Below are 56,453 nucleotides of genomic sequence, written 5' to 3'. Positions count from 1 at the left end.
CAATCGAGCGAACAGGACATGCCAAGCCATTGGATCAAATGCCCTAAGTGCGCCGCTTTGATGTATTACAAAGAGGTCTTTGCCAAAAACCATGTGTGCCTCAAGTGCCACTACCACTTTAGAATAGGGGCAAGCGAGAGGCTCGCTTTCTTGTGCGATGAGAACACCTTTACAGAATACGACAACGAGCTGCGCCCCGTGGATCCCTTAAACTTCGTGGATAAAGAGAGCTACAAACAGCGCATTAAAAAATACGAAGCCAAGACCGGCCGCCCAAGCTCGGTGATCAGTGGGGAGGGGCAAATCAATGGCATTGCTTTGCAAATCGTGGTGTTTGACTTCGCCTTCATGGGCGGCTCTTTAGGCTCAGTGGAGGGGGAGAAAATCGTGCGCGCGATCAATCGGGCGGTGGAAAAAGAGCAGGCGTTGTTGATTGTGTCTGCAAGTGGGGGAGCACGGATGCAAGAATCCACCTATTCGCTCATGCAAATGGCAAAGACAAGCGCGGCTTTAAATCGGCTCACAGAGGCGAAGTTGCCCTTTATCTCACTGCTTACAGATCCCACCTTTGGGGGGGTGAGTGCGTCTTTTGCGTTCTTGGGAGATTTGATCATCGCTGAGCCGGGGGCGATGGTGGGCTTTGCGGGCGCTCGGGTGATTAAGCAAACCATCGGTGCAGAGTTGCCAGCAGGGTTTCAAAGCGCAGAGTTTTTGCTAGAACATGGCTTGATCGATATGATCGTGCAGCGCAAGGATTTAAAAAAGACCTTGAGCGACCTAGTGGGGATGCTCACAGAAAACAGATGACTTGCAGCATTTACGCCATTTCTAAAAAAACCCCCGAGTTTGCCCCCTTGTTGGCGCAACAACAACGAGCATGCCAGCAATTTAAAGCCACGCTTGAGATTGTAGACATTGCGCCCAAAGCCTCAAACAACAGCACAGAGGCGCAAAAGTCTTACACCAAAGCCCTAAGCCCTTATTTAAAGCCAGGTGCCCCCGCCTACGCCTTGCACCCGACCGGTAGGCTCATAAGTAGCCAAGAGTTTAGTCAAATGCTAAGCGCCCACGCCCACATACAATTTTTCATTGCAGGGGCTTATGGCTTTGCTAAAGAGTTTTTAAAACGATGCACCCCCTTATCGCTAAGCCCGCTCACCTTTAGCCACGCCTTAGCCAAGCTCATTTTATGTGAACAGATTTTTAGAGGTTTAAGTCTTTTAAACAACCACCCTTACCACAAATAGGTTACTATGGAGGCACTATGAGATTACGCTATTATGGCTCTTTTACATTGCTGTTTATGATTGTCGTGGGTTGGTATGTCTACAACACTGACCCGCAAAAACTCCCCGTGAATGTCGCAAACCACACCCTAAACTTACCCATTGCCCTTTGGATCGTGGGTGTGGTGTTGTTATTTTTTATCTTCACTTTGCTGTTTATATTGAGTGGGAGCATCGCAAACTTGTGGCAACGCTACAAGCAAAAGCGCGACTTTGAGAAACTCACCGAGCAAATCGTGAGCCAAAACACGAAGGAACACTTTATCCTAGAGAAATACCACAACCCACACTTTGCCACCCTCTCTAAAATCCTAGCCCGTTTTAAACTAGAAGCGGATTTAAACAGCCAAGAGAGCGGGTGTGAGAAAGTGGATCAGCTCTTTAGTTTGTATGCACGGGTGTCGCAAGCTGAGGATGTAAAGTGGCGCAAGTATAACTTAGACCCGAGTAACCCCTTTTATATCCAAAACCTGCAAAATAAAATCCACCACGACCTCAAACAAGCCCAACAAATCCTTAAAAAAGAGGGCTACAGCCCTGCCCTAAAACGCCAAGCCTTGATCGACTTGATCCAAAGGGGTTCGTTTAAAGAAATCCCCAAAGCTTTAAAGGGGGCTAGCGAGCTCTTAGATAAGTCCGTGCTAGAGGTGTTATTGCGGGCGTTTTGGGATAAGAGAGTGGGCATGGAATTGGCTGAAATTGGCAATTTATGCGTGCAAATAGGGTGTAACAAACAAGAGTATTTGCAAATGGCTGTGGATGCCAAGACCTTTTTATCCCCCGATGATTGGTATAAATTCTTTGAACTCTTAGCCACAGAGGACGAGCAAGCCGAAAAGGCGTTCTTGTATGTGCTCTTAGATTTGGAGATGATCGAACAAGCCAGAGATCGCCTAAGCACCCACCCCCAAGACGAGTTTTTAATCATTAAAGCCTATCTAGAGCTCAAAAAATCCGACAAAAACTACCCGTTGAATATTTTCTTTGGGCTCAAATCGAAGATTTGAGCTAGAGCTAAAGGCTTAATGTGGTTGGGGTCGCTGTGGGTGTGCTCGATCAACAAGGGCTAGAAATGGCGATTACGCCACATATAAAGCAAAACCCTAAAATCTAACCTCTCTTAGACAACGCTCTTGTTTAGGATAGCCCCCACTTTTGGGTGTATCCCCCCTTTTGTCCCTCATTTCTCATCACCCCCTTTTTAGGGCTAGGACTATAGGGGAGAGATTGCCCCCATTTTTTGGCTTTGGGGGGCGGTTTTAGGGAGGCGATCAACGCTAGGGCAAAGACCAGCCCTATTTGGGGGGGTGTTATGGGTTGTCCCATAGGCTGGGGTGTTATCGGCATCACAAGAGGCTATCATCAAATTCAACTTCCCCATCAGTATTCACTCTTTGATAGCCACTATCATAAGGTTTGGCAAATACTCTAAGATTTGTGTAATCTGCAAAAGCGTCAAAACGCCACTGGTTTCGCCCTAAAATTTTTGCAAAGCGAGCATTTGGGCGGTCTAGGGTATCGGCAATTTCTTTGATTTTAAGCTCTAACAACGCTTCATAACGCTCGACATTGTGTAAGCCGATATGCCCATTGATTGCCTTTGCTAAACTGAGGTTCTCCAATAGTCTTAAAAATACTCTGTGGTGTCGGCAGTGCAAAGCGACAAATTTTTGGATTTTAAGACACTCCATGAGTCTATCCATGAACTCTATGGCTTGTGTGGCAGCCAGCTTAAAATCCTCTAAATCATCCCTACCCTCATATGGTAGGTTATCCATTGAAGGGCGTAAAAATTTAGCACATTCGCCACTGCCTAACCTAGCCCCTTGTTTGCGGTAATCATCCGCTCGTTCATAGTCCAAACCTGCCAAACAGTCGTAAGCATCCACATAGCCCAAATCGATGGCTTTTTGGTAGAGTTGCATGACTTCTCGCTTGCTATGATAACCGCTAACCTCTTTTAAAGCTATACCCCACAGAGCGTAAGCCTCCACATCGCCCTTTTGGGCTTGGGTTTTTAAAAACTGCATGGCTTGAGTATAATATGTTTTTGCCATGTCATCATCGTCTTTATAATAAAGAAACATTTCAGCTAACCCCACATACCCCCTACCCTCCCCTAAGCCCACCGCTTTTTCAAACAGCTCTTTAGCTTTTTCTTGGCAATTTGTTAAGGTTTTGTCTTTAAAGACTTGGCAATGTTTGAAAATTGTTAAATAATCCTCGCTCTCTAGGTCGTCTTTTAGGGGTTTAACGCACTTATCACTTCCTCCCCACTAATCACCTCCCCACTGCCATACTCTGTAATTTGTGTGTCCCCATTCTCCATGTATATTTTGCCTAGCTCCACCATTGCCCCAACTGAGCCTAACTCAATCGCCTTTTCAAAACAACGCATGGCGACATTGTTATCGGGGTATAACACAATCCCCTCATACGCCATTTTACCCAGCTCTAGCCAAGCGCTGGCACTCCCCAAGTCTTTAGCCTTCATATAGTCTTTAAAGGCTTGTAAGGTATTTGCTCCATATTGCCATAGGGGTTTAACTTCAGGGGCATTGCTAGATTGTGTGCTTTGGGTTGTTTGTATGGCTTGTGTGTGGTTGGTGTTTTGGCTAGTATTTGTGTTTGTGCCTTGTAGAAGGGGGGCGTGGCTTTCTTGCAGGGCACTTAACAAATTTGCTAAATCCTCTAAGGATTTGGCTAAGTTCTTGGCGTTTTCTAAAGCTTGGGGGCTCTCTGTGGCGTTTATGAGAGCGTTTAAGTGGGTGGCTGTTTTCACCTTGCATTTTTTAAATTGTGCTAAGGCATTTTCCAACTCTGTGTCGTCCTCTGTGCTTTGGTTGTAGGCAGTTTCTAAAGCTTTGCTGAAAGTGGCGAGTGCGTCTAAAAGATGAGTGAATTTTGTGTTTAAATCCTCTAACTCTTCTTTAAGGGGAGTTAAATCACCCCCCCCCCCCCATATCCTCCAACACCGATAAAAATAATCTGTGGGCGCGTTTTGTGGCTTTTAGCTGTTGGCTTAGGTTGCTATGTGCCTGTTGCATCTGTGATCCTTTTGTTATGAATAGAAAGGGATTGTAGCATGGATAGGTGAATGGGGGTTATCTTTTTTTTTGCTCAGTTGTGGATGCCTTGTAACTCTTTTGATAAATCTCGCAGTTTTAAAACAACTCCTCACTTTTCAAGTCCCATACCCGCCAGTTGTCAAAATATTCCCCCCGAAATTTGTTTTCAATGTCCAGTAAGGTCCATTTTTGGCTGTCATGTTCGCCAGTCAAGCATTCATAGACGAAACAATGGCAGTTGCGTTCGTGCTTTTCTGTGGGGATGCCCATTGTGGGGTAGTCTAGGGTTTTGCCCACAAGGGCACGGGCACGCTCGGCGGCTTTGGCAAAGCCCACCGCCTCGCTCCCCTTACACGCCACATAAATACTCACTGCTTGTGTCCCGCTGATAAACTCTTTAGGGCTAGAGAGTTTCACCTCGCCCGAGCCTAAGAGCTCCACGATCTGCTGATCGCCGACATAAATCCCCGTGTGGGTGGTGGGGCCCACGAGGCGGCAGTATAAAATGCTGCCCAGCTTAGGGGTAACCCTGTCCCTTAAAACATTGTCAATAAAAGACTCGGCTAGATTGAGCGCAGCCGGTAAGCCAAAAATTAAGGGCAACATGGGTAATCCTTGCTAGCTTAATTTGTCCTCTACAATGTCAATGATCGTGTTGGCGACTTTGCGGGCGGTTTTGTCTAAGAACTCTACGGGGGTTGTAAAGCCCACACAAGAGCAGTTGATTTCGCCTAAAATGTATTTGTCTTTGCCGTGCTCATCGGTGTCTAAAATAAAATCTGCTGTCCAAATGAGGGGCAGGTCGTAATTGCCCAACTTGGTTTGGATATGGGGCAGCTGCCTTAAGAAGTAATGCACCAAGTCATCCCATTGCTCGGGTTTGTCGTAGCGGTATTTCGCCCCGCTAAACAAGGTCGCACTAAACGCATCTGCGCCCTCGGCGGGTTTTTTATGCACGACATAAATGGGGTGTTTGTAGAGCATTAAAATGCGAATCTCACCCTCCTTAATGCGGGGCAAGAAAGTCATATCCACCAACATGCCATTGTCCCCGACTAGGTATTTTTCACAAAAATCCATAAATTCGCCCAACTGTCTGTGCTCCACATGGTTATCTACTGCTTCAATGCATTTGATTTTGGCATTGAGGGGCACTTCGCTAGCTCCCTCAGGCAGGGGCTCTTCAACTTGCACATGCCAAATGCCCTCACCCGTAGAGCCACGATTTTGCTTTAAGACCCTTTCGCCTTTGGCTAAAGTCTTGGGGAAAGTCTTTTTCAAATCATGCTGATCGCCCCAAGCCACGCCAATGCGTTTAGCTTCAGCGGGGTCGTAGTAGGCGTAGGTGTCATCGGGCACTAACTCAGTGTCGGCTAACTTAGTGAGTGCGTCCTTAGCCCCGTAGCCAATCATCGCATCGGGGTGGGGCATGCCAATCACGCCATTGTCGCAGAGTTTGCGCAGCAAGTCAAAGTAGAGTTTTTCCTCTTTAAGGTTACCCGGATTGACCCGTGAAACATAGGCATCGGCAACCTTTTGCACATACGCATAAACCTCTTTGGTCTTTTCAGCGTCTTTTAAAAGGGCATCGGTGAGCTGCACCACCTCAGCGTGCCAGCCCAGTTTTCCAAGGTAGTCCATCATGGGCACGGTGTCGCGTCTATGCCCGTCCCTGCCTTTGTCCGTCCCGCCCACAGCCTCAAAAAACACCACATGTTTTTTCATAAAAACCTCCAAAAGATGATTGCGATTAGTCCGCTGGTGTTATTGTAGCATTTCTTATGGGGCTAAATAAAACAAATGGGGCGGATTAGGAAGCATTTTGGAAAATATCCTGCGCTGGACTAACTTACAAATAGCTTACAAATAGCTTAATAAGCGTGGATAAAAGCTAGTCATTTTGCGTGTATTGGCAAGTAAAAGGTTAGGCAACCCCCGATGAACTTGACCTAAGCCTTTGGGAGCTACTAGGGCGAAAATACTACAAGTGGAGCGGGCAAGGTTATGTGCTTGAGAAAAAATCCCTTAATCCACTAGAAAGCCCCACGGCGTTTGAGTAGCATACAACCAAGCGAGCTTGCGAACGAAACTCTTTGGGGGGCCATAGCGCATAGTGCTGTGGCCCCACTAGCGTAGGACATCCCGCAAGCTTTGTTTTGGTTAGTTTGTCCCTACGGAGGTAAGAGAGAAATTAAAAATAAACTTCCACCCCATCTAGCTTAGACATAACCCTCCAGTTTTAATTCTTTGACTACATTAATGCACGGGTCATCTTGGCAATTCTAGCTTGGACTGCCACGCAGATAGCTCATCCATGCGTTTGCTGATATTTTCCATAACCGCATTAGCAATATTTTTATCTGCCGTAGCAATAACCTCTCGATAAAACTCTTTGCGTTGTTTGGGATTCATTTTCTCAGCCCGTTTGTGAAGCTCCATAGCATAATCGGGTTCTTCTTTGGGAGAAATTTTGCCAGCCAACTTAATGAGGTCTGTATCATTTGTATTTTGATACGAAACTTCTTTTGTCGATGCTGATAGAGTGGTGCACAAACCTGCGAAAATCAGAGTAGAAATCCCTAATTTGAAAGACTGCATGTCGATCCATCCTTTGTAAAAAATACAGCCGTTATAACCATATTTTGTAAACCTTGCGTAGATTTGCAACTTAATTTTTAAAAATATCTCACATAAAACCCCAAAAAAGAACAAAAACAATGTTTGAACTTAACACCATTGCCGACATAGGCAAACACTACGATGAGCTCCAAAAGATTAAAGCCACCATGCCGCCATGAAAAAAAGCAAACTTGCTAGAGCAATACGAGAGAGCTTTGGGGATGGGATCGAGAAGGCTTTTGAGACCATGCTGACTGCCACAAAAGCTAAAAAACCTAGCAATGCACCTAAACGACCCGTAGGTCGTCCCAAGAAAGAATAACCCAAGCCCCACAACAAGCTACTAGAGCTCACAGAACCCACAAAGCCCACAAAATCATCCACGAAACCCAAAGCCACGAAAACTAAGACCAAGAAAAAGGGCAAAAAAGACAATGAACCAACAGCCCCAAAGACTGACCCAGAGAACACATAGCGTTTTTGGTCCCCTAGAAGGCTCGTAGAACGCCAAGGCAGTACAAAAACATTACTAAGCCCTCAAAATCGATTGTAGAGCGTTTTTGAGCGTTCTATGGCTATCTTCCCAACTTGTCTAGCTTGCCCCCTTCTCTTTATACCTTTTCTTTAGGTCATATAGCCTCTACAATCAACACTTTACCCCTAAGCCATACAACACCAATTGTCACCCCTATGACCCATGAACCTTAATCAATGCTTGGCTTGCGCTTGCAGGTTAAAGCCCAAATACTTCACTAGCTCCAAGAGGCTATCTCCCTTGGGGAGCTCCACCCCCTTAGATTTGGCAATCACCTCTAACGCATCTTGCAATTCCACTAAGTCCCCATCCTCTAAAACTGCATTGAGATAAGATAAACGCTTTTCATCGCTATTCAAAAATTCCACCACGCTAAAGGGGCTAAAAGTTACTTCCATGGAAACTCCTTTAAAATCTCTTGGGCTTTTTCAACATCTCTTTTTTGCGTGCTTTTGTCGCCTCCACAGAGCAAAATCACTAAAGTGTCGCCTTGCTTGGAACAATAGAGGCGATAGCCTGGTCCCACATGGACACGCAACTCAAAGATAGACTTTGTGATATGCTTGCAATCGCCAAAATGCCCTTGCTCCAAAGCCCGCAAACGGGCATCCCTTCGCATAAAATCCGTTTTTAGTGCGATAAAGGGCTATTCCCATTTGTGCAAAGCGATTCTAATGGCGTGCGTTACTTCTCTCAAAGCGATGTCGCGTGGGTAGAGTGGGTGCAGTGCTTGCGTGCGTGTGGCATGCCCCTAGCCACGATAAAGACTATATCCACTTATCTCAACAAGGCATGAAAAGTGCCCCACAACGCAAGGCGATTTTAGGGCAACAGCTTAAAGATTTACGCCTTCAGCTAGACACCTTGCACCAAGCAGAAGCTAAAATCGCCCATAAAATCGCACTCTATACGCAAATGATCAAAGAGCAAAAGGACTTTAACCCCCTAAGCCCTGCCTACACGGGCAAACCTAAAAAGACCCCTTGACAAAACAAATAGGGGTAAAATCTTTGTTAAGGGCACAACTGCATTGTTTAAGGGCACAACTGCATTGTGCCCCCTTGACAAACACTAGGTGTCAGGTTTTATAATCCTAAACACCTTCAAAATTAAAGAGAATTTATGACACATGGTGTTAGGACACTTTCAAGTCAGCCTTTTGGCTTTGGGCTGTATGGGCATGAGTTTTGGCTATGGTGAAGTGCATGACAAAAAAGAAATGACTAAACTCATACATAAAGCCTTTGAGTTTGGCATTAACTTTTTTGACACAGCTTAAGGTTATGGGGCTTACAACGAGGAGCTCTTAGGCGAAGCCATTAAACTCTTTAGGGACAAGGTTGTCATTGCAAGCAAATTCAGGATTTATAAGGATGAAGAAGGGGGTGGGCTTTAAAAACCGACTCCAGCCCTACCAACATACGCCAAGCCCTAGAGGGGAGTTTAAAACGCCTAGGCATAGAATGTTTGGATTTGTATTATCAGCACCGCATGGATACCAACACACCCATAGAAGAAGTTGCCCACACAATGCAAGAGCTCATTAAAGAGGGCAAAATCAAAGCGTGGGGGATGAGCGAGGCTTTGTGAGGCACATAACATTACCTATGTTGCCTTTTCACCTCTAGGCAAGGGCTTTTTAGGGGGCAAATTTGCCAAAAACACCACTTTTTTAAAGAGGACTTTAGAAATATCGTGCCCAAGTTTAGCCCAGAAAACCTAGCCCAAAACTACACCCTAGTGGAGTTGGTGCAAGACATGGCCAAAGCCAAAAACGCCACCCCCGCCCAAATTGCTTTATCGTGGATTTTATCTCGGGAAGAGATACCCCCAAAAATTAGCCGAAAAACGGGTAAATAAGAGCTTAACCCAAGCGGCGCAGCTAGCTAGTGACTCATTGGGGGTCTTTGCTCCCTTTGGGGGCACTAGAGGCTAGAGGGCAGAGAAAGATAGTGCCTAAAAATCCGCCCAAAAAGCGTTTTTTAGGCAAATTAGAGGTTTCTTGTGTGGGGCTTGGGGTGCAGAACATGGGACGCAAATACGACACCACTACACCCTATCGCCCCGAAATGATCACCGTGATCCGCCGAGCTTTTGAGGAGGGGGTAACTTTTTTTGACACAGCAGAGGCTTACGGACCTTTTGAGTCTGAGAGGATTTTAGGCGAGGCGATCGCGCCCTTTAGAAAGCAGGTGGTGGTGGCGACTAAGTTTGATTGGAATATCGATCAAAAAACGGGCAAACGGCTCCCCGGCTTAAACAGCGACCCCAAGCACATTAAAATAGTCGTGCATAATATGCTTAAACGACTGCGCACCGATTACATTGACTTGCTCTACCAGCATAGAGTCGATCCACAAGTCCCCATTGAGGATGTCGCGGGGGCTGTGGGGGATTTAATGAATCTTGTTTAAACCGATCTGAGGAAGTCTGTCATAGAAAGGTGGTGATGCAATGGCACAGACAAGGGGAGGTAGAAAAATAGTTACAGTGCGTCCTTATACAAGAAATGGCAAGCCTGTTAGAAGACATAGACGTTCAACACCGAATAGGTGAGTTTGTAGAGTGAGTCCCCACTTAAAATTAGTCCATTTGTTACAAGAGTGGGCGTTAAAGAAAAACGCCACACCCGCTTTAAATTGCCCTAGTGTGGTTGTTAGCTCAGCCCTATATCGTGCCCATCCCCGGCACAACAAACAAAGACCACATGCTAGCCAACACCGCTTCTAGTGCGTTAAAGTTAAGCCCTAGCGAAATGCAAGAAATCAATGCTACCTTAAATGCCATCAGCATTCAAGGTACACGCCTGCCTGATTTTGTGCAAGCGTATTCGGGCGTGGAAGCGCTGCTTAAAAAGTAGACTGCAGAACTTAGATCAAGGTTTAGTTTTATGTTGATTCCTTTAAGGTGTGGGGGAGTTTGATTGGTTTGTTAGCTTGGTGAACTTTTGCTGAAGTCCAGTGTTTTTTTCTATTTTTTGTTATTTTGTTGTTGCCTCACAACCACTTTTAACCCATAAACCATAGTTTGAACTCCCGCCCCCTAACCTTTCACTCTACGACCCTTTAAAAGCGCTTTAAACGCTATCTTTGTTTTATGGCTTCTCTCTATTTTGTTATCCAAAGATATAATTGTCCTAATTGACCAGTTTTTCACCCTCTCCCCAAGAAACATGATTACCCCCACAACCATAGACACTTTAAAGACTAAATATTTAATCCTCATTTCAAAACCCTCTCTTGGGGGTTTAGGGCTTGCCCCCAAGACTTATAGATGCCAAGCGCAAGCTTGGCTTACCTTAAACTCACTCAACCAACTTTTCAACAAAACTCAAAAAATTTTTTTCACAGAAGAAAGAGGAAATATGTAACACGGGCAAGTGCGCGCCCGCACGCGGCTTTTAAAAAGATAGCTTTTTTAGACCCTTTTTAAGGCATATTAATGTACGGCGAGGGGGTTTAGCCATAAATTCCGCATATTAAAGCTATAAATTCCGTCTTTAGCATAACTTTTTAAAATTATATATTAAGACCGAATAGATTTGGCATTAAAACTTAAGTAAAAAAATCAATAAGAGTCGCTTTCGGCAACGAAATTGCGGTAAATTAGACAAGATATAAAAATGGATAGCGACACCTTGGTTCAACGGCTTAAAACCCTAAAGAACGACTTAGGTGGGTTTAGCACTTTAGAACTCCAATACACCAACAACCCTGATTTACTTAAAAAGTACTCCCGGTAAAGGTAAAAATCCTCAAAGAATTAGTGCAGATCATTTTTGTCTAACGAGTGGGAAAGCAATGATACAGAGGGGATCAACACTTCACAAGAAGCTATAAAACGCCTAAAGCACTTTAATGCTTTAATGAACGAACTACAAGAGAAGTTAGACAGCACCACAAGTCCCATGTTACAAGAGGGGCTAGAAATAGGTATTAGAGATTGTATAGATAATATGCAAAGTGTTCTAACCACACGAACCGAGATAGATCCAAGGGACAAATCACAAACTGTTGCCACCACTAAAAACAACACTACAAAAATTGTGCCCCACAAGACCCTCCTAAAGAACCCCCACAGTAAGAGTTACAAAAAGACTCAGCCCTTATAGTGCAAGATCCACAAGTTATTCACAGACGAGGGCTTTTGGCTTCCAAAGACATCCCATCTGCACTTGCAAAGAACTTAAGCATTGTTAATAAAAACCAAATTGTCATGCACAACAACATCTGTAAAGTCAATTTAGGGCATTTAAGTGAACTCGAGAATAATTTGCTATTTAGCCTTTTTAACCGTCTAAAGGATAAGCAAGACACTTTTGTGGTTTTCACGCCAAAAGAAGTAAAACAATTAACAGGCGATCCCAAAATCTCTAATACAGATTTGCTAAGGCTAGCAAGAAATTTAATAGACAATCTCATAAAGGCAAATTTCAAGCAAATTATACAAGGGAGTGATGGGGACAGCGGAACGAGCTTGCAAGCGTTCTGTAAAACAGACCGCTTAATTCGAATTAAGCGACCCCTCATATCGGGGTTTTCGTCCGCAAGCTCACCGCCTAGTTTGCCCTTGCAGGGAGCTAAAGACAAAAACAAAAATGATTTTGCGCTCATAATGCGCTAAAATCTTTGGCAAACACATGAGGAGTGCAACAATGGGAAACATTGCCTCAATCAATTTTAAACCTACAAACAACATACAGCTACAACATAACGACCGCACATTACCGCCCATATATTTGCTAGCTAAAGAGCTAGGCTATGGCTGTGAGTGTAATAGAAGTGGGAAGGCCTTACCTTGTTGTCCCTCTCGTTCTAGGGGCGTTTCTGTGCCTTTAATGGGGTTTCTACGGGTTCTTGGGCAGAGCTTGTGTCTTTTGGAGCAATTTCTACGAGTTCTTGGGCGGATTTTGCGCCATTTTGGGCGGTTTCTAGGGGCATGCTAAAAACAGCGGAGTGCTTTGCATTTATAGAGGCCTCGCCCTTGTTATCAATGTTTTTTGAAACTTCCATGTTGTTGTCAGCGGGCGTGGAGGCTTGGATAATCATTGTAGGTGCATCGGCTTTGATTTGCACACTTTCTTGGGATTTGTTAGCAAGCGCGCCGGCAAGCGCGCGATTAAGCCTTTCGATTTCCTCCGCTTGATCGCTAACTTGTTTGTTGCGCTCTTCAAGGGCTGTGTTTTGTGTATCTAGCGTGGTCTTTTGGCTTTCAATGGTTTTTAACACCTCTTGCGCTTTGGTTTCTATGGCTCTTCTTATCTAGGGTTGTAAGCTCATTGTTTAGGCCTTTTACCTCAATCAATGCGCTGTAAGCGGTGTTTATAGCGGTTTCTAGGTTAGTGAAATTTTCCATAACAACTTTAGGTGTATTTGGCTTGCCTCCGCTTGCAAGCGCACAAAGTGTGCTTAGATTTGTCGTAAGTTGCCTAATGCCCGCCTCAAGGCTAGCTTTGGCTTCATCGGCTTTTGTGGGTATGTCCTTGCTATCCATGCCCGCTAAAGAGCAAAGGCTTTTAAAATCCTCTAGGCGTTGTGCTTTCACTTGATCGGGGCTAAGGTGTTTTTCGTATTGCTTTTGGGCTTCCTCTTGAGCTTCCTTTTTGGCTTTTTGTTTTTCCTTTTCTAATTTGGCGCGGTAACGCTTCTTTTGGGCGTTGGCGATGGTGGCATATTGCCGTCCATCTACATGTTTGTGTCCGCTGATCTCTACAAGCTCCCCCCGCTCCATTTTAAAAAATTCCGCTGTCCATGTTTGCAAATCTCTAAGAGCTCCGCGGTTTTTGTAAAACTTGCGCTTTAGGCTCTCGCCATTGTTTTCATCTAAAGTGATCCACTCTAGGTGGGCGTGGTAATTGTAGGTAACGCCTCCCTCTATGGGGTCGGGGTCGCCCTCATCTCTGTGGATCACAGCTTGGTAGCATTGCCAGCCATACCGCCTATGAAATTCAGCAACATAAGCCTTAACTTCCTCTAGGGTGTGGTGCGCCTCCAAATTCACTATTCCCGTATAATTAAAGTCTGTGGCAATAAACGCACGCCCATTGTGGGTGTTGCTGTAATCCTTTTGCGCTTTTAGGACAATGGCTTGCTTGAGCTCTAAAGCTTGATCTGCATAATTCCAAACCTCTATGGGTTTTCTCAAGTGCTCGGGTAAAAGATAGTTAGGGGGGATACTTCTATCGTTATAGCGTTCTTGGTTGGGGTTCTTGCGTTTCTCAATATGGATACTTGCTTTTGCCATTTACACTAACCTAAAAGGGCATGTCATATTCATCTTGAGAGGTGGGCTTTAAATCAGCGTTTGCCACTTCGGCGTTCTCTATGGGTTGTTTAGGTTCTTGTGTGGATTGCCAAGAAGTGTTTGCTAAATTTACATTTGGAGCTTGAGCAGGGCTAACAACAAGCTTTGCTTGCCCGCCATTGCGCATTTTTTTGTTGAAGGCGTTCTTAGCTAATTGCGTTTCATTGGCAAAGAACTGCACTTGTGCGTGCGCTTCCTCTAATTTGATCTGTGCTTGTATGTAATCGTTGTGCGCCTTGTTGTATCTATCCATGAGAGAATTAACGCACACACCCAATTTGCGGGGGCTCAAACCTTCGTAATATGCTGCGCCCTTACTCTGTGGCTTGCGGTTGCGTTTTTTAGGTGGTCGTGGTTGCTGTTCTTGGTCTTGCCCTTGCGTTTCAGTATTCATAAAACCCTCTCCATGTAAAACGGAGGCTTTATATATACCTCTTGCTACCGCGTGTTCTAGCATATTTTTTTGAAAAAGGCCATAAAGTATAAAGGGGTTGTAAAAAACTAATGAAGTTTTTTCCCACAAAAAGCGCGCCCACGAAGGCACAGAGTGGACGCAAGAGAAGGTGTTTTTAGCCCCCTGCAAGGGCAAACTAGGCACTAAGCGTAGCGTCCCTTTAAGGGTCGTGCATAGTTTGTAAAATACTAAGTCAGCCCGCTGTGCTTAAAGAATTACCCATGTGTTCGTAGCGATGCAAACACATGCACGGCAAGTGTTAGAGAGCGTGCAAGCACATGGCAAACAAGGGGCAAAAAATTGCTTAGACTTTTTCTAAAGTTTCTTTAGGGATTTTTTTGTGTCAGTGTTGTGATCTTGCAAAGCAACACAAGGCGACACACCTACATGTGCACTAGGGTGCGCCATTATGCAAAGCTTTGCGCTAAAGCGGGCGATAGAGTGATAATTTATAATAGATTAGATATTATTTAAAATATTAATTATTGTGTTTAATACAATATTTATTGTTTAAAAATATAACTTGATAAAAAGAAATAAGTGTTAAAGTGATAATAATAGTCTCATTTAGAGAGATTACCATACATGACACTAGGACAACTTGGAAGTGATAATCATTTTATTGGTGGCGCTAAACTGTTGCGTCATGCTATTGCTATGGTTGAAGAAAGATACAAGTATTTTGGAATCAAGTTTTATGTTACTGGCTTAACGAAAGCCTCTTAAAATCTCCCTTTGTTTGTATAGTGCGCCAAGAGAAGCCCTGTAGTGCTTAGGTGGTTAAAGCCCCTCTTATGTACCAATAACTGAAATTTTGCCAACTCTCGCACAAGCGCAAGCTGTGGTTGGTGTCCTCTATAGTTGCGCTAAAGATTTTTATCTAGGCTGCCTAAAAATCTTTGTTTTGTGCACAAAACACCGCGTATAATCTAGCCCAGCTCTTTCATTAGAAATTCCCTCAATTCTCCGAGTTTTGGGCTTTTTTTCATTTCACAAAAGCATAAATCAAAAGTGTGTTGAAATTTTTCGTTTTCATCCCAAGAACTTCTCAAAGAACACAACTCCATATCTCCTCCATAAAGTTTTTGCCGCAACATTTGGCTATGGTTGCTGTTCACAACGAAAGATTTAATGCCGACACCATCGCCTATTTTTGTATTCACATTTTGCACTGCTTGTTTTAGAGCCAAAACCTGTAAGCGTGAAACATGCGCTATGCTGTCTTTAAAGACCCCACGATCGGTTTGTATGCCATCTTCAAGCACTATAAAACCATAACCCTTGCCTGCCACAGCGTCCAAATACACCTCTACGCTGTTTATATAGCGCGAAAACGCGGGTAAGGGTTTAGCGATGGTCCTGGGTTTCTGCTCTTTATGGTATTTTTTTCTTAATAGGTCTGAGATATTGACATAGTCTCCGTGGTTTTTGGCTTTTTCACAGGTTCGATGCGCGCACCGCACACTCACTTCGGACATGATAAACTTGGGATCGCTTAAGGGCTTACGCACTAAAAACATATTCTTAAGGTAATCGCACAAGATTCTAAATTGCTCCCAAAAATGATCGATCGTGTATCTCTCTAGGTCTAAATGCAAACGCACATCTACAAAATATTGCTCGAATGGTACGGCTATGATGTCATCCACACAAGAATCGTCCCAGCTATAGCCATCCATAAAGGTTTTTGTCTCCCAATCAAAGACGCACTCATATTGGCTCAAAGTTAAAAGAAAGACCAAGGTTAAATAGACCTTATCCCCACGCGTGTCGATTCTAGCCTTGATTAAGTCGGATTGCAGATCAGCGCAATCCTCAAAATGTTTATGGATGCCTAGGACTCTAAAGCGATCACAGCTGCCCTCATCAAAAAAAGAATCCTCCTCTGTCATGGCTCTAATCGCCCCTAGCAACACATCGTCTCTACTAAAGTTCTTGGCAAGTTTGGCTTCAAAATTCCACTTTGTCTCGTCTGCTTCCATAGCACCCATTAAATCCAACATGCCATCTATCCACTTCATGTTTTGGCTCCTTGACAAAACTCCACCTTTATTTAACATGATTGCCGACAGCGACCAAAATATAATTTACTTGAAACATGGCTAGTGGCGTGTAAATGGTTTGCCTTCTACTAAAGGCAAGGGACCCCCTACACCCCCCTTAACACCTCTAACACTTTCACCATCGCCAAGGTGTCTAGCTTGCAATACTCCAAAAGGGCTTTTTTGTATTTGTCTTGTTCGGCTTTTGGCATGCTAGGCATTTTGGCGTAGATGGCCATCGCTTCTGTGCCCTTATGCACCAATTCCAAATCCTTATAAGCCCTTTCAAAGTCTGGCACTAAAGCAGGTAAGACCTCTTTAATGCTAGAACTGCCATGCATACTTGGAGTGTAGTAGTGTTTCTTGCTAAAAGGGATTTCTAAGTCAATGATGTTTGCACTGATGGCAAGCAAGGCTTTACTTAAGTCTGGATGCGCTGTTTGGAATAATTGCGCCAACTCTTCTAATCTTCCCTTTTCAAATTGTGCATGGTAAGCCAGCACACACGCACCGCTAGGGATGTCTGCCACCAATCTTTGGGCCAATTCTAAACGCCCATCTGTGCCACACTCGGCTAAAAACTCCCTATGTTCTAACTTGCCATCACCATAATCAATGTGGATAGAGTATTGAAAAGGGATTTGCCCATGTGGTTTGGTGCCATCAAATGGAGGGATGGCGGGTTTATAAGTTTCAAAATCCAAATGATAGACGGGGTATCTTATGGTTTTCAAAAACTTGTTAATCTCCTTTTGATCGGTGTGTGCCTTGCCATTTAAAGCGCATTCTACCTGCACTCTTTGATTGTCTGTGAGATCTTGGATGTCCTTCTCTTTTAAATCTTTAAAAAAGATTTTCTTGTCTTTATACCACTTCATGACCTTAGAACTAAATTTGAGGTTTGCAATGGCAAAAATATGCTCATGCCCTACAATCCCCCGCTGTTTCTCCCAACAATAATGTTTAGCCGAGCACTCATGGGGTTTATTGCAATGCGCCCCAATGTCGGTATCTGGCTCTTGTGGGTTTTCTAGGGTTTGACGCATACCTTCTAAATGCTCAGGCATTTGGGCCTGAAAATCCTTGACAAACTCTAAAAAGTCGTTTTTTAAAAACAACTTTTCTAAATCCAACGCCCCTTGTCTCGTGTAGGTGTTGTTTAGGCAGATTAAGTAAACCACCTTAATGTTGTAACCTAAACCTTGCAAGACATAGTATTGCACGGCCAAATCCCATAGATACGCCTCTTTGGGAGGTTTCGCTTTGGTGTCTTTAAAGGCGCTCGTAGAGCTTTTCACCTCATTTAGCACCACACCATCGCTCTCTACTTGCAAAATATCTACCTTGATAAAAATCCCCTGATATTCAAAGGTGGCCTCATAAATGGTTTTAACACCTTGCTTTAATAATTCTTGTGTGCGTGCCACCATTTGTGCTGTATCTGCGTTATAAGCCACTTCCACTCCACTAGGGAATAACTTCTGTGCTAATTGCCCCACCTCTTTGCCCTCTTGCATCTTATCGTCCAGTTCTCCATGCGCGTCATTGGCTTTCTCTAAAATCTCTGGTTTGTGTTCTGCAAGCCACAGCATTTTAGGGCATTGCATGCCTTGGATAAACTTAGATTTAGACAACATCTCTTCTCCTTTGTGATAAAATTTGTATTTTGCCATTTTTAAAACACCCAAGCATTAACCATTTTTCTTAGATGTGTTTAATGGAATCTTCATGGGCTCTTTTTTGTTTGTGATGGTTTCTGCCGTGATGATGCACTTGTAGCCACGCCACCTTTCCATGTCAAATCTCAAAGGATGGATGATTTTGGCTAGAAGGGTTTTAATGGCACGCATGCCCGTCCCCTCTTGCATGGCTTTCTCAATAAGCACCTCTTTAGCTCCCTCATCAATTTCTAATACACTGCCATGCTCTCTAAAGTTGTCTTTGAAGGGTTTGGACTCGTTGTCAATGGCATTAGATAACATCTTATGATCGACAGGCTCTAACACCACAACATTGCCAATGCGCCCGATAAACTCTCTAAACAACCCACAGCGTTGTAAATCCTGACTGCTCACCTCTCTGAAGTTGTACTAGGCGGTGTAGGCTTAGTGTTTGTAAAGCCAATGGAGTTTTTAGGCTGTGTTGTTGTATTTAAGCTCGTATAAAGGTCCTTAAAATGCCCCGCAAAGATGAATAAAATTTCATCGGTTTTAAGCGTGATGTCTTGTTTATCGTGGGTGAAGGTGACTGTGTGCCCTTCCATGGGCTTTAGTAGTTCAGTTTGCACCAAAGATTTAAACTGCTCGTTAGTCACTTCCATGCCCAGTTTATCCACTTCATCTAAGAAGATCACCCCTTTTTGGGCTCTTTCTATGTTTTTGCCTGCACTCACATACAGCCCAACAAAGATACTCATCAATTCCTCACCCTTCCACCCCGTAGGTGTTAAGTTAGAAGCATCAGCGATGTAGTAGGGGATGTCTAACTTTTTAGCAGTGTGGTCGTCATGAAGGTCTTACCACTGCCTGAGGGCCCGATTAAAAGCATGTTGGTTTTAGGCATGCAAGGTTGCCCCATAAAGCGGGCATAATGGTCGCTAATCGTGACACAAAGTGCCTTCTTAGCCTCTTCTTGACCGCTCACACAGTTCAAGTATTTGTAGAGTATCTCTGGAGTGTAAGAAATTTGTGGCTCATCTAAAGGATATATGCCATCTTCTAGCATCCTAGATAACAATTTTTCTTCTTCCTCTACAAGAGCCTCATATTGTTGGTATTCCCACTCATCAAATTCTTCTTGAGTTATTGGTTCTTCTTGGGTCGTTTCAGACATTGAGGATGGCTGCTTTCTTTGTGTAGAGGGGCTGCCCTTATTGATTCCAAGGTTGTCCAACGTAAGCAAAGTGCGTATCTCGTGTATGGGTGTGGACTTTTGGTTTAAAGAGATAGCAAGGGGGAAAAAGTTAGAAGCCTTATCAACACACCATCCATCATCTTTTCCTAAAATCCGCAAGGGGAGTTGTAAATGACTGAGTAAAAGCACACACAACGCCAAATCATCAAGGGAGTGGATTTGTCTTGTAAGCGATACAATATCGTTCGCTGCATTGATGTGAGCTGTTTTAACAAGGCTTCTAACGTGCCTCTAAAGTTATATTTGTTCAAAATTTCTTTTAAGCGTGCAAAAGCCCACAATCTAAAAGCAACAGGGAAGTAATAGTGGTGTGTACTTTGTGTAGGATGAGATACGCTTGCAAAGCAGATATGGGCATCTTTTAACGCTCTGTCTAGTCTTGGCATATGCGCGAACTTTAAAAACCCACAATCTCTTTCTAGCCACAAGCGCATGAGTCTTTTAGATGAATGTGATGGTGTAGAATCTAGGGGTTTTTTGCATAAAATGTCGATCAAGCGTTTAAGAACAGCTCCATCCTTCTTCTCTTGTTTCTCTAAAAACTTTAAGAAGTGATTCATGGATTCTCGTGGCAATGAAAATTTTGGAGTGCTCGCATTGGGTGTAATCGCAAACACCAAATCCCCATCCACACAATAGGGTTGTAATTTACAAAAAGCCTTGTGCAACTCAAAATCATTGCCCTTAAAAGTCTCTAATAAATCTTGCTTAAAAGTTTCAAAGGAGATTTTAAAATCGCCAAACAAGCCTCCATAATTGCTCTTTAGATAATGCTGGGCGACATGATCGCAAATTTGCTTAGAAAAGGAAAAGCACCCGCATATAAATTTTTCAATTTGAGCAGAGTTTGCAAAAAGTTGTTTGGGTTCTATGCTTTGGCGTTCTTGGCAGATTTGGGGGAAAAACCAATACTCCCCACAATCTTGGGCAATTTGGGAAAAATCAAGCTTTTGGACTTCTCTTTCTTCCCCTAATTTAGGAAAGTCCCAAGCCTCATCTCCCAACTTTCTGCCCTGTTTTTTTAACAAAGTCTTGGCATAGGCTTCATGCTCTTTGACAAAATCAAGGGCATAATTTTTAGGCAACTTGCCCCCATTTTTAAAAATGCGCTTGCTGATGCGTTTTGCTAAATCGTAACGCACATCCTTTCTAATGAGAAACTCTCTCAACTCAAAGTAACCTACTTTTGCCACTTCTTGCATCGCTTCCCTTTCAGTTTTTATTAAGGTTATCGAAAAACACAACCATGCTAAAACACTTTAGCTTAAAAGAGTATAAACAAATATTTAATTTCACAGACTTAGCACGAGATTTGATTTTTATTAAGCTTTTATGTATAAACATTTTTTGAATTTCTTAAAAAGGTTGATTTTGTCAGAATCTCCAAACCATAACAATAGCCCACAACAAAAACCTGCTTTGTCTGTCATCGTGTGTAGAGGGCGCAATAAAAACTATTTAGAAGTGCCTGAGGTTCCAGTAGATCACCGCTTCGATCTTTTCACGCCTCCGCCTCCTAGAAGATACCCACTGGGTTTGTTTCATAAAAAAGTTTAAAGCGTTTTGAAAGGCTTTATCAAAAAGCCAAAGAATGCAAAGACCGCAGACAGGGCAGAAGAAGAAGTGGATTTGCCCCTTTAAAGGACAACACACTATTAAAGCTTGTCTTTAATGTCTATGAACACACGACCCATAGCCAAATCACCCGTCTTATAGGTAAAATTGCCCGCTCTACGAGATTTGCCCTCCTGGAATACACCAAAATCACACCTGTTGCTTACGAAGTGTGGTTTTTCACTTTGGATTTAAAGAGCGGCAAGCAATTGGCAAGGTATTCTGCGGCTTTGAGTAAAGAAAACCTAATGCGTTTTCAGAGTTTGATTTATGAAATCTTAGACCCAAAGACAGAAGTGCCCGAGCAAGGGATGTTTATCTCCAGTAAAGAGTATTTAAGACTCACACGGATTGAGCAAGAACACCAAGACTTACAGGCTAAACTCAAAGAAGTTGAAACAGACACGACTAAACTTATTGATGCCCTTGAAGAGTGGTTATTCCTTACAAAGCTCACAAATGCCAACACTGAATTAGAATACCTTTGGCGTTTTTGTGAAAAGGCAAATCCCTTTATGAAAAAGTATTTTGGAACTTTGATCGGTCTTAAGGAGTTTGGGGGACAAAGGGCTTTGAGCTACTCTAATTCGAGCATGCAAGAGCTGGAGCGGATTAAGAGAGAGAAGAGGGGGTTTGGTTTGGCTAAAACACCAACGACTAGCTAAGAATGCCGCACAAAATGGGTTAGATGACAAGCCTGCTAGGGTGTTTATCTGTCCTTTCTCTTTATTCCTCTTTTTGCCATGGCAAAGCTAGAAGCAATGCGCCGTTTAAGTCTTTCGTGTTTATATGGCTTTAATTGCGCATTGTATTTTTTTAATTGTGCTCTACACACCTTCAACTCCTCTCGTTTTTCTCTGCGTTCTTGTAAAGAAGTGGTGATGTTGTCCCAAGCAAATTTAAAACATACATTCTTACACCATTGTGTGTCAAAAACAAGAGTGTGTTCATTTAACAAGTGCCCTAAGCGCATCCATAAATCCTCGTATTTTAAAGTAGGGCGATCTGCTAGAGACCTAAAATGGGGGACATTCTCCAAAAGATAGGAGGGCTTTGTGTGTAAAAAGACATAAGAGGGCTGTCCAATACTCCCTAAGACTTACATAGAGTATACAAATACATCCGATCCAAATCCCAAGACAGCACGCTAGCAGGTGGCACGCCCTGCAAGATGTGTTCTAGGTGTTGCCAAGGTGCAAGCTTTCTTTGCTCTAATGATTTATTCTCAAAATCTTTTAGTCCAAAGGGCGGTGGGGGTGTTATACGGGGTTTTAGGGTCTGTGTTGCTTTCTTTTTTCTGATCATTGTGTTTAGTGTACTCTTATTTATTTTTCAATTTAAATTACAAACTATGAATAATACTTAGCCACACGCAAAATGCCTAAATGACAAAAAATATTTAAAACACGATACCAAGAACTAATCCATTGGCAGCACTTGTGCTAGAATGTTAAATGTTCAAGAACAAGAATCAAGGATTAGTCTTTTCTGCCTTTTCATCAAAGGAGAGAGAGTTATGGATGGCACACAATTTCAACCCATTGTCAATTTTATTTGGAATATCGCAGATTTGCTAAGGGATCATTACACAAAGGGCAAGTACCGCGATGTGATCTTGCCCATGACCGTGATCAGGCGTCTAGATGCCGTGCTAGAACCCACAAAAGTAAAGGTGTTGCAAAAACAGAGGGAAGACGAGGAGCAAGGCTTTCCAAAAAGACATAAATATTTATGCAAGGCAAGTGGTTTTGACTTTTACAACACATCTCATTTTACCCTTAAAGAGCTCACAGCCCACCCCGCAGAGCTTAAAGCGAATTTCAAAAATTACCTAGAAGGCTTTAGCCCCAATGTTAAGGACATTTTAGAGAAATTTAAATTTGAAGTCCAGTTAGATACCTTAGACAAAGCCGGTATTTTGTTTGAGCTTGTGCAAGAATTTTGTAGCACTAAAGTGAATTTCTCCATTTCTCCCGTTTTAAATAATCAAGGCAAGGTAGTTCATCAGGGTTTGAGCAATTTAGGGATGGGCTATGTCTTTGAAGAGTTGATCCGTAAAGCAAATTTAATATGGTGCGGATAAACTTTAAATCAATCTCTGCTAACTTGTCCTTTTTGCAAAATTTCCTTTTTAAATCTCTTGTCCAACTCACTGAACCCCCCGTGTCGATCTGCGTGTCTAAAAATTTATAGGCATCGGCGGGCTTGGTCTTAGGGGGGAGCTTTGCTTTAAAGGATTTGAGATCAAAATTAGCTAAATTTTGATGGTAAATGCGGTGGGCGTTTTTAAGGGTGTTCTCTAAAGTTTGGCTAGAGGGGTTAATCACCCACTCATTACAGCCACTTGCAATTCCCCTAGTTTCTGCAACAAAAACACTTGCCTCACCCTTAGCTGGCTTTAAGCCGATAAAATCTCGGTAGTTCCCCCCCCATTGTCATCGTCTTGGCGTTGTGTCTATTGGCGGAATGATGCTTGGTGATGTGATGGGGAGTATTTATGTGCGGATTGGGTGCTATTTACAATGTTTCCCTAGTAAGACCTTGCTATTTTAACATACCCTTCAGTCTTACCATTGCCATAACAAATCCCCCGAAGCCATTGTAGATATCGAAGCAACCGAAAAACACACTTTTTAAACACCAAAGACATGTTTAACTCCTTGCAAAGATTGTATTTTAGGCTTTTCTACTCTCTCATTTCTTGCAATGCTTCCTTAGCTCCTGGGGTTTGAAACTGCACCGCCTTTTGTAAAAACACTTTAGCGGCTTGTTTGTTGCCCGCCTGCTCTTTTTGTGTTTCAATTAAGAAGTGTGCCCACTAATAGCCCTAAACCCCATTGTTTGGAGCGTGAAAAACTAAAGACCATGTTTGTCCTTTTCTTGTGGTTTTGAGCAATTATTAATCTTGTGGGTTTTGTCTATATTTTTTAAAGCCGCTAAAGCCATTAAATCCCCAAAGTCTGCCCCTTTTTGTAAAAACGCTCGGGCTTTTTGCAAGTCTTGTTGTACCCCAAAACCCTCTTGGTAAGCCTGCCCTAGAAATCTAAGAGCAGTGATGACAATCCCCCGACTTGTCGCTTGATTGATTTTATTTTTGGCATCAATAGGGTGGAGTTTGTCTAAATTGATATGTTCCCCACCGCTTAAATCCGCTAACAAGCCCTCCCATATCTTTATAGCTTTGAGATATAACCTTGAGAGTGCATGGGATTGGTCAGAGCGTAAAACTCGGCAATGGCAGCACGGATTCTAAGAGAAGCCGCCCCTGTTTTAGACCCCCTTTGGGCTTGGTAGAGTTTTAGGGCTTTTTCATAGCACGCTAGGTATTTATCAGGATCGTTTTTAATGACCCCGCCCGTTGTTGTGGCACTTGCTTGGTTATAAAAATTAGCAAGTTGTGTGGTCGCTAATGCACTACCTAAATCGCCCGCTTGTTGGTAAAAGGCTTTTGCCTTTGCTTTATCTGCAATGAAAGAGAGCATGGCTTCATAGAGCAATTTTTGCACTTTTTGGTTGGTGCGATCCACTGCTTGTGCTCCCTCGCCTGCTAATTCTGTGGCAAATAGTTTTTGTGGTGGGATGGGGGGTGTGGCTATTAGAGTGCTTGTGCCTAAGAGCAAGATAAAGAGGGGTTTAAACATGGGTAGCCTATTTAATTTGTTCTTTAGCCTTTTCATAGCCAAAGTCAAACGCCTTTTCTAAGAATTTTTCAGCTTTAGCGTTGCCTTCCTTTTTGTAAATCATACCCAAGTTATAGAGCGTTTGCGCTACATACGCCTTGAGTAGGGGAACCTTGGCTAAATCCGCAACCTTTAAATTTTTTAATCTAACAAATCTAACCAAGTACAAGAATAATGGTATGACAAAATAGGATAAGATGAGTCCAATAGATCCTAAATTCCCCTCGCCACCATTGTTCATGATCAGTTGCTTATAGTACTTTTCTGCCTTCCCCACACTTTTTTCCACTCCTAGACACTCTTCATACATTAGAGCTAAACTAAAAGGGCGACAGTCAAAGGCCTAGAGTAGTATCTTTTTGACCGTTTCTTGTTTTGTCTAACCACAGATTCAAAGTATTTTTTGCCAATTTGGGTCTTGTTGCATCCCCACGCCACACAAATATGCCATCCCCAAAAACGCTTCTCCTAAACTGTCTCCACTTTGGTAGGCTTGATGGGCTTGGTTGAGTGTTTGGGCATCTACGTCATCTTGCATCAATACACACCCTTTTTGCATAAGCATATCGCTACTTGCGTTGGCTGTTGCCTAGAGTCTTGATAAGCCTGCAGAGGCACCAAAGACATCAATAAAAAGACCAATAGCACACCGATGCCATTTTTCACACGCAATAACATTTTAACTCCTTGGTTGTGTTTTTGAATTTTTAGAATGGACGAAAGTGTATTTCTTAGCAGTCGCACAATGTATAGCTTTGGTCTTTGCACACAGTAACCAGCCTCTACAATCTATGACTAAAGAAAAAAAGAGAATGAACAGATGAAAGCGAGGATTTAATGTTAACTAAATATTGCTAAAATAGCTTGCCTTTAAAAATACATACAAGGAGTTCTCATGGATTCACGAAATAGGTGTGATAGGGAAGATAGGCAAGAAAGAAGAGAAGAAGATAGGCAGGATATGAGAGAAAGGGAAGACAGACGAGAAATGCGTGAAGATTCACGAGAAAGGTCTCGCTCTTAGTTTCCAAGGTTTGCATTCCTCTCCTTTCGCTTGGGGGAGAGGTTGGAGTGTTTCCATTTTTTTATTGATGGTTTCTTGCGGGCGATCTTTTCGTTCCACGGGGACTGTCCTACAAGAGTATAGCAAGAATGTAAGAGCTTGATAGAGCTTACCGATTAAGGTTCGCAAAGTTAGAACCTGCTGTTTCGCTTCTGTGCTCCCACAATCCCTCACGGTTGCTTCTAACCTTAGAACTGTGTTTTGTATCTTTGACCATCTTTATATTCTACGAGCCTTCTGGGGGATAAAAATGCTATGTATTCTCTGGATCGTTGGGTTTAATTGTTGGGTTTATCGTTTTGCCCCTATTCTTTTTCTTGTTTTTGGCTCGTTTTTGAGCTTTTTGGTTTCATCTTGGGGTTGAGTAATATTGTCGGTTCAAGGGGTTCTTGCTTTCTAGGACGGCCTGCGGGGCGTTTTTGAGATTCTGTGGGTTTTTGGCTTTTGTGGCACTTAGCATGAGCCCAAAAGGTTTCTCCTATGGCAGTTTTTAGTTACCAAAGAAAAATTTTTATAACAATAGGCATGACCAACATTAACGACCTTGTTTATAGGGTAGGGATAGATGCTCTCTATAACTCCTATGAAGGGTAACAAATACACCACGGGAATCTTTTTAGGTTTTATTCTAGATAGCAGTGGCTAGATAACTCATAATTATCATAATTTAGTTAGAGCAACACGCTTAGAAACAAAAAATAAAAGCGTAAGCAAGAAGTAAAAATTAGTGGGGTTATGGTTTTTTTTTGCTTAGTTTGTTTGTGCAAAGAATCTTTCTAGCTCTCCAGCCCTTTAACTCCCCTGATTGTAAGATGGAGGGTGTTGTGGTGTAAAAACAAATTTACTTGTGCTTCCCCACTTTCCTGTGTTTCTTTTTGCCGTGATTTCACAAGTTCACTTTTTAAAAATCATTAAATTCAGCCAACCAACTTATATGGTCATCTGTAATGTTTACGCATTCTGTAGTCATCTCTGTGGCTTTGATAGGGTTCACCTTGGCTATCTTAACAATGAAGCCTAAAGTATCTTTTCATAATTCTAGTTCTAGCATTGTTTGTGCTGTAAATTACTCTAATTTAATCTCAGAGGTTTTAGAGGCAAGTGTGCTACACAAGAAAAAAAGAAAATCTGTAGATTGTGGTAATATGAGTGGGAGCAGACAACAATGGATTGCAAGAAGCACCCAGAGCCACGTAACAGACCTTGATTCTCATTTACCGGTTTTAAATTGCCAAAAGACAAAGCCTCGAGGCTTTCACTCGCTAGCTGTTGTCTTTCTAAGTGTGTCCTTAACTTTTTATCTTAGAAGTTAAAGACATAGTTGAAATAGACAGAAACATTGCGTTTATAAGCAACACTCTCTGTTACACCATCATAGGTGCCCTTGTAATAGTAATTCACAGCCAAAGGAATTCTAAGCCCGATTTCAAACCCATTGTGCTTGCTCACATTGGTTCTAAAGCCAATGTTCAAGGGGATTTAGAAATAAGAGGTGTGCATGGCAGCACTGCCATGTAGGGTGTTTATATCTTCCATCGCAGAATGGTATAGGCTCGCACCCTTAGCTAGCCGTGAAGAGCCTGTGAGCATCACCTAGCAAAAATACCGCTGGTGTGTGTGCCATCTTTGCTTTCATAGAAGTTATAAAGCGCGTCCATACCCGCACCATAGGTGAAGTTATCTACCGCACTTGCATCGTTAAGATTGAAAGTGCCATGCTGGTAGCTGAAGGTGGCGTAGTAGCGCAGACCCCAACGCTTGCTTTTGCCAAAGAATTGTTTGTAACCAATTTGCATGTCCACACCATACATGTTGCCATTTTGGCTAGTGCTTTGTTGGTTGTTAATCTTAGCCATCGTATTTGAGAGGGCTACTGCTGCCTGTGCCTGTGCAGGGTGCTTCTTCACATAAGTGTTCGCCTGTTGCACAAAGGCTCTGAGAGTAGCTATGGTTCTGTTGAATTATGGGATTTGTGTTTTCATGGCGTTTACTTGGTCGCCAGTGGCATTACCCCAGCCAATACTCTTACAAGGGCTTGGCGCAATGCTTGGGCTTACAAAATCGCATTGTTTGCTTAGCTAGCTAGATCAGACAGACTGGCTGATTGTTGGACACTGTTCATAAAATTAGTGAGCTTTGTTAAGAAATTTTGCGCACCGGTAGCGATAGGGTTTTGGGGGCTACCCCTAATACGGCTGGCACTACACCGCCTTTTGGAATCACCACATCTGCTGTGGGGGTATCAATCATGGATTTAAGAGTTGCTTTTAGACCATTTTGTTGTGCGTTAAAGATGGTGTCATTGAAAGTGGCAAACAAGCTGCCCACAACTTGACCTAGGGACTGAGTTTGTGCCTGGCTGACAAGCTGACCTGCCCAGCATTTATCACGAGCTGTTTGTTTTTCTTAGAGCGTGCACCATAAAAGTCTAGCTGAGAATACGGCGATGATCTCTAGCACATCTTTAGCTAACTCCCCTTGAAGCGCACATTTTCATCGCCTTGATTGATAGCAATAACTTCAGTCATTTTAAGACAAGTGGTGGGTTTTGCCTTTGTGTATTTTTTTGCAAGAAAAGACCTTAAGTCCTCTAGGAATGTCTGCGTGGGTGTGGGGAATGGTTTATATGGCTTTGTGGCATCTGATGATTGTGGAACAATGGGGGTTTATAGGAAACGCCCGGAAAATAACCCGCAAACAACCTACAGCTGTTAAGATGTATTTTATGTTACAATACACCGTTGCAATGGAGCGTTAACTAGCGTTAACTTTTGAGTGGATTTACAGAACTATCAAGCAAGAAAGTTTAACACCTTGTTTTGATTTAACCACGGGTGGTGTGCCAATTTAGGGCTGTTGTTATACGATCGTTAAAGAGAGTTGCGATATGAGCTTCAAAACCAAGATTTCTCTCACCTTTGCGGTGTTGTTATTGGTGAGTTTTTTTACCATTGCAGGTATCCTTAGCTATAGGCTATACTTTAGAATGAAAGTATCTATCCAGCAGAATTTACAAGAAACCGTGGACATGCTCTCCTACCCTTTGAAGGGTTGGGATGATGCAATTAAAGACGCTCTACTCAAAACAGCTACACAGCTAGAGAACATGGACTTGCATGACATTAGGGTTATGAGCGATCTGCTCAACCATGTGCAATATGGCATGAAAAAAACAACACTTTATCTAGGGCTTGAAGATGGGAGCACGATTAAGCCCATAGGCACAGTGCCGCACAATTACGATCCACGCACACGCAATTGGTATAAAGATACTAAAGTCAATACGAACCTTGTGATGAGCCATCCTTATATGGATATGTTTTCCCACCATCTTGTCGTTACTTATAGCATCGCTATCCATCAAAAAGGTGTATTTAAGGGAGCACTAGGCGCTGATGTGCCTCTAACCTACATGCAAGATGCTGCCGTTAAACACTCAATTTCTAAAAAACGCATTTATTTCTTTGATCTTTGATCAAGAGGGCTATATTTTGGGTACAAGCATTTTAAACTACCAAGGCAAGCGTTTCTTAAAAGTGTTTCCTCATAGAAAGAAAATTTTTCAAGAGATCTTGGCGCATAAAAGTGGACTGATTGAAAGCGATGTGGGTGGGATAGATAAGTATTACATTTACACCACCGTGCCCGGGTCTACTTGGAAGATTTTGGCCGTGTGCGACAAGAGTTTCGCACTCAAGGATTTAGACATGATCCAACGTACGATTCTTTTTGCCTCCATCGTGTCTTTAGTGTTTTCTTTGGGTTTATTCTTTGCGGTTGTGCACACCCTCTTCAAACCCCTCATCACCCTCACGCAGTTGATCCAAGCGCTCCTCTCTAAGGAAGGCGATTTGACAGAAAGAGTCGCTGTCAAGGGCAAAGATGAGATTGCAACCATCTCTAGGAGCATCAATGCCTTCTTAGAAAAAACCCATAGTATCATCTCCACCATCAAGAACAACAGCACACAAAACACCCAAATTGCGCGCACCTTGCAAGATAGCTCCACTACGGTCTTTAACAATGCCCAAGAAGAGCAGGATCGCATTCAGGTGGTGGTGCGCGATGGAGAAAGCGTTGTGACCAATATTCTAAGTGGGGCGGACAATGCTGCAGCCAACAGCGATACCTTGGTCAACACTAGCAAAACTCTTGTAGAAGTGCATACCCAAATTGAGGACTTTAGCCAAAATCTAAGTAAAAACGCCCAATTAGGTGTGGAATATTCTAATCGGCTAGAACGCGCTTCCCATGACACCCAAGAAATCAAAAAAGTATTGACCATTATCGCAGAGATTGCCGAGCAAACCAACCTTCTAGCTCTCAATGCGGCTATTGAGGCGGCGCGTGCGGGCGAACATGGTAGAGGCTTTGCGGTGGTGGCTGATGAAGTACGCAAATTGGCTGAAAAAACGCAATCTAGCTTGAATGAAATCAATTCTACCATCACGGGCGTGGTGCAAAGTGTGGATAACATCAGTAAAGACTTGCACAGCAATGCCCAAGAGATCGTTAAGGTTTCTCAAGTGGCTCACAATTTGCAAGAGGTTGTGGACAATAATGTGCAGGAACTCCAAAGCATCATCGATGCTATTGTCCAAAATGCACGATCTCTCAAGGAACTGGCCCAAAAAACGAAGGGCATCATGGGCGAGATTCAAGAGATTGGAACGCTAAGTCTCTCTAATCAAAAGAGCGTGCAAGCGGTTGCACAAGCGAGTGCTTCTTTGAGCAAGACCGCCGATGTTTTTGATCGCGAGCTAAATAGGTTTAAAGTTTAACACACTTCTCACAGCTTAAAAGCATTCAAGGCATGTGTTGATCGGATTTAATGCTACCAACATTTTGATCTTGATAGAGTTCTGTGCCTTCAATATCTCGACAACCAAATTGGTGATCCAAATCACAAGCCTTTTGAAAAAAATACTGCGCCATCCTTTTGTCCTGTCCAAATCCGGCACCATAAATTCCATTTTTATACATCACCGCTAAGTCGTAATAACCCCTAGGATCCCCTAGCTTTGCTGCCTCTTGAAAGTTTTGCAGAGCTTTTAAGTAATTGTTATTCTTATACGCTTCTAAACCAGCCTCAAAATACTGATCTGCTCTTTCACTCGAATACTGATCTGCGCTTTTGTTTGCATAAGCCCAATTGAGGCATAACAACATTGACAGCACAACTTGACCTGCTTTTTTAAACAATCCTTCCATTGTCTCCCCTTGAAAATGAAAATAAAAGAAATACTGATTGTAATGCGAACGAGGGAGAATAAAAAAAAAGTAAACTGTTAGATAACATAACCATAAAAGATCACACACAAAGCCTGTTTGTGTGTAAAAATGGGTTACCTAGTAAAGGAAAAATCTTAATGTCTTAACTTTTTTATGCACACATTGCCTATGTGAACCTTGCGTAAAATGGATCAGCACAAAGATTAAATGGGCTAGAAAGTATGGCGATTTGTCTTTCTTGTGTGCTTTTTTATGATTTGCAAAGTGGTGAGATTCAAAAAATATCAATATGTATTCAAATGCTTTAAAGTCATAAAAAGGGTAGTATAATTCACCACATTTATAAAGAAAGGTCTTAATGAATCCATTAAAAGAAATCTTAGAGCAGAAAAAGACGGTGTTGATCGCCGATGCCCGCGCCTATGCCCATAAAGTGTTGATGCAACACAAGCCTTATCCGTGGCACGACCCCACGCTTTACAGCAATTACATGAAACAAGTCGCCGCGCTCTTAAGGGTGGATGTGCTCGTTTTGCGCTTTGATAAAATGCTAGAAGAAGAGCTAAGGACCAACGCCGAGTTGGTCGCCAAAATGGGCGAGAAAAAAAGACAAGGCTACGCACTCAAGGTTTTTATGCAAGATGAGGGCATTAAGGAGGGCACAAGCTCTTTAGTCAACACCGCCACAAACACTTTGCATGTGCATATTTTAACCCAGCTGCCCTCCCCACTCCAGCTTTTGCAAATGAGCGCACAGGCTGTGGGGGCAGACACCGATTTTAGCGATGAGGACATTGAAAATGCGAGCATGTATTATGCCGATTGGCTGCGCTCTTACAAGGACTCTAAAGTGCGGGGGCTCTTGTTTGATGAGCGCACCCAAGAGGTCGCCCAAAGCCTTTACCAGCCTATTTTAAACACCGCAAGCGGTTACCATTGGGAGATTGGCTTTAGGCGTGCAGACGCTTTACACTTTTGTGGGTTTACAACTTCCATCCCCGTTTTAGGCTCCAACTTTTGGTTGGATAAAAACGCCATTAGCCCGCAATTTAACAGCCCCTTTTTCACAGAGATACACGAGGATGCGATCCCTGAAGTGGTGTTGGAGAAATTGCATGCGTTTTTCCACTTATAAGCGCGCAAGGGCTTTTTTGCATTTCGTAAAACTTGCTCGTGCAAGCGGACAGACTAAGGGCTAAAAGCAGGCTAAACAATCTCATGCTTGTCCTTAATTTGGTGTATTTGCACTTTGGGGGTGCTTAGGGTTTGCACTTGAAAAGAGGGCTCTTTTAGGGGCTCTTGTGCGCTGTGGGTGCTGGTGTGGTGTTGCTCTAGGCTTGGTGAGCTACTTTGGGGGGCGTTTAACACGCTTTGGCTGTGTTGTAGCCATGCGTTTTTACTGGCACTTAGCATGGCTTGCAGGTCTTGCACGCTCCCTTGCGTGGCAAACAAGCTATTGAGGAAGGTGGGCACGCGGTATAACAAAAATAAAACCAAAAGTGTGCTGACAATAAGGGTCAAATACGCCCCGATCAAGGGGGGCGTTGGAGCTGTGGGTGCTGGCAAAAGGGTTCTAATCAAGTGTTGCAAAATTTGGGCGTTGTAAAAGGCAAGCAGTAAAATTAGGGGTTGGTAAAACGCCAAAGCCATGCACTTTTTGGCATAGTGCCACAAAAGTTTAGGGGCAAATAACCCCAAAGGCAGGACAAACACCGCCAAAGCAAGCCACAGCAACAGCTCAATAGACACGATTAAGGTCAACGCCAAAGTATAGGTGAGTAGCGCCCCTTGTGCTACAACAAGGGCACACACAAAGCCCGCCATGAAGTTGTTTAAATGCCCTTGCGCTTGCGTGGCTAGCAGCACTAGGCTGTGAAAGCTTTGGTTTAGTAAAAACTCTAAATTAAAATGCGTGGGGTCGGTGTTGAAGGCAGTGCTTGAGGCTTGCAGGCTTTGTTGCACGAGTTGGGTTAAGACATTAGGGGCGTAAAAGATCAGCTCTTTTAGCTGTGTGTAAAAGGCGGTTGGGTTGTGTGTGGCGTAGTTAAAGAGCGTGAAAAACAGCGCAAAGGCGCAAAGAGAAAACAAGGTTCTTAGAAAAAAGAAGTCGGCTAAGCGCACCCGATTAAGAGCCCATAGCATGAGCGCGATCAACATAGCAAGGTTACACAAGAGCCGAAAGGAGGCGTTTTGCAAAATCTCTTGCCCGATTTGTGCAAGCAAGGCATGCGTTGGGTCTAGAAAGAAGTGCAAGACGTTTTGGTAAAGTTGCAAGTTTGGACCTTGATGTAAACGGGCATTCTAACTTGTCTTGGTTAATCGCTTTTAAAACTATAAAAAGATTATTATGCTATACTTCGTAGGCTTATTTTTGTAAGGGGCTGAAATAGGATTTCGACAGGGATTGCGTTGCGTGGGTTGCATGCCAAGTGTCTCTTGTAAAACGACACAAACAATAACCGTAAACAATCCTAATTACGCTCCCAACTACGCTAAAGCAGCGTAGCGAGCTGGAACTTGGCGGATCGATCGGTGTTTGCTAAGCCTTCCATCATCTTAGCCGATTGCCTTTAAGAGCCGCTCGCCTCTTAGAGTAAGCCTAGAGCTAGGGGTTTCTTTGGGGCTTGGAGAAGTTAGCCCGTGAAGCCTTAAGACTTTTAACTTCTCTAAGCATGTAGAGGCCCATGTTAGGACGCGATTTTTGGACTGGGGTTCGACTCCCCACAGCTCCACCATGTACATTTGGCATTTAGAAGGATTAAAAAAAATGGATTTACGATTGCGTGCGTTTTTAGCTCCCCTATTGTTTTGCTTGGGCTTTATCCCCCTTTGGGGCATTGACATACAAGCCTTGGTGCAAGAGCAAGTCAAAAGCGCAGGGTTAGCCGACCAGTTAGTCAGCGTAACTAACCAAATGCTAGAGGGGGCGATCGATACAGGCAAAAACTACCAACAAGTCAAACAGCTTGACAAGCTCTACCAAGAAACCAAGAACTTAAAGGCGATCTTAAACCCTAATAAGGGCGCATCCAAACCCACAGGGTTGGGGGCGGTCTTTAAAAAAGCCATTGAACCTCCCGTGGACCTGGACAAAGCCCTAAACCTCACCAATGCCTTACAAAAAGAAGTGAAAAACGCCAACCAAGACGGGCTAGACTACAGCAAAATACTCAGCGTCTTAAACCAGCTTGAAAACTCCTTACAAACCGCCCTAGATTTAAAATCGCAGTGGCTCGACACTAGAAAGGCAAACTAGCTACTGATCCAAGAGCCAGTTATTCACATCCCCCCCGTAGCGCACACCCTTAGCGTCCGTGTTCTCAATCTTTTCTAAACTCTCTTGGATATTGGGGGGTAGGGGGTTTTCATCGCTATAACTATAGTGCATGTGTGCGCCAATCACCCCCTTAGTTTGCTCAATCGCCCGATTCGCCCGAACCTCTTCATTGACATTTTCCGCCTCTATCAAGGCGATGATGACCCCCTTGTCTTTATCAAACGCCCCCACCTCAACATGTTCAATGTTTTTAAGGCTCTCTAAGACCCCCTCAAACGCCTCCAACTCTACCCGCACAACCACACTTGAAATATTCATACTGACCTCTCTATAAATAAAATCGCCTCTGTAGGGCAGACCCCCACACAAAACCCACACCCCGTGCAAACCCCCAAATCTACACGGGGTTTAAACATACCCAAAAAGTGTATCGCTTTATCTTTACACGCATCGCCACACGCAAAGCACACCACCCCTTGATGCCCTAGACATTTATCGGGGTCAATGAGTGCTAGCGCATTTATCCCCCCTAAACTCTCATCTAACACCCCTGCACACTCCGCACACGCCTTGAAACATGCCCCACAAAAGGTGCAACCACTCCTAGAAAAGTCCAAATGGGGCACTTGCCCCGGCTCTTTAAAGATGATCTTTTCGGGGCACGCCCCCATACACCCCCCCACGCACTCCACGCACTCATCTGCCCTTTGGGGGTTAAAGTAGGGTAGGGGCACTTGAAAGGGTTTGCCCTGCGTTTTAAAAATCTCTCTTAAGGGCTTTTTATCCATGCAATTCTAACCCCACGGGGCAGTGGTCGCTGCCTAGGATTTGGGCGTAAATGTGGGCGTTTTTAAGCGTGTCTTTTAAATTGCAAGAGGCTAAGAAGTAGTCAATGCGCCAGCCCACATTGCGTTCTCTTGCCTGTCCTATGTAGCTCCACCAAGTGTAAGCCTCCCTTTGCTCGGGGTAAAAGTGGCGGTAGGTGTCGATAAAGCCCTTTTGTAAGAGCGTGCTGAAAGCTTGCCTCTCAGGGTCGCTAAAGCCGGCGTTGTAGCGGTTTGCCTGCGGGTTGGTTAAATCGATCTCATTGTGTGCCACATTTAAATCCCCACACACCAGCACCCCTTTTCGTGCCATTAAACCGCTTAAAAACCCCCTAAAGGCCTTCTCCCACTCTAGGCGGTAAGGCAGACGCAACAAGTCCCTTTGGGCGTTGGGGACATAGACATTCACCAAATAAAACTTAGGGTATTCGCACACCACCACCCGCCCCTCCAAATCGTGTTCGGTTACACCGATTCCATAACTTACATCTAAGGGTTGTTCTTTGCTAAGGGTGAGCACCCCACTATACCCCTTTTTCTCTGCGCTGTTCCAAAAGGCATAATAGCCCTCAAAGGCAAAGTTGGCTTGCTCGGGGTGCATTTTAGTTTCCTGCACGCAAAAAATGTCCGCCTTGCTTTGCTCTAAAAAGTCTTTAAAGCCCTTTTGCATGCACGCTCTCAAACCATTGACATTCCACGAAATTAAGCGCATTGCTAGACCTTTGGCACAGAATCGCCCCCATTATAGCATTTTAAGTAAAGTTTTAGGCAAGAATGTTTAAAATAAACATTTTTGGCTTGATAGCTCAGTCGGTAGAGCAGAAGACTGAAAATCTTCGTGTCGGTGGTTCGATTCCGCCTCAAGCCACCACTAAAAACTTTCAATGCAAAAAATCCCAAAACAACTTTAAAATGGTCGCTCCCACCACGCATAAAAACACCTTGCGGATAAACTTCACTTCTTTACGCACCACTAAATTAGAGCCCACCCAAGCCCCCAGCATTTGCCCCACGCCCATTAACAGCCCCACCGCCCAAATGACATGCCCGCCGATCAAAAACACGCTTAAACTAATAAAATTGCTTGTGAAGTTAAACACTTTTGTGTGTGCGGTGGCTTTTTTAAGATTAAAGCCTAAAAGCGAAACTAAGGCAAAAGTCCAAAACGAGCCTGTGCCCGGTCCAAAAAAGCCGTCATAAAAACCCAAAAGCACGCCAAACACGCCATAAAACAAAGCGGGCTTGAGTTTAGCCGGCTTGTCCCCTTCGCCCATTTTAGGCGAGAACAGGGTATAAACAAAGATGAGCGAGAGAAATATGGGGATGAGTAGCCGTAATAAATCCGCCTTGAGGTGCAAGATGAGGCTTGTACCAAGACTTGCCCCCACCACCACACACGCCACGCCAAAAACCACTTCTTTCAAAGACACCATGCCCTTTAAACAGAAATTAAGCATGGCGGTGAAACTCCCAAAGCTGCTTTGTAATTTATTCGTGGCAAGAGCCAAATGGGGGGGTATCCCCAACGCCAAAAGCGTGGGCAGCGTGATGAGCCCCCCACCCCCAGCGATCGAATCGACCAGCCCCGCACAAAAGGCCGTCAACGCCACAATGACATACACAAACCATGCTAAATCCATCACGCCCCTTGTTGCCAAAGCACTGAATTTTTTACTATACTTTAGTTTTACTCTGCATTTGCTAAGATAGATGAAAACGGGAGAAAAGCATGGTAACACTCACGCAAGCTATGGGGTTAGCCCCCACTGAGTTAGAAGAGTTAAAAAAACAAATCGCCAAAGAAGTGGGAAAAAGCGATTTAAACGCCTATGTCCGCCCCCCAGAGCAAGATGGGGCGAGTGGGGGGGGGGTACCGATTCTCATTAAGGACAATATTAATGTCAAAGGGTGGGCGATCACTTGTGCGAGCCAAATTTTACAAGGCTACATCGCGCCTTACCACGCTAGCGTGGTGGAGAGATTGCACCAAAATGGCATGTGTGCCTTTGGGGTGGCAAACATGGATGAATTTGCGATGGGCAGCACCAGCGAGTCTAGTTGCTATGGGGCGGTGAAAAACCCTAGAGATTTAAGCCGTGTGGCCGGGGGCAGCTCAGGGGGCTGTGCGAGTGCGGTAGCGGGGGGCTTGGCAATAGCGGCTCTTGGTAGCGACACGGGCGGATCTATCCGCCAGCCAGCTAGTTATTGCGGCTGTGTGGGGCTTAAGCCCACTTATGGGCGGGTGAGCCGCTATGGGTTAGTGGCTTACAGCTCCAGTTTAGACCAAATCGGGCCTATTACACAGAATGTGCAAGATTGTGCCTTGCTCTTAGATGCCATCAGCGGACACGACCCCAAGGACTCTACCAGTGTTAAACAAAACCCCTTGATGACTTTTAAAAATTTAGACCCCAACAAACGCTTTAAAATCGGGGTGCTTGAAGATTATTTAGACGATGCCGACCCCTGCGTCCAAAAGGCTTACTTTGACACCACAAAGTTATTAGAGGATATGGGGCATGAGATTGTGCCCCAGAAAATGGCAAATGGCAAGTTTGACACGGCGGCTTATTACATCATCAGCACCGCGGAAGCGTGTTCTAATCTTGCCCGTTTTGATGGGGTGCGTTATGGGCGTAGAGCAAGCGCAAACAACTTAAAAGAGATTTACACCAAGAGCCGGACAGAAGGCTTTGGGGCTGAGGTGAAAAGGCGCATCATGCTAGGCAACTTTGTTTTAAGCAGCGGCTATTATGAGGCTTACTACCAACAAGCGCAAAAGGCACGGGTGTTTATCCGCCAGCAATACGCTAAAATTTTTAATGAAGTGGATATTCTTTTAGCCCCAGTCGCCCCCTCTGTTGCGCCCAAATTTAACGCCCATGCCAGCCCGCTAGAAATGTATCTCAGCGACATTTACACGGTGGGGGTGAATTTAGCAGGACTGCCGGCCATATCTCTGCCTGTGTCTAAGAGTGTGGAGGGCTTGCCTGTGGGCTTGCAATTAGTCGCTCCCGCCTTTGAAGAACAACGCATTTTAGACACCGCCTTTGGGCTTGAAGATGCGCTTAGCCTCACTTTTAAAGGCATTGCATGCAATTAGTCCAAAAAGCCTTAACCTTTGAAGATGTTCTGCTCTTGCCTGCTTTCTCTGAGGTGTTGCCAAAAGAAGTGAGTGTAGCCTCTAAACTTAGTACCCACATTTCTTTAAATATCCCCTTTGTGAGCGCAGCGATGGACACGGTTACTGAATACCAAACCGCTATTGCCATGGCACGCCTAGGCGGTATTGGCATTATCCACAAGAACATGGACACGCAAACACAAGTGGAGCAAATCCAAAAGGTCAAAAAGAGCGAGAGCGGGATCATCCACGATCCCATTTATATCCACGCTGAGGCAAGTTTGGCAGAGGCCAAAGAGATCACAGACAATTACAAAATCTCGGGCGTGCCCGTGGTGGATAAAGAGGGCAAACTCATAGGGATTTTAACGAATAGAGATTTGCGTTTTGAGTTTGATTTAACCCGCCTAGTGGGGGAGGTGATGACAAAAGCCCCCCTACACACCGCCCATGTGGGCGTGAGCCTAGAGGAGGCGCAGGCGATCATGCACAAATACCGCATTGAAAAGCTCCCCATTGTGGACGCCAACAACACCCTAAAGGGCCTCATCACCATTAAAGACATACAAAAACGCATTGAATACCCACAGGCCAACAAAGACCATTTGGGGCGTTTAAGGGTGGGTGCAGCCATAGGGGTGAATCAACTCGATCGGGCCCGGGCTTTAGCCAAAGCGGGGGCGGATGTGTTGGTGCTTGATAGCGCACATGGGCATTCGCTCAATGTGATCAAAACCCTAGAAGCCCTTAAAAAAGAGCTAGAAGTCGATGTGGTGGTGGGCAATGTGGTTACCGCCCAAGCCACTAAGGATTTAATCAGTGCGGGGGCTAATGGCGTGAAGGTGGGCATTGGACCGGGCAGCATTTGCACGACCCGCATTGTGGCAGGGGTGGGCATGCCCCAAATCAGCGCAATCGACAATTGCTACCAAGAGGCCAAGAAGCACAATATCCCCTTGATCGCCGATGGGGGGATCAAATACTCCGGTGATGTAGCTAAGGCTTTGGCGGTGGGGGCGGCGTGCGTGATGATCGGATCACTCATTGCCGGCACTGAAGAATCCCCGGGGGACACCTTAATCTATCAAGGGCGGCAGTATAAGAGCTATCGGGGGATGGGCAGCATTGGGGCGATGACACGGGGCAGCTCGGATCGCTACTTTCAAGAGGGTTTAGCGTCTGAAAAATTAGTGCCCGAGGGCATTGAGGGGCGTGTGCCTTATCGGGGTAAGATCGCCGACATCCTCTACCAGCTTGTGGGAGGCTTGCGATCGTCTATGGGCTATTTGGGGGCTAAAGACATCCCCACGCTCACGGCTAACGCCCAATTTGTAGAGATCACCGCCGCAGGGCTTAAAGAATCCCATGTCCATGATGTAGATATCACCAAAGAAGCCCCCAACTACCACGCTTAAAGCCTGCCCCCCTTTTGGGGGTTTTCAAAGATTTTAGGGTAAAATAGCCCCTTTTAAACCAAAGTATGAGGTGTTTTAGTGGATTATTACGAACTCTTGGGCGTGGATAAAGGGGCGAGCAAGGAAGCCATTAAAAAGGCGTTTAAGCAACTTGCCCGCAAATACCACCCCGATTACAACCCCGACAACCACGAGGCGGAAGAGAAGTTCAAGCAAATCAGCGAGGCTTATGGGGTGCTCAGCGACGATCAAAAACGCCAAATTTACGACCGCTACGGCAAAGAGGGTTTAGAGGGGCGGGGCATGGGGGGCTTTAGCGATTTGGGCGATATTTTTGCCGACTTATTTGGCGAGGATTCGCTCTTTTCGAGTGCCTTTGGTTTTGGCAAACGCGCGCAGCAAAGCAAAATCTCTAGAGATGTGCTTGTGGGCTTGGAGCTTAGTTTTAAAGAGGCGGTGTTTGGCTGTAAAAAGAGTGTGGATTTGGAATACAAAGCCTTTTGCGTGGATTGTCAAGGCAGTGGGGCGAAGGACAATAAAATGCAAGCGTGCAAGGTGTGCCAAGGGCGGGGGCAAACCTTCGTGCAACAAGGTTTCATGACGATGGCAAGCACTTGTGCTAAGTGTCAAGGTAGCGGACAAATTGCCCTAGAAAAGTGCATCCCCTGCAAGGGAGAGGGCTTTATCTTGCAAAAAGAGAGTTTTGAGTTGGATGTGCCCGAGGGCATTGACAATAAAAACCGCATTAGAGTGCCCAATCGGGGCAATGAATACCAAAGGGGGCTCAGGGGGGATTTATATTTAGAGGCCGTGGTGGGAGAGGATGAGCATTTTTTACGCGATGGGTGTAATATTTACATTGAAGTGCCCGTGTTTTTCACCTCTATCCCTTTGGGCTCTAAAATCATGGTGCCCTCTTTGCAAAAAGAGCTAGAGTTGCAAATCCCCCCCAACGCCCAAGATCGGGCGCAATTTGTGTTTAAAAACGAGGGGGTAAGAGACATCCACACGGGGCGTTATGGCAATTTAGTGGCGGTGTTGAAAATTTTATATCCGCAAAAACTCACAGACAAACAAAGAAACCTTTTGACGCAATTACACGAAAGTTTTGGGTTTGAGAGCGAGCCTTATAAAAATGTGTTTGAGGTGTGTTATGGCAAGGTCAAGCAATGGTTACAAGACCTAGTCAAAAAGTAGCTAACTGTCTTTGAGTTGTTCTAGGCGTTCTTTCTTACTACCGATGTCGGTGATTTGGATGCCAAAGTTGCCATCCACGATCACCACCTCCCCCTTAGCAATCACCTTATCATCGACCAAAATTTCTAGGGGGTCGTTCACCATTTGGTTGAGCTCCACCACACTGCCTATATCCATAGACACCACATCTTTTAAAATCATCTTTTTCTGCCCAATGCGCACCCTGACATTGAGCTTGATGTCTAAGAGCATGTTGATGTTGCGGATCTCAAGCTGTTCTAGGGAGTGATCGCCATCCGTGCGTTCTGTCCTTTGCACCACAGGAATACTAGGCGCAGCCGGGGCGGGACGACCTTTGGGGACATTTTGTACCACTTCTTTTTTATTGAAAATGTCTAAAAACACGCCCCCACAGAAAATAAAAAAGCTTGATTCCAAAGCGTCTAATTTAAAGCTAAACTCAAAGCCATCGCTATAGGGGTCGAGAGAAGACCCATCGCGGGCAAAGCCCGCTCCCTCTGTTTCAAAGCCTAGTTTGGGTAAAGCTTCTTGAGACTTTAAGGCAGTGCTAAGGGCCCCAAAGACATTCGAGCCGATCTCTTTGATCGCATCCAAATCATCGGTTTCTAAAGTTTCCTTAGAAGCCCCCTCTCCCCCAACCATTAAATCCGCTAAAGCTGTCGCCATAGGCACGGGGATCGCCAAAGTGATCTTTAAATTTGCATTAGGGGTTACACGGATTGTTACAGAAGCGTGTTCGATGAAGATAAAATCTCCCACAGAGATCTCGTTTTTTAATTCCACTTGGGGAGCTTTGCCTAGCAAGCCATTGATCGTGGTTGTGAATTCTTGTACAAAAAGTTTTAAAAAATCGTCGATCACTCTTCTTCCTCCTTAATGTTGCCGATTTTGATTTTTCGTTGGTTTTCCAGCACTTCTAGGATTTCTTTGACTTTGTCTTTTTCGGTTTGGACCACTTCTTTAATTTGGATGGTTTTGCGATAACCTTTATAACCCACTGTGGCTAGGTAGCGTTCCTTCTTGTCAATATTGACCACAACCACATCATTGGCGACCTTGTTTAAGCGGATCGTGTCCCCCACCACTAAATCCAAGACCTCTTTTAAGGTGAGTTGCACCCCGCCTAAGAATGCCGACACATCCACGCTTGCCCCCCCCACTAGGGCTTGCAATTCTTTATTACGGCTTTTCTTAGAGCTGGTTTCCGTGAGCATCACATCGCGATTACCCATTTTAGAAAGAATCCCCTCAATGGAGATCACCGGGTAGCATAAATTCATCATTCCCCTAGAGTGCCCGATCACAATCTCCATCACCACCATGATGACGATTTCATTTTGCGCCACGATTTGCACCACATTTGCGCTCGACTCTTTAGCGTCAATGGTGGGGTAAAACTCGGTTACGGGTGCCCAAATATCCTTTAAGATTTGCATGACCTGCTTTAAAATGGTGTCTAAAAGGTTCAACTCAATGTCGCTAAACTCGCGCATTTGCTCGTAAGCACTCCCCTTGCCTCCAAGCAAGCGATCGATCATAGGAAAAACAATGCTAGGATTGACCTCCAACACCCCATTGCCCCCCACGGGTTTCATGGAGAAGACATTAAAGCTTGTGGGGCTAGGTAGGCTCATTAAAAACTCCCCATAAGTCATTTGATCCACGCTGTGCAGTTGGATCTCCACAATGGAGCGCATGATCGCGGAGACTTGGCTAGAGAGGCTTCTAGCCATTTTGTCGTGGATGCTTCTAAAAGAGCGCAACTGCTCCTTACTCACCCGATTGGGGCGTTTGAAGTCGTAAAGCGTGATCTGCTTTTGGGGTAGGATCTCGTGTTTTTGTAGAGTGTTGACATCATCGCCCTCATCCACGACCTCTAAAAGGGCATCGATCTCTTCTTGACTTAGAATATCAGCCATGGCTTGCTCCTAGAGATTTGCGTACCTTTTTGATCACCTCTTTGATGATTTGCGAAATGCGCGACTCGGTGATCCCTAAAATCTCGCGGATCTCGCTCAAATTCAATTCTTCAAAAAAATAGAGTTGGATCAAAAGTTGTTCGCGATCGGTCATGGTCTTTAGCGTGGCTTGGATCGCACTTAGCAACTCCTCAAACTCTAGTTTTTTGGTGATGTTGTCTTGTTCGATGGCGCTGAACTGCTCGTCCATGGGCACATGGGCGTAAATGTCGGAGGCTGCCTTAGCATCCCTAATCTTAGAAATGTCCTCGTTCAACACCTCAGCCAAATACACATCATCGGGCTCTTGTCCGTGTTCGTTGTAATACTTAGACACTTCATGGTCAATGCTTTTAATAAGCTTTCTTGAAGAGCGCGACACCACATCCAACGAGCGCAAATAATCCAACATCGCCCCATTGACCCGTGTCTTGGCATAGCCCCAAAACGAGTCGTTGAGCACCACATCATAACGCCTAGAGAGCTTGATGAGCTCTTCTGTGCCCACAGACACTAAGTCGTTGAAGTCCACAGAGCTAGGCAAGCGCTCTTTCAAGCGAAACGCCATAGAGCGCACGGCGGGTAGGTATTGGATCGCCAACTCGTCCTGGGAGTTTTGGATTTGCTCTAGGTAAGGCGTGGTGCTCAAAGACTAACCCTCGTTGTACTCATAATTACGGACATAGTTCAACAAGTCTTCCATCTCTTTTTCGCGTTGCACGAACTCTTTGCTAAAGTGGGTCAATTTGCGCTCCAACTCCGCCTTGTTTAAGAACTTCTTACGGGGATACATAAAGCCCATATACACCGAAGCAAAGAGCAAGATAATGAGATAAAAGCCCACAGTGGACACGAGAGTGCCGAATAAAATATACTCGGCTTGGTTAAACTTCAGCAAGGATAAGATCAAACCAATGAAAAACCCGCCCACAATGGAGAAATTGACAAAGTTTTCTAGCTTCATGCACCACCTCACAGATACCTAAGCAAGCGTTTGAAAAACCCGATGAGATTGTCTTTAGGGGTTTCCACCACGCCCTGCTCAAGTTTTAGGGTTAAGATTTTGACAATCTGGTTCATAGAAAACGAAAAGGCGTTGAAAGGCTCGCTCTTGCACAGCAATTTACGATCTTTGATCGAACGCCTCACGGCATTGCTGTTTTGGATATTGCCTAGGTAGTTTAAGGTCATGTTGGGGATGTTCTCTTTAGCCACCCGCTGGATACCCCCGAAGATTTGCAAGGCTTTTTCTGCCGAATCGACCATGTTCACCAGCACAAAGACATCGTCCTTGGTTTTGGAATTGACTTTGATCGTGGTGTAGGCATCGGTGATCGCAGCCGGGTCGGATGTGGTGATCACCACCACGCAATCACTTGCCCTTAAAAAAGCCTGCGTAAATTCGCCAATACCTGCCCCCGTGTCGATGATCATATAATCCAAGTCATCTAAGAGCTTGGTTTCATCCACATAACTATCTAGGATGTCTTGGCTCACATATTTAAAAATCTCTTCGCCACTATCCCCGGGCACTAAATAAAAGCCCTCTTCAAGGGGGTAGATCACCTCGCTAAAATGCACCTCCCCCCGTAGGGCATGCAAGATATTCTTTGTGGTCTTGATGCCAAAGATGATGTCTAAGTTTGCTAGCCCAATGTCTGCGTCTAAAATCCCCACCTTATAGCCACTCTTAAACAAGCTATAGGCTAAGTTTGCGCTGATGGTGCTCTTGCCCACGCCCCCCTTACCCGAAGTGACCGCCACAAACTTTGTCTTGCCTCTTTTGTTGAAGATGCTCTGGGGCTCCATGATGTGCTCTAAACCGCTGGCTTGGTTTTGCTTCATGCTTGTTTCCTACCCGGGTGCGTGAAACCATCGAGCATGCAATCCACCAAATAGTCATTACTAGCCACAAGCAAATCCATAGGCACTTCCTGACCTATGGAAAGGTAACTAATGGGCTTTTTGCTCTCATAGACTAAAGAAAACAAGTTTCCAAACCCCCGACTTTCGTCTAATTTTGTGAAGATCAAGCTGTCGATCCCTAAAGGGCTAAAGGCGTTGTAAATGTCGGTCAAATCCTCATATTTCGTGGTTAAAGACAACACCAAAGCCGTGTCAATTCTATACCCATTTTCTGTAAATTTCTTTAAATTCTCAATTTTTTTGCTGTCGTGTTGGGAGTGCCCCGTGGTGTCGATGAGCACCACATCGCAATATTCCAGTGCCTGCATTTCTTTATTGAAGTCCTGCGCATCCATCACGGTTTCAATGCTGATTTTCATTTTCTTAGCATACCACACCAGTTGCTCCACCGCCCCAATGCGGTAGGTGTCTAGCGTCAAAATCCCCACCTTGTATTTTTTATCCAGCATTTTAGAGTAACGGGCAGCGAGTTTGGCTAGAGTCGTGGTTTTACCCACCCCAGTAGGCCCTACGAGCATGACAATTTTTTTATAATTTAAATCTAGCCCCTCGTGCCGACAATAAATCATCTTGCGCAACACCTCGCGAAAATAGCGCTTCACGGTTACGGAGTTCTCGCGCATTTTCACGGGCATCAGCTCCAAGCTCAAGCGCATGATCTCATCCAAGTGGTTCTTATGCATGCCACTATTCTTAGCAAGGCGGTAAATTTCGGCAAACTCGTGGGGAATGAGCAGTCCCTGTTCTTTTTCCTCACTCCACACCATGTTTTGGATGAGCTTTAGATTGTCGTTGATTTTATTCAATTCGCCCTTAATGGAGTGCAAAGCCACCCCCTCGGCTTTTTCTTTCTCTTTGTCTTTCTTTTTAGGGGCAGGGATTGCCGGCTCGGGTGGGCGCACCTGAGCGTCTCTTAAGCTGTCTTGGGCGATCTTTGTGAGCTCTTTAGAGGCGTTGATTGTGGCAGGCTTGATTGGGGCATCCTCATCCACGCCGGCGAGTTTACGCATTTCGCGGATGGTCGCAGATAGGTCCACCTGCACACCCTCATCGGGCTTGGGTGGGGGGTTGCGCAGATTGTCTAACTTTTCTTGCATGTTGTTGGTTTTGGGCGGAGTTTCTTGATCCACTGCCACCACCACTTCATAGAGCCCGGGCTCGGTGAGGGTTTTCTTGCGGATCTCTTTGGCTTTCACCACGAGGGCGTTGTGCCCGTGCTCGCTTTGGGCGAGTTTCAAGGCTTCGGCGGTGGTTTCTCCGCTATAAGTGTAGAGTTTCACATCTGCCCCCACGCCAAAGCTTGTAAAAATAGGGGCAGCGTGACAGAGGGGCGTTTTGCCCACTTAGGGTGGGGTAGGCTCAAGTGGGCTTGTTTGTAAACCACGCGGTTGTAAAAAATCATATCGATGTCTAAAGTCCTCGGTGCGTTTTTAAAAGCTCTCTGTCTTGCACGCCCAAAACGGCGTTCTAGGTAGAACAAAAGCCCTAAGAGTTGGTTTAAACTCCAACGAGTCGTGAAAACAAGCGTGGCGTTGTAAAAGTCGTTTTGCTCTGTGTAGCCAAAGGGCGGGTTGATGTAAAGGGGCGAAGAGCACAATGCTGAAAACATGCGATTATTTGCCAGCCAGCGCCACAGCCTTTCAAAAATCGCCCCCGATGCGCCCTCATTACTGCCGATTCCCCACACCACGCTGTTTTTTAAGCGCCACGCCCGCTTGCACTTTCTAGGATAAAAGGGGGAGTACACCAAAGTTTGCATGCACCCCTCACAACACAACAGCCCTTGAGCCCTGCACAGCCACTAAATCTTCAATCCGCACCCCAAACTTGCCCGGAAGATAAATCCCTGGCTCAATAGAGAACACCATGCCCTCTTCAATGATGGTTTCGCTTCTTTGGGAGATGAAGGGCAACTCGTGGATGTCTAGCCCGATCCCATGCCCCGTGCTGTGCGCAAAATAAGCTCCATAGCCGGCTTTGTCAATCACGCCTCTAGCTAAGCTGTCGATCTCTTTGCCTGTCATGCCCGCCCTTAAGTTGTCAATGGTAAACTCTTGGGCTTTTCGCACCACATCGTAAATTTTTTGCAATTCTTTATCTTTAAAGCTCTGCTCTTTAGAGAAACTAAAGCCCTCTTTAAAAAATGCCGTGCGGGTGCGATCGGCGCAGTAGCGTTCATACTTCAAGCCCACATCCACCAAGAGCAAATCCCCCTCGGCTAAGGGGTCTTTGGAGGGCAGAGCGTGGGGCTTGGCGGCGTTGGCATTGATCGCTACAATCGGTTCAAAGCTTAGGTCAAACTCTCCGCTGTAGGTCAAAAACTCCTTGACTTTGAATTGCAAAAAATGTTCGCTGGGTGCGTGGGCGGTGTGTAGATACTTTGCAAAGGCGTCAAACGCCTCTTTGTTTAGCTCTTGCGCTTTTTTCAGCAAAGCCACTTGCTCGGGGGTTTTAATGATCCTTTGCTTGCGGTGATAATCCGCTTCCCCAACTAGCTTAAGATCGGGCAAGGCACTTTGCAAATGTTTATAGGCTTGTACACTCACTTGTGTGGGATCAAAGTAAAGTTCCTTAAGTCCGCTTGGGATAAGTTCGACCAATGCTTGCCACAAATCCGTGGTTTCGATCACCTCGGCGTTTTTAAGATTTGTGTGTGCCTCTAAAGTGTAGCGAGCATCGGTGATGAAAAACGCCTCCCCCTCAAATTGCAAAAAAATCGCATGGTCGCAACTGTAGCCACAAGCGAAGTATTGCGCATTTTCATCGGTAGTAAAATGCGCCAAACCCTACTCCTTCTCGATCTGTTGCTGTTGCTGGGCTTGGCTCTCTTTAATCGCTTTGATCTCGGCTAGAATTTGCATCATCGCAATCATGGCAACATGGTAACCAAACGCCCCAAAACCGGTAACAACCCCTGCACTTACAGATCCAGTGTATGAAACCTTACGGAACTCTTCACGGGCGAAGATGTTTGTTAAATGCACTTCAATTACAGGCATGTCAGCGAGCATGATCGCATCAGCGATAGCGATAGAGGTGTGGGAGAATGCCCCGGGATTGATGATGATCCCCTCTATATCGCTGCCCACGCATTCTTGGATTCTGTCGATGATTTCGCCCTCAAAATTGCTTTGGAAGAACTCTAACTCAAGCTCGTTTTGTTTAGCAAAATTCTCCATGTTTTCGTGGATTTGATCCAAAGTTACGGGACCATAAAGCCTAGGGTCCCTATGCCCCAGCATATTTAAGTTAGGCCCCTGAATCACAAGAATTTTCATAAGAACTCCTTTCAAAATAAGAGCTTGATTATAGCATAAACCGCCTAAAGCGTGAAACTATCGACGATTTTTTGCAAGCTTTGGGCGGTGGATTCTAATGCGCTGATCTCTTGTGTGTTGCTTGCCATTGACTTGGACACTTCTACAGCCATTTGGGCAATTTGGTTAACCTTGTTGGCGACTTCCTCAATTTGACCGTATTGGTTGTGGGAGTGCAACACGACCCTTTTTGTATCCTCTAAAGAGTTCGTGGCTTTATCATAGATTGTTTCTAGTGCCTTTACAGCCTCACTCACATGCTCTCGGCTCTTGCGCACCTCTATCACCATATTCTCCATGCTCGCCACGGATTTTTTCGTTTCTGCTTGGATAAGCTGGATGATGTGGTCGATCTCCTTTGTGGCTTCACCTGTATGTTCAGCTAATTTACGGATTTCATCGGCGACCACCGCAAAGCCACGCCCATGTTCACCTGCTCTAGCCGCCTCAATGGCGGCATTCAAGGCTAATAAATTCGTTTGGTCGGCAATACCTTGGATCAGCTCGGTGCTGTGGCCTATGCTTTGGGCGTGCTGATCTAGGGACTGGATCTGTGCAGCAGAGTTCTCAACCCCACTTGTGATGTGTGTCATCCCTGCGGCCATACCCTCCATCGCTTCCTTGCCCTGTTTGCTGATCTCCACGCTCTGCGTGGAATTAGCCTCTGTCTGCTCCACAATCGCTTTCACCTCTTGGATACTGCCTTGGATATTTTGCATGTTGGCAATGAGCTGGGTGGTCATGTCCTCTTGTTTATTGGCATTCTTCTGCGACACTTTAGACAAATCTGAAATCAGTAAGGATTTTTGGGAAATGTCCTTTGAAGATTGGTTAATTTGGCGGATGATGTGCACCATAGAACTTTGCATTTCACCAATTGCATCTAGAGCACTATGTTTGAAGTGGGTTTGCACTTCCCTAGACAAATCTCCCTTAGCAATCGTAGCGACCACTTCACAGATTTGGCGAGGTTCAGCCCCCAAAGAAGCCTTGATATAGCGGGTGATCCTAAAGGCAATCCCCATCCCCACAACTGCCATCACTAAAGTAAGCACTAAAATCAAAAAACCGAAATGGCTCGCAATGTTGCGGGCTTTTGGGGTGAGTTGTTGGTTTAAATGCTCCTCATAGTCAATGAAAGCATTCACAGCAGCTAGCCACTTAGTGAAGTTTTGCGCTAGTCCATCTTCTTCTAAGATTTTAGCCGCAAGACGGTTGTTCTTACGGGCTAAAGCTAAGACCTCCTTAATTTGGGGCATGCTTGAAACCTCAACGGCGTAGATGTGGCGCACTAACTGCCGCTCATGATCGCTGACATGTTCAGAGATGCGGACAAACATATCTGCCATTGCATCTTTATTTCTCTTGTAAATATCATTGAGCTTTTGGATCAATGCGACCTGTCGTTGGTAATAAGCATCGTTTTGGGCTAAAATCGCATCTCTAATGGCAATAGAGCGGTCGTGCACACTAGCGCGCATGTTGATAGCATAGCGTTGTTTCACGGCGTTGTAGTCTGTGAGTTCCGTGAGGATATTGTTGATGCTGTGCACCCTAATAATCCCCACACAAGCAGCCACAGCCATCAACATGATCACAATGGCAAAGCCACCAAAGAGCCTCTGAGAAACATTGATCTTATCGATGCCCATACACCAACCTGTCCTTTCTTTTTAAAGGCTACCCTAGGGTGGGTAGGTCTAACAACTATTTCTTGATTTGTTCGATTGCTTGGCGGTAGCGGTTGATGTTGGTGTCTGAAAGCTCATTAACCAATTTTTTCATCACCAAAGGGTACATTTCGTTGAGGATTTTGCGGATCGCATCATCATTGTTCTTATCCAATTCTTTGTGGCTTGTGATGTTTGGACCAGCAAACCCGCCAGAGTTTGTAGTTTTGTAAGTGTAGCGGTGGGTAAAGGCTTGTTTTGTCCCCACTTCCACGCCGAAGTTATGGATGATGCGCCCGGTTTCAGGCTCAAAGAATTTAAACCACACAGACCCCGAGCTTTGATCCACCAAAACATCCACATTGTCTTTTTCAGGGTCGTTGGTGTCCATTTTGACATCCTCTAAAATCCCAATCCAACCACCCATGTCTAGCACGGACCACATTTTGTGTTTTTGTTCAGGGGTCATGGCTTTTTCGGTAGACAAACGCACTACTTGATAGCCCCGTTTTTGGAAAATTTCTGTGATTTGCTTGACCAACGCATCTTGGAATTGGTCAATGTAGGGAGTTAGGTTGTCTGTCACCTGGATATGGGGGGCTAAAATCCCCACGGTGTGGTGGCTCAAGGGCTCTTGAGCGATGTTGATGGGGTAATTGAAGTTTAAAATCGTATCGCCCTTATTCAACACCACCTTGTGCTTTTTAGGTGCTGTCGCACCGCTAGCACTGCCGGTGTTGCCACTATCCGTTGCACAACCTGTGATCAGCAGACCTGCCAAGCTCCCCAATAAGATAAGATTTTTGCGTATCATAACTGCCTCCAAGAAAAACTAAGATGTAAGGACCCATTCTAGCATAGATTAATAAATATTGACCCCTCCTAAACTTAAGTTAAATCGGCAACACCCGAATATTCTCGTCTAAATATTCTTGCAACACCCCCTCAATGGCAAAGAGAGTCCCCGTGGCCGCGCTCGCACACCCATCGCACGCCCCCATGTAGCGGATGTAAACATCTACAAACCCTCCGCCCTCTTTGATGTCTAAGACTTCTAAATTCCCCCCATCCATCATCAACATGGGGCGGATATGCGTGTCGATCGTTTTATCGATCGCCTTGACTTTCTGCACCATGGTCATCTCAATAAAGTTCAAATCCCCCTCTAGGGACTTTTGCGCCACTTCTTTGCGTTTTTCTGCCTCCATTTCGGCGCGCACTTCTTGCAAAATGTCCACGAGATAGTATTCCCTTGCCTCGTGTCCACCGGGGCGTATGCAACTGCCACAAAAGCCCCCCGCTTTGGTGTAGTTGGTGATCTCCTCCACGCTTTTTAAGTCGTTGAGCCTAATCACCTCTTTAATGGTGCCAAGGCTCACCCGTGCGCATTCACATACGATGATTTCATCTTCAAAATCCTCGGGGTTTTTGCCTAAATACTGCCCGGCGGCTTGCTTGATCACATCGTAAGCCATCACTGAGCAGTGCATTTTTTGCCCGGGCACAGCCGGCACATCGGGCTCATCCCTTAGCCCCCTCTCCACATCTAGATTAGTGATTTTCACTGCCTCCTGCACCCTTTTACCTAGGCACAGCTCCACCATCATGTCCGAGCTGGCGATCGCCGTGCCACAGCCAAAGCTTTTAAACTTCGCATCGATGATTTTATCGGTTTGTGGGTCAATGAGCCAATAAAGGCGCACTGCATCTCCACAAGACTCCGCCCCATAGTCGGCGACAATGAGCTTTGCCCCCCTAGCTTTCGCATCTTCCTCTGTGAGCACGCCTAAATGCGTGGGGTTGTCCATGTCTGCTCACTTCCTTAGAGTAAGCGTCCCACAAAGCCCCACCTAATAAATTATTTTTTCCCATGTGTTCTCCTTAGTGGCTGTAAGAGCTAGAAATGTTGCGCAAGCGTTTCACGGCTTTTTTAAACACCTCAATGGTGCGCTCGATCTCTTCAGCGGTGTTGAAGCGGCTTAATGACAATCTAATCGCTGTGTGGGCGAGCTCCACATCCGCCCCGATAGCGACCATCACGGGATTGGCTCTTAAATCCTCGCTTGCGCACGCACTCCCCGTAGAGGCGGCGATGTTGGCGCGGTTTAAATCCCACAGCATCGCCTCGCCCTCAATGCCCCGCACACTCACCAAAGTCGTGTTAGGCACCCTATGCACCCGATCGCCGATCACAAAAACATCTTTAATTCCTAAGAGCGCATCCTCTAGGCGATCCCTCAAGCCCCCTACGACCTCTTTTTCATAGGTTAAATTCTCCACAGCTAAACGCATTGCCTCGCCCATGCCAATGATGTAGGGGACATTTAAAGTTCCGCTACGCCGTCCGCGCATGTGCTCGCCCCCATGGAATAAGGGGGTGAGCTCTACGCCTGAGCGGATGTAAAGCCCACCGATGCCCTTGGGCCCGTGGAATTTATGTGCTGAAAAGGAGAGCAAGTCCACTTGGGCTAACTGCACATCTACGGGGATTTTGCCGATCGCCTGCACCCCATCGCTGTGAAACAACACGCCTCTTTCTTTGCAAATTTGCCCAATCTCAGCAATGGGAAAAATCAATCCCGTTTCATTATTCGCCCACATCACGCTCACCAAAGCGGTTTTATCTGTGATCGCCTCTCTCACCTGTTGGGCGGTGATCGTGCCCTGCGCATTGATGGGCAGGTAGGTTACTTCCATGCCCACACTCTCTAAGAACTCGCAAGTGGCGCGCACAGCGGGGTGCTCGACTTGGGTTGTGACAATGTGGTTCTTGCCCCTTTTTAAAAAAGCGTCAAAGTAGATCGCCTTGAGCACCCAGTTATTGCTCTCAGTGGCGCAGGAGGTGATGATGATGTCGTCCTCATCGTGGGCGTTGATCCCGGCATAGAGCTTTTCTAAAGCCTCTGTGATCATCGGGTGCGTTTCTGTGCCGAATTTATGCAAAGAATTAGGGTTACCATAATGCTCACAAAAGTAAGGCTGCATGAGTTCTAGCACTTTAGGGTCAACCTTGGTCGTGGCGTTGTTGTCTAAATAAATTCTATTTAACATGGCCAAAATCCTTTATGTTGTGTGAGAGTTTAGGAAGAAAAAGGTTTTAAGTCGTTTTCTCATAGAGATAAGGATAATACTACGCTATCCTTTAAGTTTGCTAAATAGATCGCTAAAGACAAGGCTTTTATAGGGCTTAATTTTTTGGGCATATCCAACCCCTTGATATTGATTAATATTGATTTACGCTGCACTCGGCGCATGAACTCAAGCACACGCCACCCAAGAACCATGGTTTTGACCGCTCGGAGATAAGCACGAAAAACATAGCGAATTTTAATAGTAAAAGTAATTGCTGTATCGAGAAAAAGGCAGTTAAACTGACTTATTGTTTTGTTTTAGAAAAAATCTGAGTAAAAGCAATTTTAGACAGAGTGGCAAGCTGCAAGCTGGACCCTGCACTAGGGCACCTTTTGGGGTTTAGGCGCATCTTGAAAATCACGATGTTGCAAGGTATAGGATACCCTAAAACTCTCTTGCAACCTAGCTAATCCGTTGCATAAACCTCTTTAAACTACCTTGCCTCCCTATAAATTTTAGGAATTAAGAGGGGCAAAAATGTATAATCTTTTCTATCAATCCAATGTCTAAGGATCTTTATGGGTTTGCTCGATGGCTTGCTGTTAGTCTTTTTAGTGGGGGTGTTTATGGGGGTGTGGGTTACTATATTTACATGGTGCTTAAAAAATAGCAAAACAGCAAACCTAAGCGACACAAAACACCCATGCACCCAAACACCTTGATGGATTAACCCGTTGAATTTCGGCTTTCACAAGTCCAAATCTTTTGTAACCTTTGCCTTGCGTGCCTCCAAAATTGATAGTTCGTTTTCATAAGTGAGGATGCTCATGTCCAGGGTATTTGCATAAGCAAGCAAAGCCCGCTTATTCATTTTGCTAAGGTCTTTTTGTTTCATAAGTGCCTCTAAATTATCGTTTTGTGCTAGAGGTCTAGCACGATTTTGACCCGAATGCATTTTCTCTTAGCCCCCTGCAAGGGTGGTAAACTAGGTAGTCTCGCAAGGGGGACGCTCGCTAGCTTGCTTTGTCTTGTTTGCCACTCAAATGCCGTGAGGGCTAAAATTGTTTAAGTTTAAATATTCTAGGATGGCTTTAGATGTGTAAAGACATGGTTTTGGGTCGGGTCGCTGTTGTAGGTGTATTGGTAGGTATTTAAGAATACACGAAAACCACTAAGAACCTCATGTATCTAGAATAAAATACATCATTCCTTAGTGAATTAAAAGATAAAGCAATCAGGTGCTTCTTTGGGGACAAATTCTAGACAGAATTGGTTTAAAGAGCAGAGACGCTCGGCATAGCTACGATCGTGTGGTCGGTTGTGTTGATCCCAAAGACACCCATGGGTCTAGTGTTATTGCCTCCAAAATAGCCTACCATACAACCGTTTCTGCTCCTAAATGGTCATCTATACACTTCACTCTTTTAACCTATTTCGCCAAGCTATTGGGTAGTACAGCACACTACAGCATACTCTTATAATACTGTAATCTTTAAGGCGGAATTAGTTGTTTTGTAGCTTTTTAACGCCATTGCAGTAAAGATGGCTTAGGGGGTAAAATAAAGAGAGTGTCTAAAAGATCGTAGGACGCTTTTTTGGGTTAAAAGATATTTGTTTAAAGTCAAGATTGGAGAGGTAACCCAACACAAAGTTAGGGAGGCGATAGGATTTTCTTTAAGTGGCAAGATTAATTTGGTGTAGAAACCACCGATACAGAAACCACTCAAAAGTAATCGGCTTAATTATCTAATTTGTAAACCACCTAACATTGCCACTGCCACCAAAAGTGTGATCTTGAGTGATTTACACACAAATATCAAGTATTTAAGCAGAACGCAGGGTAGTCAACAAAGTTTCAGGTGAAGTTGATTTTCTAGTCAAACCGAGTGGCTAATTTTAGAGCTGATTTATTGGTGAACTATTGCAAGCTAACATAAAAAGTTCAAACAAGTTTCTAACTTAAAAGCTAGCTTTCAAAAAGTATATCTAATAATATTTTTAGTGCCATAATTTTATCATTAGTGAATGGATAGTAGAATAGATAAACTTTAATCTAGTAATTTTATGGTTTACAAATTTAAAAACCCCCACCAGCACTTTACTTTGCACCAGCCACATATAAGTGCACTCCCCTAATACACTGAGCACAAAGATTTTCAAATACCATTGTAAAAGGGCAACACTGACAATCGCCAAAATTTCATTGAATCCATAGGGTGGAACATTAAAAGAGGTATCCTTGATTCCATAGACAATCAACATACCCACTACCCCAAGACTAAGCACCCGCCCTAAGTAAGTCAATATTTTAGGGGCAGGGTGTTTAGCATTAAAAAGCAAGAAAGGGAAGACACGGATTGCATAAGTTGTAGCAGTGGTGATAAGTAAGGCGGACACAACATAGAGGTCGTTCATTCTAATCTCCTTTTAAAGAGAATAAAGACCACAACCATAATAACCAAGGTCGGTAAGAGAAAATAAGTTTTACCAAAGAGTGCCAAACACAAAATGGCACTCAACAACCCCACTAGAGCTGGAGTGTGCCGATTGGTAGCACGCCACTGCTCCACAAAAATCACGACAAATACCCCTGTAATTATGAAAGAAATCCCTTGGATATTCAAACTAAATTGACTCCCCAAGACCACCCCCAAAGCAGTGCCTAATACCCAATAAATGTGGTGTAAACAAGCGATAGCAAACATGAAATCTTGTGGGGCACTCTCTTTGGGTTTGACAAAATTTAAAAGCATAAAAGTCTCATCGGACAAGGTGTGTGCCATATAAAAAACACCCGTCTCCCCATGCCTGAAAAAGGTTCTAGCATTGAAACCGCATAACAGATTTGGCGGACATTAAGCAAAACAACTAATAAAAAGACATTTAGCAAACTCACATGTGCTGCTAACAACCCCACCACTAAAAACTGCACGGCTCCTGCATAAATGAACACGCTCATATACAAGGCAAACCACACGCTATGGCCCTCCTGTTGCACCAACACTCCAAAAGTTGCTCCAATCAGCACATAGCCTACAAGGAGTGGAATTGTGTGTGGGAAAGCTTCTGCAATTGCTTTAAACATCTTTCTCCTAGAAGGGTTTTAATCACAGCAATATTAAGATATTTGCAAAAGGGATTTTAACGCTAAGAACCTGCGGACTCATCAAGTAGGTTGAAATTTTCACGTCTTACATACCAACGCATCCATAGAAATCCCCTCCCTACAGAACTAAAAAGGTGTTTATCTCTATCTAGGAATTTTTCCATATCATATACTTCTGGCAATGGAGACACCCTTTTAAAATACTAAGTGCCATGCTACATTTAAAGCAATGGGAATTCCTAGCAATGATATTGTTAAGCCGTTTTCCATGGTGTTCTGGGCTTTTTTGATTCTGCTTAGCTCGCAGATAGTTTTCAGTCCTATAGTGGTGGCTTTCTCTTCTGCAACTTCGGGGTTTGTTGTGATCTCTGCTAGATTTACCCCATTCTCTTGGACAATTTCTTTGATAAAAGAATGTTGATTAGGATATTTATCTGCCATCTTCACTCCTTTCTCCAGCATTGATAAAGCTCCTTATTCTACAATTGGCATTAACCCGTTTTCTTGCATACCTTGCATGAGATGGCATACGCAACAATTCAGCTAATCAATGCCCCTTACTCAGCATTCTTTCCAAAGCCGTTTGTGCAAGAACATCGCCCATCTCTGCTCCCTTTTGGAAATATTCTTTAGCCTTAGCCGTGTCTTGGGGTTTCCCATGCCCATATTGATAAATGAGACCGATAGAATGATAGGCTCTGGCCTCTCCATTCTCAATGGCTTTTAAAAAATATTCA

At 44.6% G+C, this 56,453-nt stretch carries 63 protein-coding genes, 1 tRNA gene, 1 other RNA gene and 4 pseudogenes (2 of these 69 cut by a window edge); 21 read left to right on the top strand and 48 right to left on the bottom strand.

What is annotated here, in order from left to right; genetic code table 11:
• The 3 genes in view from accD to K6J74_RS05525 are tightly spaced (at most 17 nt apart) and all read left to right on the top strand, a layout consistent with a single transcriptional unit that may run on beyond the window.
• On the top strand, positions 1-807 hold the 3' portion of the coding sequence (gene accD, locus K6J74_RS05535; RefSeq protein WP_221271286.1) for an acetyl-CoA carboxylase, carboxyltransferase subunit beta. It extends 45 nt beyond the left edge of the window; the window shows 807 of its 852 coding nt (coding positions 46-852); its start codon lies beyond the left edge, outside the window; it ends in the stop codon at positions 805-807.
• Positions 804-1,247 (top strand): 23S rRNA (pseudouridine(1915)-N(3))-methyltransferase RlmH, encoded by a 444-nt coding sequence (locus K6J74_RS05530; RefSeq protein WP_221271285.1) that lies wholly within the window; start codon positions 804-806, stop codon positions 1,245-1,247. The genes accD and K6J74_RS05530 overlap by 4 nt, the downstream gene beginning before the upstream one ends.
• A 17-nt stretch (positions 1,248-1,264) precedes the next feature.
• Positions 1,265-2,293 carry a hypothetical protein gene (locus K6J74_RS05525; RefSeq protein WP_221271284.1) on the top strand — a complete coding sequence of 343 codons (1,029 nt, stop codon included), beginning with the start codon at positions 1,265-1,267 and terminating at the stop codon, positions 2,291-2,293.
• 130 nt (positions 2,294-2,423) lie between these two features.
• Here the strand turns inward: K6J74_RS05525 and K6J74_RS05520 are convergent, their stop codons facing one another.
• From K6J74_RS05520 to K6J74_RS05485, 9 genes are all read right to left on the bottom strand, one after another.
• Positions 2,424-2,612 carry a hypothetical protein gene (locus tag K6J74_RS05520; RefSeq protein ID WP_221271283.1) on the bottom strand — a complete coding sequence of 63 codons (189 nt, stop codon included), beginning with the start codon at positions 2,610-2,612 and terminating at the stop codon, positions 2,424-2,426.
• Between the two features lie 20 nt (positions 2,613-2,632).
• On the bottom strand, positions 2,633-3,388 hold the full coding sequence (locus tag K6J74_RS08630) for a hypothetical protein (protein WP_260321542.1): 756 nt from the start codon (positions 3,386-3,388) through the stop codon (positions 2,633-2,635).
• A 140-nt stretch (positions 3,389-3,528) separates the two neighbouring features.
• The gene (locus tag K6J74_RS08625) at positions 3,529-4,104 is read right to left on the bottom strand and encodes an SEL1-like repeat protein (protein ID WP_260321541.1); all 576 of its coding nucleotides are present in this window, start codon (positions 4,102-4,104) and stop codon (positions 3,529-3,531) included.
• 346 nt (positions 4,105-4,450) lie between these two features.
• Positions 4,451-4,960, bottom strand: a complete 510-nt coding sequence (locus K6J74_RS05510) for a C40 family peptidase (protein ID WP_221271282.1) — start codon at positions 4,958-4,960, stop codon at positions 4,451-4,453.
• A 12-nt stretch (positions 4,961-4,972) separates the two neighbouring features.
• Positions 4,973-6,079 carry a Cj0069 family protein gene (locus K6J74_RS05505; protein ID WP_221271281.1) on the bottom strand — a complete coding sequence of 369 codons (1,107 nt, stop codon included), beginning with the start codon at positions 6,077-6,079 and terminating at the stop codon, positions 4,973-4,975.
• Between the two features lie 543 nt (positions 6,080-6,622).
• Complete coding sequence (locus K6J74_RS05500; protein WP_221271280.1) at positions 6,623-6,952, bottom strand: DUF1104 domain-containing protein; 330 nt, start codon at positions 6,950-6,952, stop codon at positions 6,623-6,625.
• Between the two features lie 177 nt (positions 6,953-7,129).
• Entirely contained in the window at positions 7,130-7,444 is a 315-nt protein-coding gene (locus K6J74_RS05495) for a hypothetical protein (protein ID WP_221271279.1), read from the bottom strand.
• A gap of 237 nt (positions 7,445-7,681) precedes the next feature.
• Positions 7,682-7,906, bottom strand: a complete 225-nt coding sequence (locus K6J74_RS05490; protein WP_221271278.1) for a helix-turn-helix domain-containing transcriptional regulator — start codon at positions 7,904-7,906, stop codon at positions 7,682-7,684.
• Positions 7,897-8,127, bottom strand: coding sequence for a type II toxin-antitoxin system RelE/ParE family toxin (locus K6J74_RS05485; protein WP_221271277.1), 231 nt, complete (start codon positions 8,125-8,127; stop codon positions 7,897-7,899). The genes K6J74_RS05490 and K6J74_RS05485 overlap by 10 nt, the downstream gene beginning before the upstream one ends.
• Before the next feature lie 39 nt (positions 8,128-8,166).
• Here K6J74_RS05485 and K6J74_RS08910 point away from each other — a divergent pair.
• The 7 genes and pseudogenes from K6J74_RS08910 to K6J74_RS05455 form a co-directional block, all read left to right on the top strand.
• Positions 8,167-8,223, top strand: a pseudogene (locus K6J74_RS08910) (MerR family transcriptional regulator); the annotation flags it as partial.
• Complete coding sequence (locus K6J74_RS05480; protein ID WP_260321742.1) at positions 8,217-8,495, top strand: MerR family transcriptional regulator; 279 nt, start codon at positions 8,217-8,219, stop codon at positions 8,493-8,495. The pseudogene K6J74_RS08910 and the gene K6J74_RS05480, both read left to right, overlap by 7 nt.
• 193 nt (positions 8,496-8,688) lie before the next feature.
• Positions 8,689-9,335, top strand: a pseudogene (locus K6J74_RS05475) (aldo/keto reductase); the annotation flags it as partial.
• Between the two features lie 125 nt (positions 9,336-9,460).
• Positions 9,461-9,922 carry an aldo/keto reductase gene (locus tag K6J74_RS05470; RefSeq protein ID WP_221271276.1) on the top strand — a complete coding sequence of 154 codons (462 nt, stop codon included), beginning with the start codon at positions 9,461-9,463 and terminating at the stop codon, positions 9,920-9,922.
• Between the two features lie 233 nt (positions 9,923-10,155).
• Positions 10,156-10,368: a hypothetical protein gene (locus K6J74_RS05465; protein ID WP_221271275.1), complete on the top strand. Its 213-nt coding sequence runs from the start codon at positions 10,156-10,158 to the stop codon at positions 10,366-10,368.
• Between the two features lie 918 nt (positions 10,369-11,286).
• Positions 11,287-11,619, top strand: a complete 333-nt coding sequence (locus tag K6J74_RS05460; protein ID WP_221271274.1) for a hypothetical protein — start codon at positions 11,287-11,289, stop codon at positions 11,617-11,619.
• Entirely contained in the window at positions 11,619-12,131 is a 513-nt protein-coding gene (locus K6J74_RS05455) for a RepB family plasmid replication initiator protein (RefSeq protein ID WP_221271273.1), read from the top strand. The genes K6J74_RS05460 and K6J74_RS05455 overlap by 1 nt, the downstream gene beginning before the upstream one ends.
• 191 nt (positions 12,132-12,322) lie before the next feature.
• Here K6J74_RS05455 and K6J74_RS05450 read toward each other — a convergent pair whose 3' ends face one another.
• From K6J74_RS05450 to K6J74_RS05410, 9 genes are all read right to left on the bottom strand, one after another.
• Positions 12,323-12,736 (bottom strand): hypothetical protein, encoded by a 414-nt coding sequence (locus K6J74_RS05450; protein ID WP_221271272.1) that lies wholly within the window; start codon positions 12,734-12,736, stop codon positions 12,323-12,325.
• Complete coding sequence (locus K6J74_RS05445; protein ID WP_221271271.1) at positions 12,720-13,751, bottom strand: plasmid recombination protein; 1,032 nt, start codon at positions 13,749-13,751, stop codon at positions 12,720-12,722. Before K6J74_RS05445 ends, K6J74_RS05450 begins: the two co-directional genes overlap by 17 nt.
• A 10-nt stretch (positions 13,752-13,761) precedes the next feature.
• The gene (locus K6J74_RS05440) at positions 13,762-14,205 is read right to left on the bottom strand and encodes a hypothetical protein (protein WP_221271270.1); all 444 of its coding nucleotides are present in this window, start codon (positions 14,203-14,205) and stop codon (positions 13,762-13,764) included.
• A gap of 989 nt (positions 14,206-15,194) precedes the next feature.
• Positions 15,195-16,286: a hypothetical protein gene (locus tag K6J74_RS05435; RefSeq protein WP_221271269.1), complete on the bottom strand. Its 1,092-nt coding sequence runs from the start codon at positions 16,284-16,286 to the stop codon at positions 15,195-15,197.
• A 128-nt stretch (positions 16,287-16,414) separates the two neighbouring features.
• Complete coding sequence (locus K6J74_RS05430) at positions 16,415-17,944, bottom strand: DUF2779 domain-containing protein (RefSeq protein ID WP_221271268.1); 1,530 nt, start codon at positions 17,942-17,944, stop codon at positions 16,415-16,417.
• 54 nt (positions 17,945-17,998) lie between these two features.
• Positions 17,999-18,382 (bottom strand): hypothetical protein, encoded by a 384-nt coding sequence (locus K6J74_RS05425; protein ID WP_221271267.1) that lies wholly within the window; start codon positions 18,380-18,382, stop codon positions 17,999-18,001.
• Complete coding sequence (locus K6J74_RS05420) at positions 18,379-18,774, bottom strand: AAA family ATPase (protein WP_260321720.1); 396 nt, start codon at positions 18,772-18,774, stop codon at positions 18,379-18,381. Before K6J74_RS05420 ends, K6J74_RS05425 begins: the two co-directional genes overlap by 4 nt.
• Positions 18,775-18,788: 14 nt before the next feature.
• Positions 18,789-19,139 carry a P-loop NTPase family protein gene (locus K6J74_RS05415; RefSeq protein ID WP_221271266.1) on the bottom strand — a complete coding sequence of 117 codons (351 nt, stop codon included), beginning with the start codon at positions 19,137-19,139 and terminating at the stop codon, positions 18,789-18,791.
• Between the two features lie 167 nt (positions 19,140-19,306).
• Positions 19,307-20,422 (bottom strand): hypothetical protein, encoded by a 1,116-nt coding sequence (locus tag K6J74_RS05410; protein WP_221271265.1) that lies wholly within the window; start codon positions 20,420-20,422, stop codon positions 19,307-19,309.
• A gap of 660 nt (positions 20,423-21,082) precedes the next feature.
• Here K6J74_RS05410 and K6J74_RS05405 point away from each other — a divergent pair.
• On the top strand, positions 21,083-21,499 hold the full coding sequence (locus tag K6J74_RS05405) for a hypothetical protein (protein ID WP_221271264.1): 417 nt from the start codon (positions 21,083-21,085) through the stop codon (positions 21,497-21,499).
• An 851-nt stretch (positions 21,500-22,350) separates the two neighbouring features.
• A complete protein-coding gene (locus K6J74_RS05400; protein WP_260321540.1) occupies positions 22,351-22,917 on the top strand; it encodes a type I restriction-modification system subunit M N-terminal domain-containing protein in 567 nt (188 codons plus the stop codon).
• A 773-nt stretch (positions 22,918-23,690) separates the two neighbouring features.
• Here K6J74_RS05400 and K6J74_RS05395 read toward each other — a convergent pair.
• The 6 genes from K6J74_RS05395 to K6J74_RS08615 all read right to left on the bottom strand — a co-directional run bounded on the left by K6J74_RS05395 (position 23,691) and on the right by K6J74_RS08615 (position 27,505).
• Positions 23,691-23,993 (bottom strand): SEL1-like repeat protein, encoded by a 303-nt coding sequence (locus K6J74_RS05395; protein WP_221271262.1) that lies wholly within the window; start codon positions 23,991-23,993, stop codon positions 23,691-23,693.
• A 14-nt stretch (positions 23,994-24,007) separates the two neighbouring features.
• Positions 24,008-24,475: a hypothetical protein gene (locus K6J74_RS05390; protein ID WP_221271261.1), complete on the bottom strand. Its 468-nt coding sequence runs from the start codon at positions 24,473-24,475 to the stop codon at positions 24,008-24,010.
• A 7-nt stretch (positions 24,476-24,482) separates the two neighbouring features.
• Complete coding sequence (locus K6J74_RS05385) at positions 24,483-24,803, bottom strand: hypothetical protein (protein ID WP_221271260.1); 321 nt, start codon at positions 24,801-24,803, stop codon at positions 24,483-24,485.
• 102 nt (positions 24,804-24,905) lie between these two features.
• On the bottom strand, positions 24,906-25,055 hold the full coding sequence (locus tag K6J74_RS05380) for a hypothetical protein (RefSeq protein WP_221271259.1): 150 nt from the start codon (positions 25,053-25,055) through the stop codon (positions 24,906-24,908).
• A 1,824-nt stretch (positions 25,056-26,879) separates the two neighbouring features.
• A complete protein-coding gene (locus K6J74_RS08620) occupies positions 26,880-27,026 on the bottom strand; it encodes an outer membrane protein (protein ID WP_260321539.1) in 147 nt (48 codons plus the stop codon).
• A gap of 140 nt (positions 27,027-27,166) precedes the next feature.
• Positions 27,167-27,505 (bottom strand): outer membrane protein, encoded by a 339-nt coding sequence (locus tag K6J74_RS08615; RefSeq protein ID WP_260321538.1) that lies wholly within the window; start codon positions 27,503-27,505, stop codon positions 27,167-27,169.
• Between the two features lie 959 nt (positions 27,506-28,464).
• Between K6J74_RS08615 and K6J74_RS05370 the strand changes: the two genes are divergently transcribed.
• Together K6J74_RS05370 and K6J74_RS05365 are read left to right on the top strand one after the other, a co-directional pair.
• Entirely contained in the window at positions 28,465-29,052 is a 588-nt protein-coding gene (locus K6J74_RS05370) for a PDC sensor domain-containing protein (RefSeq protein ID WP_221271258.1), read from the top strand.
• A 16-nt stretch (positions 29,053-29,068) separates the two neighbouring features.
• Positions 29,069-30,358 carry a methyl-accepting chemotaxis protein gene (locus tag K6J74_RS05365; protein ID WP_221271257.1) on the top strand — a complete coding sequence of 430 codons (1,290 nt, stop codon included), beginning with the start codon at positions 29,069-29,071 and terminating at the stop codon, positions 30,356-30,358.
• A gap of 25 nt (positions 30,359-30,383) precedes the next feature.
• Here the strand turns inward: K6J74_RS05365 and K6J74_RS05360 are convergent, their stop codons facing one another.
• On the bottom strand, positions 30,384-30,788 hold the full coding sequence (locus tag K6J74_RS05360) for an SEL1-like repeat protein (protein WP_221271256.1): 405 nt from the start codon (positions 30,786-30,788) through the stop codon (positions 30,384-30,386).
• Between the two features lie 379 nt (positions 30,789-31,167).
• Here K6J74_RS05360 and K6J74_RS05355 point away from each other — a divergent pair, with 379 nt between their 5' ends.
• Complete coding sequence (locus K6J74_RS05355) at positions 31,168-31,944, top strand: hypothetical protein (protein WP_221271255.1); 777 nt, start codon at positions 31,168-31,170, stop codon at positions 31,942-31,944.
• Positions 31,945-32,015: 71 nt separating this feature from the next.
• On the opposite strand, the gene K6J74_RS05350 is transcribed toward K6J74_RS05355, so the two are convergent.
• On the bottom strand, positions 32,016-33,083 hold the full coding sequence (locus tag K6J74_RS05350) for a hypothetical protein (RefSeq protein WP_260321537.1): 1,068 nt from the start codon (positions 33,081-33,083) through the stop codon (positions 32,016-32,018).
• A 103-nt stretch (positions 33,084-33,186) separates the two neighbouring features.
• Here K6J74_RS05350 and ssrA point away from each other — a divergent pair.
• Together ssrA and K6J74_RS05340 are read left to right on the top strand one after the other, a co-directional pair.
• Positions 33,187-33,544: a transfer-messenger RNA gene (gene ssrA / locus K6J74_RS05345) on the top strand.
• A 32-nt stretch (positions 33,545-33,576) separates the two neighbouring features.
• The gene (locus K6J74_RS05340; RefSeq protein ID WP_260321536.1) at positions 33,577-34,065 is read left to right on the top strand and encodes a hypothetical protein; all 489 of its coding nucleotides are present in this window, start codon (positions 33,577-33,579) and stop codon (positions 34,063-34,065) included.
• Here the strand turns inward: K6J74_RS05340 and K6J74_RS05335 are convergent, their stop codons facing one another.
• From K6J74_RS05335 to K6J74_RS05325, 3 genes are read right to left on the bottom strand one after another with little or no spacing between them, the layout of a single operon-like run.
• Entirely contained in the window at positions 34,066-34,404 is a 339-nt protein-coding gene (locus K6J74_RS05335; RefSeq protein ID WP_221271253.1) for a chaperone NapD, read from the bottom strand.
• Complete coding sequence (locus tag K6J74_RS05330) at positions 34,401-34,874, bottom strand: 4Fe-4S binding protein (protein ID WP_221271252.1); 474 nt, start codon at positions 34,872-34,874, stop codon at positions 34,401-34,403. Before K6J74_RS05330 ends, K6J74_RS05335 begins: the two co-directional genes overlap by 4 nt.
• The gene (locus K6J74_RS05325) at positions 34,867-35,622 is read right to left on the bottom strand and encodes an exodeoxyribonuclease III (protein ID WP_221271251.1); all 756 of its coding nucleotides are present in this window, start codon (positions 35,620-35,622) and stop codon (positions 34,867-34,869) included. The genes K6J74_RS05330 and K6J74_RS05325 overlap by 8 nt, the downstream gene beginning before the upstream one ends.
• An 83-nt stretch (positions 35,623-35,705) precedes the next feature.
• Between K6J74_RS05325 and K6J74_RS05320 the strand changes: the two genes are divergently transcribed.
• A tRNA-Phe gene (locus K6J74_RS05320) sits at positions 35,706-35,781 on the top strand.
• A 10-nt stretch (positions 35,782-35,791) separates the two neighbouring features.
• On the opposite strand, the gene K6J74_RS05315 is transcribed toward K6J74_RS05320, so the two are convergent.
• Complete coding sequence (locus K6J74_RS05315; protein ID WP_221271250.1) at positions 35,792-36,550, bottom strand: TSUP family transporter; 759 nt, start codon at positions 36,548-36,550, stop codon at positions 35,792-35,794.
• An 89-nt stretch (positions 36,551-36,639) separates the two neighbouring features.
• Between K6J74_RS05315 and gatA the strand changes: the two genes are divergently transcribed.
• The 3 genes from gatA to dnaJ all read left to right on the top strand — a co-directional run bounded on the left by gatA (position 36,640) and on the right by dnaJ (position 40,646).
• The gene (gene gatA, locus K6J74_RS05310) at positions 36,640-38,013 is read left to right on the top strand and encodes an Asp-tRNA(Asn)/Glu-tRNA(Gln) amidotransferase subunit GatA (RefSeq protein ID WP_221271249.1); all 1,374 of its coding nucleotides are present in this window, start codon (positions 36,640-36,642) and stop codon (positions 38,011-38,013) included.
• Complete coding sequence (gene guaB / locus K6J74_RS05305; protein ID WP_221271248.1) at positions 38,004-39,449, top strand: IMP dehydrogenase; 1,446 nt, start codon at positions 38,004-38,006, stop codon at positions 39,447-39,449. The genes gatA and guaB overlap by 10 nt, the downstream gene beginning before the upstream one ends.
• A 78-nt stretch (positions 39,450-39,527) precedes the next feature.
• Positions 39,528-40,646 (top strand): molecular chaperone DnaJ, encoded by a 1,119-nt coding sequence (gene dnaJ, locus K6J74_RS05300; RefSeq protein ID WP_221271247.1) that lies wholly within the window; start codon positions 39,528-39,530, stop codon positions 40,644-40,646.
• Here dnaJ and fliY read toward each other — a convergent pair whose 3' ends face one another.
• The 18 genes and pseudogenes from fliY to K6J74_RS05210 form a co-directional block, all read right to left on the bottom strand.
• Positions 40,647-41,525, bottom strand: coding sequence for a flagellar motor switch protein FliY (gene fliY, locus K6J74_RS05295; RefSeq protein WP_221272600.1), 879 nt, complete (start codon positions 41,523-41,525; stop codon positions 40,647-40,649).
• The gene (gene fliM, locus K6J74_RS05290; RefSeq protein ID WP_221271246.1) at positions 41,525-42,586 is read right to left on the bottom strand and encodes a flagellar motor switch protein FliM; all 1,062 of its coding nucleotides are present in this window, start codon (positions 42,584-42,586) and stop codon (positions 41,525-41,527) included. The genes fliY and fliM overlap by 1 nt, the downstream gene beginning before the upstream one ends.
• The gene (locus K6J74_RS05285) at positions 42,579-43,274 is read right to left on the bottom strand and encodes an RNA polymerase sigma factor FliA (RefSeq protein WP_221271245.1); all 696 of its coding nucleotides are present in this window, start codon (positions 43,272-43,274) and stop codon (positions 42,579-42,581) included. Before K6J74_RS05285 ends, fliM begins: the two co-directional genes overlap by 8 nt.
• 3 nt (positions 43,275-43,277) lie before the next feature.
• The gene (locus K6J74_RS05280; protein ID WP_221271244.1) at positions 43,278-43,589 is read right to left on the bottom strand and encodes a hypothetical protein; all 312 of its coding nucleotides are present in this window, start codon (positions 43,587-43,589) and stop codon (positions 43,278-43,280) included.
• Positions 43,590-43,597: 8 nt separating this feature from the next.
• Complete coding sequence (locus K6J74_RS05275; RefSeq protein WP_221271243.1) at positions 43,598-44,470, bottom strand: P-loop NTPase; 873 nt, start codon at positions 44,468-44,470, stop codon at positions 43,598-43,600.
• Positions 44,467-45,831, bottom strand: coding sequence for a flagellar biosynthesis GTPase FlhF (gene flhF, locus K6J74_RS05270; RefSeq protein WP_221272599.1), 1,365 nt, complete (start codon positions 45,829-45,831; stop codon positions 44,467-44,469). Before flhF ends, K6J74_RS05275 begins: the two co-directional genes overlap by 4 nt.
• A complete protein-coding gene (gene folK, locus K6J74_RS05265) occupies positions 45,828-46,310 on the bottom strand; it encodes a 2-amino-4-hydroxy-6-hydroxymethyldihydropteridine diphosphokinase (RefSeq protein WP_221271242.1) in 483 nt (160 codons plus the stop codon). Before folK ends, flhF begins: the two co-directional genes overlap by 4 nt.
• Before the next feature lie 7 nt (positions 46,311-46,317).
• The gene (locus tag K6J74_RS05260) at positions 46,318-47,334 is read right to left on the bottom strand and encodes an aminopeptidase P family protein (protein WP_221271241.1); all 1,017 of its coding nucleotides are present in this window, start codon (positions 47,332-47,334) and stop codon (positions 46,318-46,320) included.
• A gap of 3 nt (positions 47,335-47,337) precedes the next feature.
• Positions 47,338-47,829, bottom strand: coding sequence for a type II 3-dehydroquinate dehydratase (aroQ, locus tag K6J74_RS05255; protein WP_221271240.1), 492 nt, complete (start codon positions 47,827-47,829; stop codon positions 47,338-47,340).
• A gap of 44 nt (positions 47,830-47,873) precedes the next feature.
• Positions 47,874-49,520, bottom strand: a complete 1,647-nt coding sequence (locus K6J74_RS05250) for a methyl-accepting chemotaxis protein (RefSeq protein WP_221271239.1) — start codon at positions 49,518-49,520, stop codon at positions 47,874-47,876.
• Positions 49,521-49,575: 55 nt separating this feature from the next.
• Positions 49,576-50,352: an HpaA family protein gene (locus K6J74_RS05245; protein WP_221271238.1), complete on the bottom strand. Its 777-nt coding sequence runs from the start codon at positions 50,350-50,352 to the stop codon at positions 49,576-49,578.
• 79 nt (positions 50,353-50,431) lie between these two features.
• Positions 50,432-51,410, bottom strand: a pseudogene (locus K6J74_RS05240) (iron-sulfur cluster assembly scaffold protein).
• Between the two features lie 9 nt (positions 51,411-51,419).
• Positions 51,420-52,589 carry a NifS family cysteine desulfurase gene (locus K6J74_RS05235; protein WP_221271237.1) on the bottom strand — a complete coding sequence of 390 codons (1,170 nt, stop codon included), beginning with the start codon at positions 52,587-52,589 and terminating at the stop codon, positions 51,420-51,422.
• Between the two features lie 769 nt (positions 52,590-53,358).
• On the bottom strand, positions 53,359-53,505 hold the full coding sequence (locus K6J74_RS05230) for a hypothetical protein (RefSeq protein ID WP_221271236.1): 147 nt from the start codon (positions 53,503-53,505) through the stop codon (positions 53,359-53,361).
• 1,103 nt (positions 53,506-54,608) lie between these two features.
• Positions 54,609-55,025 carry an AzlD domain-containing protein gene (locus tag K6J74_RS05225; RefSeq protein WP_221271235.1) on the bottom strand — a complete coding sequence of 139 codons (417 nt, stop codon included), beginning with the start codon at positions 55,023-55,025 and terminating at the stop codon, positions 54,609-54,611.
• Positions 55,022-55,695 (bottom strand): annotated as a pseudogene (locus tag K6J74_RS05220) (AzlC family ABC transporter permease). The gene K6J74_RS05225 and the pseudogene K6J74_RS05220 overlap by 4 nt, the downstream one beginning before the upstream one ends.
• A gap of 216 nt (positions 55,696-55,911) precedes the next feature.
• Positions 55,912-56,157: a hypothetical protein gene (locus tag K6J74_RS05215; RefSeq protein WP_221271234.1), complete on the bottom strand. Its 246-nt coding sequence runs from the start codon at positions 56,155-56,157 to the stop codon at positions 55,912-55,914.
• Positions 56,158-56,263: 106 nt separating this feature from the next.
• Positions 56,264-56,453: the 3' portion of a tetratricopeptide repeat protein gene (locus K6J74_RS05210; protein WP_221271233.1), read on the bottom strand. 119 nt of this gene lie beyond the right edge of the window; the window shows 190 of its 309 coding nt (coding positions 120-309); its start codon lies off the right edge, out of view — the gene reads right to left on this strand; its stop codon occupies positions 56,264-56,266.

This window comes from Helicobacter sp. NHP19-012, assembly GCF_019703325.1.
GTDB lineage: Bacteria > Campylobacterota > Campylobacteria > Campylobacterales > Helicobacteraceae > Helicobacter > Helicobacter gastrofelis.
Note: the sequence above shows the minus strand (reverse complement) of the source record. Positions and strands in the feature narration are given on the sequence as shown.

Bases quoted from the DNA above. Each gene is read 5' to 3' on its own strand.
- K6J74_RS05330 (WP_221271252.1), bottom strand. From the start codon at position 34,874: ATGGATAAAAAGCCCTTAAGAGAGATTTTTAAAACGCAGGGCAAACCC.
- K6J74_RS05315 (WP_221271250.1), bottom strand. From the start codon at position 36,550: ATGGATTTAGCATGGTTTGTGTATGTCATTGTGGCGTTGACGGCCTTT.
- K6J74_RS05410 (WP_221271265.1), bottom strand. From the start codon at position 20,422: ATGCAAGAAGTGGCAAAAGTAGGTTACTTTGAGTTGAGAGAGTTTCTC.
- K6J74_RS05370 (WP_221271258.1), top strand. From the start codon at position 28,465: ATGAGCTTCAAAACCAAGATTTCTCTCACCTTTGCGGTGTTGTTATTG.
- K6J74_RS05355 (WP_221271255.1), top strand. From the start codon at position 31,168: ATGAATCCATTAAAAGAAATCTTAGAGCAGAAAAAGACGGTGTTGATC.
- K6J74_RS05325 (WP_221271251.1), bottom strand. From the start codon at position 35,622: ATGCGCTTAATTTCGTGGAATGTCAATGGTTTGAGAGCGTGCATGCAA.
- K6J74_RS05415 (WP_221271266.1), bottom strand. From the start codon at position 19,139: ATGTCTGAAACGACCCAAGAAGAACCAATAACTCAAGAAGAATTTGAT.
- K6J74_RS05250 (WP_221271239.1), bottom strand. From the start codon at position 49,520: ATGGGCATCGATAAGATCAATGTTTCTCAGAGGCTCTTTGGTGGCTTT.
- fliM (WP_221271246.1), bottom strand. From the start codon at position 42,586: ATGGCTGATATTCTAAGTCAAGAAGAGATCGATGCCCTTTTAGAGGTC.
- K6J74_RS05360 (WP_221271256.1), bottom strand. From the start codon at position 30,788: ATGGAAGGATTGTTTAAAAAAGCAGGTCAAGTTGTGCTGTCAATGTTG.
- gatA (WP_221271249.1), top strand. From the start codon at position 36,640: ATGGTAACACTCACGCAAGCTATGGGGTTAGCCCCCACTGAGTTAGAA.
- K6J74_RS05435 (WP_221271269.1), bottom strand. From the start codon at position 16,286: ATGAAGTGGATAGATGGCATGTTGGATTTAATGGGTGCTATGGAAGCA.
- K6J74_RS05445 (WP_221271271.1), bottom strand. From the start codon at position 13,751: ATGGCAAAAGCAAGTATCCATATTGAGAAACGCAAGAACCCCAACCAA.
- K6J74_RS05335 (WP_221271253.1), bottom strand. From the start codon at position 34,404: ATGAATATTTCAAGTGTGGTTGTGCGGGTAGAGTTGGAGGCGTTTGAG.
- K6J74_RS05485 (WP_221271277.1), bottom strand. From the start codon at position 8,127: ATGCGAAGGGATGCCCGTTTGCGGGCTTTGGAGCAAGGGCATTTTGGC.
- K6J74_RS05230 (WP_221271236.1), bottom strand. From the start codon at position 53,505: ATGAAACAAAAAGACCTTAGCAAAATGAATAAGCGGGCTTTGCTTGCT.
- K6J74_RS05510 (WP_221271282.1), bottom strand. From the start codon at position 4,960: ATGTTGCCCTTAATTTTTGGCTTACCGGCTGCGCTCAATCTAGCCGAG.
- K6J74_RS05275 (WP_221271243.1), bottom strand. From the start codon at position 44,470: ATGAAGCAAAACCAAGCCAGCGGTTTAGAGCACATCATGGAGCCCCAG.
- K6J74_RS05525 (WP_221271284.1), top strand. From the start codon at position 1,265: ATGAGATTACGCTATTATGGCTCTTTTACATTGCTGTTTATGATTGTC.
- K6J74_RS05490 (WP_221271278.1), bottom strand. From the start codon at position 7,906: ATGGAAGTAACTTTTAGCCCCTTTAGCGTGGTGGAATTTTTGAATAGC.
- K6J74_RS05405 (WP_221271264.1), top strand. From the start codon at position 21,083: ATGCGTTTTCAGAGTTTGATTTATGAAATCTTAGACCCAAAGACAGAA.
- K6J74_RS05215 (WP_221271234.1), bottom strand. From the start codon at position 56,157: ATGGCAGATAAATATCCTAATCAACATTCTTTTATCAAAGAAATTGTC.
- K6J74_RS05530 (WP_221271285.1), top strand. From the start codon at position 804: ATGACTTGCAGCATTTACGCCATTTCTAAAAAAACCCCCGAGTTTGCC.
- K6J74_RS05340 (WP_260321536.1), top strand. From the start codon at position 33,577: ATGGATTTACGATTGCGTGCGTTTTTAGCTCCCCTATTGTTTTGCTTG.
- folK (WP_221271242.1), bottom strand. From the start codon at position 46,310: ATGCAAACTTTGGTGTACTCCCCCTTTTATCCTAGAAAGTGCAAGCGG.
- K6J74_RS05440 (WP_221271270.1), bottom strand. From the start codon at position 14,205: ATGAATACTGAAACGCAAGGGCAAGACCAAGAACAGCAACCACGACCA.
- K6J74_RS05245 (WP_221271238.1), bottom strand. From the start codon at position 50,352: ATGATACGCAAAAATCTTATCTTATTGGGGAGCTTGGCAGGTCTGCTG.
- K6J74_RS05235 (WP_221271237.1), bottom strand. From the start codon at position 52,589: ATGTTAAATAGAATTTATTTAGACAACAACGCCACGACCAAGGTTGAC.
- aroQ (WP_221271240.1), bottom strand. From the start codon at position 47,829: ATGAAAATTCTTGTGATTCAGGGGCCTAACTTAAATATGCTGGGGCAT.
- K6J74_RS05280 (WP_221271244.1), bottom strand. From the start codon at position 43,589: ATGAAGCTAGAAAACTTTGTCAATTTCTCCATTGTGGGCGGGTTTTTC.
- guaB (WP_221271248.1), top strand. From the start codon at position 38,004: ATGCAATTAGTCCAAAAAGCCTTAACCTTTGAAGATGTTCTGCTCTTG.
- K6J74_RS05225 (WP_221271235.1), bottom strand. From the start codon at position 55,025: ATGAACGACCTCTATGTTGTGTCCGCCTTACTTATCACCACTGCTACA.
- K6J74_RS05500 (WP_221271280.1), bottom strand. From the start codon at position 6,952: ATGCAGTCTTTCAAATTAGGGATTTCTACTCTGATTTTCGCAGGTTTG.
- K6J74_RS05430 (WP_221271268.1), bottom strand. From the start codon at position 17,944: ATGTTGTCTAAATCTAAGTTTATCCAAGGCATGCAATGCCCTAAAATG.
- K6J74_RS05505 (WP_221271281.1), bottom strand. From the start codon at position 6,079: ATGAAAAAACATGTGGTGTTTTTTGAGGCTGTGGGCGGGACGGACAAA.
- K6J74_RS05400 (WP_260321540.1), top strand. From the start codon at position 22,351: ATGGATGGCACACAATTTCAACCCATTGTCAATTTTATTTGGAATATC.
- K6J74_RS05520 (WP_221271283.1), bottom strand. From the start codon at position 2,612: ATGGGACAACCCATAACACCCCCCCAAATAGGGCTGGTCTTTGCCCTA.
- K6J74_RS05390 (WP_221271261.1), bottom strand. From the start codon at position 24,475: ATGTTTAAACCCCTCTTTATCTTGCTCTTAGGCACAAGCACTCTAATA.